Raw genomic sequence first — 57,671 nt, 5'->3', positions numbered from 1 at the left:
CGGCAGCTATATCCCCCAATACAAATAAATGTTGTCTGATTTGAGCAATTGTTTGTGAAGAGTCTCCTGGTTTGAAAGCAAGGATGGTAGAATCTTTTGTTATGGGATTCCACAAATTGTTTTTTTGAATTTTTCGGTATTTCAGAAGTACTTCTTTGAGTCTGTAATATTCAAATAATACTTTTTTTTCGTTTTTATTAATCAAGGAAGGCTTGGCTATGATAGAATCTAAATAGTCTACATAGGACACTTTTTTCCGAGGCAAATACCAACCAATTTCGGTTGTTTTTTTTGAGTCTAATCCATCTAAAACTTTATGGGTGTAAAAAAAATAAAGAGAAGAAATCAATAATTCATCATTGATAGAGGCTGTATATTTTTCAGCGTGATTTTGAAAAAGGCTATCTAGTTTTTCTTTGTATGGAATAGTTGCTTGTATTCCATCGTCTTCCATTTCATTTAGTTTATTATACAGCAAATGGCTCACTTCCAGCATGCCTTTGGAATCAAACCAAACATATTGATAGTTTCGTTTTCGATACAATTCGGTTGTTTCTTCCTGATACTTTTTAAGGTTTGGATATTTTACAAAAAAGGAACTGACCAATGTACTGTCGAAAGGAACTAGACTCTTTACTTTTAAGGAATCTTTAATTGCTATTACGGGTTTTGGGTTTTTGTCAGAATCTTTTTTGCAGGAAAGTATAGAAAGTGATAAGCCAAAAATAAATAGGATAAGGAACAAAAGAGACTTTCTCATAAGGGAATGTTTATTTGAGACAATCATAAATGTACAAAAAAAATTGCCTTAAAGAATGAACTTTAAGGCAATTTTTAATGTAAGAAAAGGTTGGTAGTTTCTTTTAGAATTGGAAAGCAGCTCCTATTTGAAAATTTTGATTTTTAGCATCAATATGTTCAAAAGTATCATCCAAACCTGTGATGTATCTAGCATTTATAGACAATCCAAGAGGTAGGTTAAGAGACGTTCCAAAAGCCCATGAAGGTACAAAATTGTTTAGATCATCAACATTGTCTGAAACTACAAATCCAAATTGTGGTCCTGTTTCAAAACTTAATAATTTAAGAGCATATACTTTTGCTAAAACAGGCACAGTAAGGTAATCTATCTTTGCATCTCCAAAACCATCAGTCTCAAATCCTTCTTGAGAGTATTGTAATTCAGGTTGTATAAAAAGCAAGCTCTTTACCATTGGAATTTCTCTGTAAACACCAACATAAAGTCCTGTTTTTGCATTTGTGTCCAAACCATTTCCACTAACATCTGAAATATTGGCCCCTGCTCTTACTCCCCAAGATTGTGCTGAAACTGCATTAGATACTAATACTATGAAAGCACTTAACAGTAAAATTTTTAATGATCGCATATTTTTTATTTTTAAGTTAGTTACTCATTTATATGAGTTTATTCGCCACAAAAGTAGTGCAATTTTTCAGTTTTTTCAACAATATACTATAAAAACACTATTAGATAAGTATTCGAGTTTAGATGAAAAACTATGTTTAAACAATTGAATATAATTGCATTACAATGTTAAAGTTTTTAAGTTATAACGTTCCTTTTTGTAATATATTATCTTAACTTTGATTCAGGCCGAGTTGTTTTGCAGATTATTCAATTCAAAATATTTAAAACGAATAAGACTTCTTTTAGATATATAACATTTTAAATAATTGGTATGAAGGAATTTATAGAAAAAGGAAAGGAATTGTCTAGAACAGCTAAATTTAGAAAGATTTTAAAAAGAATAGGGTTTGTTGTTGTCGGGTTTTTAGGACTAATTCTTATTTTCTTTATTGGATTAAGGATTTATTTCACCCAAAACAAAGAGACTATAATGACCGAAATCAATCAAAAAATCAATGATAATATTGCGGGTCATGTCAGTATTGGGGATGTTGGTTATAAATTTTTGATCGGTTTTCCTAATTTCACGGTGGTTTTGAACAAAGTAGAACTTCGGGACAGTTTGTATGCCATTCACAAAAGAAGTGCGCTTAAAGCTGAGGAAATCGAAGTGCGTTTGAATGTGCTGAGTCTATTGCATAAAAAGATAGATATTGAAAAAGTGGTATTGATCGATACTAAAATTGATTTGTTTAAAGACAAGAACGGCCTTTCCAATACTAATGTTCGTAAGTCAAAACCCAAAACAGATAAATCCAATAGCGACACAGATACCCAAATCGATGAGGTTGATTTTAAGAATGTCGTTTTTATTTCCCAAAATTTACAAAGAAATAAATTGTTCCATTTTGAAGTAAATTCTTTAAAATGTAAAATAAATTACAAAGATGATGGATGGGAAACTGATTTGTTTCTGAATGTCTTTGCCAAGAGTATGGCTTTCAATACCAAGAAAGGTAGTTTTATAAAGGACAAAAAAGTAAAAGGAAAACTAGTAGTTCAATTCTCTAAAACAAAAAATAAAATTGATGTGCTTACCGAAAAGCTTGGAATTGGTGATGATGATTTTAACATCAAAGCGAGTTTTGGTCTGGATAAGGATCATCCCATGATGGATATTAATATAAAAACTCATATTTTATGGTTGAATGCGGCTCGTTTATTGGATCCGCATATTTTCAAGATTCTGAATCACTTTGATATAACCAAACCTTTGGACGCACAATGCAGTATAAAAGGAGATATGAATGCCGAGGGTGATCCCGAAATTATTGTGGATGCACAGATCAAGGATAATGTTTTGGTGTCTTCAGAAGGGGAAACGAAAGACTGTAGTTTTGAAGCGAGATATACCAATAATTTCAAAAATGGATTAGGGTATAATGACATCAACTCAGCCATTATCATAAAAAAATTCACAGGAAACTATAGGGGAATACCAGTGGAGATTCCAAACGCTGCAATTAATAATTTGGAAAAACCGGTCGCAACAGGAGACTTTCATTCTAAGTTTGATGTGGTGAAATTGGGAAATATTTTTGGTGAAGATTTGCTAAAATTTAATGGAGGAAAAGCCAATGTTGATTTAAAATTCAATGTCAATATTGTGGACTTGAGAATCTCGAAACCTCGTTTTACAGGGAAAGTGAATATTGAAAAGGCTAACATGCTTTTAAGATCTAAAAACATTACTTTTCAAACAAATGTTCTTCTTGATTTTACTCAAGAGGCATTATTCATAAGAAACATTAAGTACCAAAGAGACAAAAACATTGTTTTCTTGGATGGAAAAATTGATAATTTTCTTAATCTCTATTATGATGATCCTGAAAACATGGTAGCTGTTTTAAATATCAACAGTCCTTTTATGGATGTGAAAAAATTCATGAGTGTTTTGGCTCATAGTCAAAAAACGAACGAAGTAAAAAAAGTAGCCAGCACAGCTGATACTAAAAAAAGGATAGCACTTGTTGAAAAATGCCAAGTGGTTTTAAATTTGAATCTTGAAAAGATGGTGTATTCTAATTTGACTGCCAAAAATGCAAAAATTATTGTTATGGCGAAGAATCGACGTTTTTTTATCAAGCAAGGAGCAATTGAATCCTGTGGAGGCAAAATCACATTCGCTTCTCAATTAATTCCAAACGGTAATTTATTTGATGTAAAAACAAATGTAGATATTGCAACGGTTAATATCCCTCAATTTTTAACATCTTTCAAAAATTTCGGAATTACATCGTTTCAGCCTAAAGATATAAAAGGAAATCTTTCAGCTACGGTTGACATGTCGGTAAAAATGACTCAAAATGGTGATTTGGTTGATGATTCGGCAAAAGGAAATTTGTATTATGATATCAAAAACGGGGAACTAAACGATTTTAAGCCAATAATAAAAATTGGCAAGTTTGCTTTTCCAAACAGAGATGTTAAGCATATTGTTTTTAATGATTTGTCTGGACGATTGAACATGAGTGGTAGTTTAGTGAATGTTGACTATTTTAAAGTGAGTTCGAATGTGTTGAATTTTGATGTTGAGGGTATTTATTCTTTTAAGAAAGGGACTAAGTTAGGCTTGACGGTTCCCCTTAGAAATCCTGAAGATGATTATAAAATAAAGGACCTGAAAGAAAGAGAAGCCAAACGATACAAAGGAATAGTGTTGCATTTGTTGGTTGTTGATGGTAAAAATGGTGAAATGAAAATTAAAATGGGAAAGCTTCAAAAAGAAAATAAAAAGGAAAAAAGTAAAACATGAAAGCATTATTTTTAAGTTTAGCAGTATTGACATTATTTAGTTTTGATTCTTTGCAGTATAAAGAATCCGATGAAAAAGAACAGATCAATAGAACACTTGATGCCTGGCACAAAGCGGCAGCAGAAGCGAATTTTCAAGTTTATTTTGGAATGATGACAGAAGACGCCATTTATATCGGAACAGATCCAACCGAGAATTGGAACAAGAAGGCATTTGAGGCATATTCAAAACCTCATTTTGACAGGGGAAAAGCTTGGAATTTTAAAGCTATCGAGCGTCATGTTTACTTTGATAAATCTGGTAAATTAGCTTGGTTTGATGAGCTGTTGAATACTCAAATGAAAATCTGTAGAGGTTCGGGTGTTTTGGTAAAAATAGGGAATGAATGGAAAATTAAACACTATGTTTTGTCAATGACCGTTCCAAATGACAATACGAACGAGGTTGTAAAAATCATTGCTCCAATTGAAGATGTTTTGATACAAAAGATGCAATCCAAATGATAATTTTTGATTTTTTCTGTACTTAAGCTTTCATTCTTATATAATTCCTTAATTTTGCCGAAATAGCAATTATATCGTGGGAAGTAAAAATAAATTAAAGAGGTTCAAGGAAAACGAAACGTTCAATAATGTTTTTCAACCAACAAGAGAAGAAGTAGTAGGGGATTTATTTCCGCTAAGAGGGAAGTGGAATTCAGAGTTTTTTAAAAACGAGAATCCATTAGTGCTTGAATTGGGTTGTGGCAAAGGTGAATATTCTGTTGGATTGGCTGAAAGATATCCTAATAAAAACTTCGTAGGAATTGATATCAAAGGAGCTCGTTTTTGGCGTGGTGCAAAAACTGCTGCTGAAACAGGATTGCATAATGTGGCTTTTATTCGAACTCAAATCGAATTAATCAACCATATTTTTGCCGAAAATGAAGTAGATGAAATTTGGATTACTTTTCCAGATCCACAAATAAAATACAAAAGAACTAAGCATAGAATGACTAATTCAGAATTTTTGCAATTGTACAAGAAAATTTTGAAGAAAGATGGAGTTGTCAATCTTAAAACCGACAGTGAGTTCATGCATGGTTATACATTAGGATTGCTTCATGGTGAAGGGCACGAGGTTTTATACGCGAATCACAACGTGTACGTAAACGAAGGAAGTCCAGAGGAAGTTACGGCTTTTCAGACATTTTATGAAAAGCAATATTTGGAAATTAACAAAGCTATTACGTATATTCGTTTTAAAATCAAATAGTTTTCAGGTAGTGGTTTTCAGTTTTTAAGCTGAGGCTGCAAACTGAGACTACAAACTAAGTATGACTCTACTATTGCCATTTTTTCTCGGATTTATTGTAGCTGCAATTGGAATCACGCCGCCAGGTTTGATAAATATGACTGCAGCAAAAGTAAGCTTGAAAGATGGCAGGAATGAGGCTATTTCTTTTGCTATTGGTGCAACAGTAATTGTTTTTTTTCAGACATTTTTAGCTTTATTATTTGCTAATTTTATCAATAGTCGTCCTGATATTATCAGTAGCCTTCAAGAAATAGGGTTGTTTATTTTTATTGCACTTACCATTTATTTTTTCTGGAAAGCCAAAAAGCCAAAATTACCTAAGTCGGAAACCAAGGTTCGCAGTAAAACGAATCGATTTTTTTTGGGAGTGTTATTGTCAGCATTGAATTTATTTCCTATTCCGTATTATGTTTTTATATCCATTACACTCGCTACTTATGGGTATTTTTATTTTTTAGAATATTTTATTTACGCTTTTGTGGGAGGAGTAGTTACAGGTTCATTCTTGGTTTTTTATCTCTATATTGTGTATTTCAAAAAGAGAGAAGCAAAATCCTCTTTTTTAATGAATAATGGAAATTATATTATTGGGAGTATTACTGGACTAGTTTCTATAATTACATTGTTCAAACTTATTAAAGGATATTTTGGATAAAACAAAATGAAAGCAACAAACGACAATTTTTTTGAAAGAGTTTATGCTGTTGTTAGACAAATTCCATATGGAAAAGTTACTTCTTATGGCGCAATTGCCAAAGTTTTAGGAGCTGCACGTTCTGCCAGAATGGTGGGATGGGCAATGAATGCTGCACACAACCTCGAAGATGTTCCCGCACATCGAGTAGTCAACAGAAAAGGATTGCTAACAGGAAAGCATCATTTTGACGGAACCAATCTTATGCAACAATTGCTGGAAAGTGAAGGTATTGTAATTGAGGATAATCAAATTATGAATTTTGAGTCCGTTTTTTGGGAGCCCGAAATGAAGGTTTAATTTATTTTATAGACTTATTTGCAGTCCCTTATTTTTAAAGGACTTTGTGGCTGTAAAATGAGTGACTATAATTATTGATACTAATATGTATCACTATCAATAAATCCAATCCAAATCCTTTAGAATAAGAACTTAATCCGTTATCTTTGCAGTCTAAAATTAGTTTAAATAAAGACAGCTTTTTTTAAGCCTTTTATAATAAAATCGCCTGATTCAAAAACAAATAAATGGGATAGGACAATAGTTTTTCCAAATAAAAAATAAAAATTACGCATGAAATTAGATAGAAAAGATATTCTTAAAGCATTAGAAACAATATCTATTGCTGGTGAAGGTAAAAATATGGTTGAAAGTGGCGCCATTGCAAACGTGGTTACTTTTGGAGATGAAGTTGTTGTGGATTTAGTATTACATACGCCAGCAATGCACATCAAAAAAAGAGCTGAAGATGATATTAGAAAAACGATAAATGAACAAGTTTCGCCTGATGCCAAAATTAAAGTAAACATAAAAGTAGAAGTTCCAGAAAAGAATGAAATCAAAGGGAAAGCTATTCCTGGAATAAAAAACATTATTGCAATTGCTTCCGGAAAAGGTGGTGTTGGAAAATCTACCGTTACAGCAAATTTGGCAGTAACATTATCAAAAATGGGATTTAATGTTGGAGTTTTAGATGCGGATATCTACGGTCCATCGATGCCAATCATGTTTGATGTAGAAAATGAAAAACCAATTTCTGTTGAAGTTGATGGGAAATCGAAGATGAAACCTGTAGAAAGTTATGGTGTAAAAATGCTTTCTATCGGATTTTTTACATCACCAAGTCAAGCTGTAATATGGAGAGGTCCAATGGCTTCTAAAGCGTTAAATCAAATGATTTTTGATGCTAATTGGGGAGAATTAGACTTTATGTTGATTGATTTACCTCCAGGAACAGGAGATATTCATCTTTCAATTATGCAATCATTGCCAGTTACTGGTGCTGTTGTGGTAAGTACGCCACAAGCTGTTGCATTAGCTGATGCCAAGAAAGGAGTTTCAATGTTTTTATCAGAAGCTATAAATGTACCTGTTTTGGGAATTATAGAAAACATGGCCTATTTTACACCAGAAGAATTGCCTAACAATAAGTATTATATCTTTGGAAAAGAAGGAGCCAAAGATCTAGCTGAAGATCTAGGAGTCGCTTTTCTAGGAGAAGTGCCAATTGTACAGTCTATTCGCGAAGCGGGTGATTATGGTCGTCCAGCAGCATTGCAAACAGGCTCAGTTATTGAAAATGTTTTTGACGAGATAACACGAAATGTAGTTAGTGAAGTTGTCAGCAGAAATGAGAATTTGGAACCTACTGAGGCAATCAAAATTACTACAATGGCCGGGTGTTCGGCAGTTAAGAAATAAGATTTTTAGAACGCTCTTTTTTTGATCTTTCGAATGATCGAGCAATCCAATAATCGAATAATCATAAATTCGAATAATCTAAATATGAAAACAGAAGAATTAACAAATAATGTTCTAAGAGCATTGGACGAAATCAGACCTTTTCTGAATTCAGATGGCGGAGATATTACGCTCATTTCAATTGATGAAGGAAAACACGTAAAAGTACGCCTTGAAGGTGCCTGTACAAGTTGTAGTGTAAATCAAATGACTTTAAGAGCTGGGGTGGAAACAACAATTAAAAAGTATGCTCCTCAGATAGAAACCGTTATTAATGTTATGTAAGACATTGAAAAACAGATTGTTTATTTGCTTTTTTTTAACGTTCTGAATGATTTTTTAGTAAAAAAAGCAAGTATAAATTGACAAAAATCACATTTGCACTTGTTAAATAGATGGTTTAGACTTGTTAAAAATCAATAAAAAGGTTTTTTTTAAAGATTATTAGTAAGGAATTATCAATAAAGACGCAGTTTGTTTTGTTATACATAAAAAATAATGTGAATAATTCAATATTTTTTTCTTTGAAAATTCAAATAAAAATTTACTTTTGTAGCACTAACCTATAAAAATTTGGATTATGAAAAAGCATTACTTATTAATTATTCTATTTTTGTGTTTTTATAAGAATTATGGACAAGAGCCAATTCAAGAGGCATATGTGTCTAAAACGTATGTGAATGTTGAGGATGAATGGAATGAGGTCAATTACAGTGCAATGGTAAATATTGCATCAAATAGAAAAGGGCAACTAAAGATAACCAACGCTGAATTTTTAAGAGAACTTAGTGATGGTAAGGCTAATATGGTGGAAAAAAGCGCATATGATTCAGCTGAATTTACCTCTCAGACACTAATCAAAGAAAAGACAGAAAAAAATGGCTTGTTAAATTTAACATATGAAGGTAATTTGGTGTTTAAGACTTTTGACAAAGCTTATACAGCAGCTACAAGAATTATTTTTATAGTGAATCAGGCAGATATTATTGGTCTAAAAATTTTAAATAAGGAAAATCGTAAAGAATACGCATTAGACCTTACAATAAAAGAATAAAATCGAAGTTTTAAACAACTCCGATTTTTAATAAAAGTTAAATTATATAATGGACGTTTTAATAAAAATTAAAGATAGAGAAGGAGTTGTTCATGAATTACAGGCGCCAACCGATATGGCGATGAACATAATGGAATTGTGCAAAGCTTATGAGCTTCCTGTTGAAGGAACTTGTGGCGGTATGGCGATGTGTGCTTCTTGTCAATGTTATGTTCTTAATGATGTTCCTTTGCCAGAAATGGGTGATGATGAAGAGGCAATGTTGTCTGAAGCTTTTTATGTTAAATCAAATAGCCGTTTAGGTTGTCAAATTCCTATCACCGAAAGTCTTGAAGGATTGGAATTGGAATTGGCTCCAGAAAATTAAGGTAGTTTTCAACTAGCGATATAAGTTAAAAAGTTCTCTTCGAAAAATATTTTTCGAAGAGAACTTTTTATTTTTAGACTATATAATTAATTGTGAATTAGTGGCTGCGAATTATTAAACCATTTCAGCCTTTAGAATAATTTGTTCTTCGATTGCATCCCAAAGGCCTATTCTTTTTTCTAAAGCTAAAATTGAAGTCATTTCTACTTCTGACCATTTTTTTGAATCTTCGCCACAAAGTTCTGTAATCATCTTCATCGCCATAGGCCCATGTTCATCAGCATCCAATTCGATGTGTCTTTCGAAGTAATAAATTAGTTTTCTTAAATCATTATCAGGAAATTTGGATTGAAAATTTTTCAAAATTTCTGTAAACATTTTCGGAATCAAATCTTCTCTACCAAAGGTAAATGCTGCTGCTATTTTGTGTGGTTTCCCTTCTTCAATAACTCTAAATGTAAAATCAAGGAACTCTTTTATATTTGGATGTAAATTACTTTTTTTAATGGCGACAAATATATTGTGAAGGGAATTAACATCTTCTAAAAAAAGCTCAATACCACTTGTTTTGGCTCCACAATCCTCCATTGCATCTATGTACATTTCAAAATGGCTTAGACGTCGTCCGTCGATACTTAAGTCGCTTTCCTCTGCCAATACAATTTCATTAATTAAATATCTAGTTTCAGGATGTGGTGTCGCAAACCAAGGCGTTGAAGTACATGTTAACTTATTTTGCAACGCTTTTAATAAAGACATAAAATCCCAAACTGCATATACATGGTTTTCTAAGAATTGGTGTAAATCTTCAAGAGTATTTATTTTTTTATATAAAGAGTGGTTTAATAATTGTTGTTTTTGGGTTTGAATCCCAGAGTTGATTGTTGCAATATTCATTAGGTTTTCTTTTTTGCGTAAAATTAGAAAAGCTTCTCGTTACCAAGAAGCTTTGACTATCAATTTTATAAATACTTTAATATTTTGTCTAGTTCTATTTGAAAGCAGAAATTCCAGTAACGTCCATTCCAGTAATCAATAAATGAATGTCGTGAGTTCCTTCGTATGTAATTACCGACTCTAAGTTCATCATATGACGCATGATAGAATATTCTCCAGTAATTCCCATACCTCCTAATATTTGTCTTGCTTCACGTGCAATTTGGATTGCCATATTCACATTATTTCTTTTTGCCATTGAGATTTGGGCAGTTGTAGCTCTTCCTTCATTTCTTAAAACTCCAAGTCTCCAAGTTAGTAATTGTGCTTTGGTGATTTCAGTAATCATTTCTGCCAATTTCTTTTGTTGCAATTGAGTTCCTGCAATTGGCTTGTCAAACTGTATTCTTTCTTTAGCATAGCGTAACGCAGTGTCGTAACAGTCCATAGCTGCGCCAATTGCACCCCAAGCTATTCCATAACGAGCTGAATCCAAGCATCCTAATGGTGCTCCTAATCCGGATTTATTTGGCAATAAATTTTCTTTGGGTACTTTTACATTGTCAAATATCAATTCTCCAGTAGATGATGCTCTGAGGGACCATTTGTTATGTGTTTCTGGAGTTGTAAAACCTTCCATGCCTCGTTCTACGATTAATCCATGTATTCTTCCTTCTTCATTTTTCGCCCAAACAACGGCAATATCAGCAAAAGGAGCATTCGAAATCCACATTTTGGCACCATTCAAAAGATAGTGGTCTCCCATGTCTTTGAAATTGGTAATCATACTTCCTGGATCCGAACCATGATTTGGCTCTGTTAAGCCAAAGCAACCGATGAATTCTCCAGTGGCAAGTTTTGGCAAATATTTCATTCTTTGTTCTTCATTTCCATATTTCCAAATTGGATACATTACTAATGAAGATTGCACTGATGAAGTAGAACGAACACCTGAATCACCACGTTCAATTTCTTGCATAATTAAGCCGTAAGAGATTTGGTCTAATCCTGCTCCGCCATATTCTACAGGGATATAAGGACCAAAACCACCTATTTCACCAAGTCCTTTTATGATTTGTTTAGGGAATTCAGCTTTTTGAGCGTATTCTTCTATAATTGGAGAAACTTCGCGTTTTACCCAAGCGCGGGTGGAGTCACGAACAAGTTTGTGTTCTTCACTTAATAAGTCATCTAGATTGTAATAATCTGGGGCTTGGAATAAATCGGGTCTCATGATATAACTGTTTTATTGATACAAATCTACATAAAGAAATATAACAAAACTAATACGTATTGTTATAAAAAACAATATTAATAAAAATAATAATAAGTCCCAGTGAATATACACAATCTATTTCTAAAGGACTCTTTGTAGAACAACAATTGGTAATAAAAAAAGTAGGTTTGATGGAGGAAATATTAGTTTAAAATTATATAAAGAATTTAAACACCATTTTGGTATTAAAACTTTTTTTCAAAAAGTAATCCAATACATAATGTTTTAATGGATGTTGTAGTATAACAGATAGTTAGATAAATGAAAGAAAGTGAAGTGGAAGTATTGGATAGAGCAATACAATTTTGTAATATTGAAAGATAAATTAACCTACATAAAAACGACGTTTTTTTTCGTCAAAATTCAAAAACAAATATGAAAAAAATAATACTTATTTTACTACTAGTAGTTGGGGCAATGGGGTATTCACAAACCCTTGATTGCAGTAAACTTAAAAACATAAAAGCCTATAATCCTGACTATCCTAAAAGGACTTTTGTGATAAAAGGAGCGACTCAAGAAAGTTATGATAATGGAGTGCTTCAATTGGTTTGGAGTGTAAAGTGGACAGCCGACTGTGAGTATGAAGTTACCTGTGTAAAAAAACTTGCTGAGTCTCAAATGGAAGTAGGTGATAAAATCGTTATGACAATTGTGAGTATTGACGATGATTGTTTTACAGTTAAAAGAACTTTTCATTGTAAAAATATACCAGACGGAGATGTTGATCCGGAAAGCACCTTTTGTTTAGCTAAATAATATTGTCAAGGGATAATGATTATCTCAAAAAATATAATCGAGACAAGTCTTTTCAGCTATGATAAGTTTGTTTGATATAAGTAATACACCCTAGTAATGTTGTGATTTTGAATCTCAATATACTAGGGTTTATTTTTTTTACCATATCCACCATTCGACTTTGCCACCTATATATTGCCCCCAATTTTTTATGCCGCTTTGAGCGAGATAGGGAGAGTAGAGATTGTTGGAGGCAAATTTGTTGTAGTGAGCTACACTATAAACGAATCTAAAATGAGGTCTTGCCCAAACACTTCGATCTGAGGTTGGGACTAATGTTGGAGCAATAGTGAACTTTGTCATTTGTGCATAATCCTGCGTACCGTCCTTTCGCCAAGCGAGATCAACTTCATGAAGCAAATGCAACCAGTTTTTGATATACCAAGTGCCTCTTGCTCCAAAAGCAATATCCTGTTTTCTGTTGAATAAAATTTGTTTGCCTAAATAATCCGTTGTGGTGTTTAGGCTGTCGCTGGCCCCCCTACTTTTGGTATATATCGCATATCCATTTAGCGAGTAATTTTTGGTTAGATTCAATAAAAAAGTTTCAGTGAGGGCTATTGAATAGGCTTTTTTAAAACTATTCGTTTCTAGATTAGGGCCTCCATAAGTGACGTAGGTTTTACTACTACCTCCATCGCCTCCGTTAGCAATTCCTGCACCATAGCGAGCACTTATCGCATTAAAGGAGCCTGGTAGTTTTGATGTAATGTTTTTAAAATATTTTGCTCCCACTACATAGCCAATATCTGCTGGATAATTGTACTTTGTTGTTTCATCTTGGGAGGTTCCTGAAGGAAGTCTTTGAAATTCACCAAGTAATTTTACATAACCTTTTTTAGTCATCAGGGAGTGCTCCAGAACAGTGATATATCTGTTTCGTAAACCTAAAGAAGGGGTTCCGTTTACAATGTTAAGATAGAAATTGGGGGGTAATGTCGATGTTGTATCAATTGATCCTGTAAAAATCACAGAAACTTGAGTGTTTTTGTATTTTAAGCCAACACCTTGTCCTGAATGATCGTCAAAATAATAATGGTCAATAATATGAATGTCATCCCCTCGAAATAATCGTGCTCCTAGCCAAATACTCCAATTACTGCCCATTATATTATTGGCTTCGGCAAATAATTCGGGTAAAGCGGTCGTGATTCCTCCAATGGATTTGTTAGATACGTTACCTATTAATTGACCTTGAGTTGTGTAAAATGCAAAACGCGCCTGAACATTGATTTGAGTAGTGTCTTTACTGGCAATAGTGGGCTTAAAGTGCATTGCGGTAGCCAACTCAAAATAATCATTTTCTTCAAATCTTCCTCCAATAGATCCCATTCCATTTAAATTGAGAGAATGTGGAAATTCACTGTTTGATGCTCCAAGACTATAGGCTATTCCAGCTCGTCCATAGCTTCCAATCGAAAATTTTTTGTTGGAAATGGTTGGTGCTGGAGTTTGACCAAAGAATTTTAATGACAATAAAAAAAAGGTTAAGAGAAAAAAATGTTTTTTCATTCTGTTCTATTTTTAAGATGTGTTTGAGTTGCTTTTAAAAATTGATATTGGTGTCTTGCTTCAATGGTTGCTAAACCTTTCTTGAAATTGTTTTTATGGTAATATAATGATAGTATAAAATCCTTAATTTGTTTCATTCCAACCAAATTTATGAATTTATTTGTAAAAATTTTAAGATTTAAATATTTAAGGAATGATGTGGAAAGTTAATCTGTTTTTTCATTAAAGAAACAGGAATAATTTACTGATTCAATATTAATGATTGAGTGTAAATGGTCTACGGGAAAGTATGTTCAAGAACTATTTTTTGAATGAAAATCACTTGGGATGATGTTGATGGAGGTTAGAGCGAGGGTAATGTTTAGGAAAGTAAAAGGCAATATTTTAAAAACAAAAGAATGTGTTACATTTTTAAATAAAAGTCTTTTGTCAATTCGATGTATTCAGGAGTGTAGATATGTCTACCTGTTTCGATGATTAATTCATTTGTTAAAATTGTATCGCTTTCATTTCGGGTGAAAGCCAGTAAACTACGTTTAATTTCAGATATTGGATTGCCTTTTACTCTTGTGATTTTAATGGGGTATAATTCGTATTCTTTGGCAATAGCCATAAAATTTTCTTCTTCTTTAAAAGGAATAATAACACTAAATACTCCATTCTCAGAAAGCAATAATGCTGCGACTTCAATTAAATCTTCAAAAGGCAATGCGTCGGCAAAACGAGCCAAATCACGTTGTGGGTTTTCTGTTTTGTAATCTTCGGTATAAAAGGGAGGATTGGAAACGATTAGGTCATATTCATCTTCGGGTTCTTCAATAAATTCATCTACTCCAGCATGAAAGCAGAATAAACGATCGCCCCAAGGTGAATTTTCAAAATTATCTACGGCTTGTTCATAAGCTTCTTCGTCAATTTCCAGAGCGTCAATTTGCTCGGCATGGCTTCTTTGCGCCAGCATCAAAGCTATAATACCGGTTCCGGTTCCAATATCAAGAATACTAAATGGATTGTTTTCAATCGGAGTCCATGCGCCTAATAATACACCATCGGTGCCAATTTTCATCGCACAGCGATCTTGTTCCAGTGAAAATTGTTTGAATTGGAATTTAGACATAAAGAGTTTAGATTTTTTAGATTAACCGAATAAACAAATTACCGATTAAACTTTCTAAAGATACATTTCAATCAAGCCTTCCGGTAAATCCATAATGACTTTTTTGTTTTCTCTGTCAATTTTTACAAGGAAATGGTCAATCATTGGAATTAAAATCTCGGTATCTCCTTTGAGTACTTCGAAAAGAGGTTGAGCAGTGGTGTCGTTGATAGATTGGATTTCTCCAACATATCCTAAACGTTTGTCTTCTACTTCGAAGCCAATAACTTCATGAAAGTAGAATTTGTTACCTGTGAGTTTAGGTAACATTTTTAAAGGAAGGTATAGGTCGTTACCTAATAAGGCATCGGCTTCTTCTTCAGTATTAACATCTTCAAAACGAATTCTAAGGAAATCATTTTTGTGTAGCGAGCTATTTTCAATAAAAAAAGGAACCAAGTGTTTGTCACATTCAACAAACACTGATTCCAAGTTTTCGTATAACTCAGGTTCGTCCGTGTCTAAATAAGCAAGGACTTCCCCTTTGAAACTAAATTTTTTGGCGATTTTACCCAAATAGAAACAATCTTCTTTACGCATTTTCGCCTTCTAAATTATGCTTCAGTTGTTTCGTTATTTTCTTCTGCAGCAGGAGCTTCTTCAGCTTCAGCAACAACTTCTTCTTCAACAGCAGGAGTTGCAGCAGCAATAGCATCAGCTTCAGCTTGTGCAGCAGCAGCTAAACGTTTTGCATTTACTTCTTGTTCTGCTTTAAAAGCTTTAGCTTTAGCATCAGCTTGCGCTTTAGATAAACCATCTTTTTTAGCATCAACTTTTCCAGCTTTAGCTTCTAACCAAGCAGCTAATTTTGCATCAGCTTGTTCTTGAGTTAAAGCACCTTTACGAATACCTCCATCTAGGTGGTGTTTCAATAAAGCACCTTTGTAAGAAAGAATAGCTTTTGCTGTATCAGTTGGTTGAGCACCATTGTGCAACCATTTTACTGCGCTATCCAAGTTCAATTCGATAGTTGCAGGGTTTGTGTTTGGATTGTAAGTACCAATTTTTTCTAGGTATTTACCATCTCTTTTTGAGCGAGCATCTGCTGCTACAACCCAGTAAAAAGGTTTTTGTTTTTTACCGTGTCTTTGTAATCTAATTTTTACTGACATAATCGTATGATTAAATTTTGAGGTACTCGACCTCGATTAATTAAGGGTGCAAAGATACATCTTTTATCGAAACTTTTGAAAAAGATTATTATTTTAATGATTAATAGTTTATTAGCTGTTTTTTAGGTTTGATTTAAACAGGAATTCTCGTCAATGAGCTAGAAAACAGAATCGCAGTTTATGTTTCGGAGAATGGAACAGGTATGGATGCAAATTATCAAGATAAAATTTTAAAGCTTCTGAAGATTTTAGGTAGTGAAGATCGATTTAGTATGATAAAAAATAGAATTATACTTTCTGTCACAAAGAAATAATTGAGCGTCCTAGCTAAACTATTTCTGCTGATTCTTAAATTAGTAAAGGAATAAAAGTTAATTTTTCATTGTTGAATTAGTGATTTGTTCAAAACAAAAAGAGGAACTTTTCATAAATTATTTCATAAATTATCTAATTTATAGTAGTTTAGAATAAAATAAGACTACATTTGTCACTTATTAAAAATACGTACATATGAATATTTTTGTTGGAAGCCTTCCATTCAGTATTGAGGAAGCAGATTTAAGAGAGTCTTTCGAGGCTTACGGAGCAGTTGATTCAGTTAAAATTATCACAGATAAATTTACAGGAAGAAGTAAAGGATTCGGATTTGTTGAAATGACAAATGACGATGAAGCTCAAAAAGCAATTGACGAATTGAACGGAGCTACTGTTCAAGGACGTGCAATCGTTGTAAACAAATCTGAACCAAAACCAGAAGGCGAAAGAAGAAGTTTTAACAACAACCGTGGAGGTGATTCTCGCGGAGGTTATGGTGGAAACAGCCGTGGTGGAGATAACCGTGGTGGTGGAGACAGAGGAGGAAGATATTAATATTTTTTTCAATCATATATTAAAAAGGTGTCAATGTAAATTGACACCTTTTTTGTTGCATTCTATTTTGTTTGTTTTTGCAGAGATGTACAGTAGCATCATCTCTACAAAAACAATAATTATTTATTTTACAAATTATCAACCAACCAGTCACCTACTTCACTAGTTGAATACGCTTTTGTTCCTTTAGCAACTAAATCTTCAGTTACAATTCCTTGTTCCAAAGATTTGTTAACTACAGCTCTGATAGCATCAGCTTCTGCTTTTAATCCAAATGCGTCTTCAAACATCATAGCTGCTGATAAAACAGTCGCCAATGGATTGGCAATATTCAAACCAGTTGCTTGTGGGTAAGATCCGTGGATTGGTTCGTATAATGAAGTATGTTCTCCAACTGATGCTGATGGCATTAATCCCATTGATCCTGAAATAACAGAAGCTTCATCAGTCAAAATGTCTCCAAATAAATTCTCTGTAATCAATACATCATAAGAGTTTGGCCATTGAACTAAACGCATTGCAACTGCATCAACAAACTCGTAGCTTACTTCAACCTCTGGATAATCTTTTTCCATAGCTTGAACAGTTTCTCTCCACAAACGTGAAGTTTCTAATACATTGGCTTTGTCCACACAACATAATTTTTTGGAACGTGTCATTGCTAGCTCAAAACCTTTTTTGGCTAAACGTTGAACTTCAACTCTAGTGTAAACACAATTGTCAAAGGCAGTTTCTCCGTCGTCTCTTCTTCCTTTTTCTCCAAAATAAATTCCTCCGGTTAATTCTCTTAAGAAAACCAAATCAGTTCCTTCAATACGTTCTCTTTTTAATGGAGAATTGTCAATCAATGATGGAAAAGTAAAGGTTGGACGAACATTGGCAAACAAACCTAATTTTTTGCGCATTAACAATAAACCTTGTTCTGGACGAACTGGTGCGCTCGGATTGTTATCATATTTTGGATGTCCAATAGCTCCAAAAAGAACAGCATCGGCAGCCATACAAATTTCGTGAGTTTCGTCTGGGTAAGGAACACCAACGGCATCAATAGCGCAAGCACCTGTAAGTGCAGGAGTCCAAGTGATTTCGTGATTGAATTTTTTGGCAATGGCATCCGAAACTTTAACGGCTTCGTTAATTACTTCTGGTCCGATTCCGTCTCCGGCTAAAAGGGCAATGTTGAATTTCATTGTTGTTAATTTTTAATTATATTTTTAATAGATTTTTTTCAATTGTAATTTCTTTTAAATCACCACCACATTCAACATTTTTTGAGTGGCAATAATAGCTGCAACGGTTTGGTCGGAATCAAGTCCTCTCGTTTTAAATTCTTTTCCGTTGTTGGTCCAAGTGATGATGGTTTCGCATAATGCATCCGAGCTACTGCCAGGAGGAATACGAACCGCATAATCGACTAATTTAGGCAAAATCATTTTTTTGGTTTTATAAATTTTGGAAAGGGCATTCATAAAAGCATCAAATTGACCATCACCTTGTGCATTTTCTTCAAAAATTTCACCGTCGATTTTTAAACATAAAGTAGTTGAAGGGCGTAATCCTTTGGCGTGAACCAATACATAAGATTCCACTACAATTTTTTCCTCATAAGACTGACTGTCTAATACATCTGAAATGATGTATGGTAAATCTTCTTTGGTAACTGTTTCTTTTTTGTCTCCCAATTCGATGATTCGTTGGGTTACTAATTTTAAATCCTCAGGGTTTAGTTTCAATCCCAATTCTTGAAGATTTTTTTCGATGTTGGCTTTTCCAGACGTTTTTCCTAAGGCATATTTTCTTTTTCTTCCAAAACGTTCTGGAAGTAAATCATTAAAATACAGATTGTTTTTGTTGTCTCCATCTGCATGAATTCCTGCTGTTTGTGTAAAAACATTATCACCTACAATAGGTTTGTTGGCAGGAATTCTATATCCTGTAAAGGTTTCAACAAGTTTGCTTACTGAGTACAAAGACGATTCTTTGATATTGATTTTTACCTCAGGCATAAAATCATTAATCACAGCAACGGTACTTTCAAGGGGAGCATTTCCAGCGCGCTCTCCCATTCCATTTACGGTAACGTGTAAACCGCTGATGCCAGCTTTTACAGCTTCCATCACATTAGCAACGCTCAAATCGTAATCGTTGTGTGCGTGGAAATCAAAATGAATGTTAGGATATCTAGCAGTGATTTTAGATATAAATTCAAAAGTATCTGATGGAATAAGAACTCCCAAAGTATCGGGTAATAATATTCTTTTAACAGGTTGTGTTACCAAAAAATCCAAATATTGAAAAACATATTCAGGAGAATTACGCATACCGTTACTCCAGTCTTCCAGGTAGACATTGGTAGAAATTCCGTTTTCATTCGCCAAAGCTATAGATTGGGCAATTTCGGTAAAATGCTGTTCCGGTGTTTTTTTTAATTGATGAGTCAAGTGATTTAAAGAACCTTTGGTCAATAAGTTTTGTACTTTGGCTCCAGCTTTTTTCATCCATTCGATAGAAATTCCGCCATCTACAAAAGCCAATACTTCGATTCTGTCGGTATATCCTTTTTCCTCAGCCCAGGACATAATTCCGCTCACACCTTGAAATTCACCCTCGCTTACACGAGCTGAAGCAATTTCGATACGGTCAATATTTAGTTCTTCTAGCAATAATTGCGCAATGGTTAACTTTTCTGCAGCAGAAAAGGATACTCCCGAGGTTTGTTCACCATCGCGAAGTGTAGTATCCATTATTTCAATTTTTCTTTTTTCCATATTGCTTGTTGTATTCCTTTTAAAAAGGGTATTATATGTTTTTACTATTCTACTTTAATTTCAAATAGACTCAATGTTATTCCTGTATAATGTTTAGGTAGCCCTTCATAATCTGGGGTGATAATTCCAAGGAAATTAAACCCACATTTTTGATAATATTCAATTAAGGATTCGTTATCTCCCCAAGTATCCATTCTCAAAAAATCCAAATTATTTTCTTTTGCAAATTGTAATCCCCAATCTCTTATTTTTTCTACAAAATGGAGACCTCTGAATTTTGGATGCGTCACAATTCGATGAAAATAAACGGCTTTGTCACTATTTTTCTCTTTCCAAATGCTTTTGTCATCGAATGTTATCGCAAACACACAAGTAATTTCATCATCAATTATAATTTTCCATTGTCGATTTTCAGTAATTTCTTTTTCAACCAATGCTCTGTCAAAACCCTGCCAATGTTTATTGAATTTAGTTTTTTGATAAGCAACCGCCATATCATAAAATTCAAAAATGCTGTCTATATCTTCAATTGTGCTGGGCTTGAAATTCATCTTAATAATTTTATATTTTTCCTCGCACTTCATTTAATTTCATTGTCATAGAAATTGCTTCAGTTTCTATCCAATGATTGTATTCTTCAATAGCTTTTAATCTCAAATCATTGTCCAAATAACCTTCTTCAACCATTTGAAGAGAACCCGCTACTTTTGACCAAATTCCTATTTTCGTTTTATAATCTAATCTTTCGTCATTATAAAGCTCATCAGAATTAATTTTTTCGACAGAATGAAAACCTGCTTCTTCTAATAAATTTGGCAAATCTTCTGCAATTCTATTGTTCATTCCAGCGTCTTGTCTCCATTTTAAGAACGTATTATAAAAAGCCTGCATACTTTCTGGTGGTGACGGATTCCAATCTAGATTAGTATGATCATAGTCCAAAATGGAGATTTGACCGTTTGGTTTCAGCAGTGATTTCATTTTTACCAAAGCTTCTTTTGGATTGCTTAGCCATTGAAGCGTTCTTGCCGAAACGATTAAATCAAATTTTTCTTCTGGATGGAAATCAAATAAATCGACGTGAATTAATTCTAAATTCGGAATGTTTTGATATGATTCCTTCCCGCTTAAAATGAAACTTTCGGTATTGTCAATTCCGGTAACTTTTCCGTTTTCTCCAACTATATTTGCAATGTCTTTGGAAATGGAGCCAGTCCCACAACCTACATCAAGAACTTTTATACCAGGTTTTAAAATTGATATTAAATTTCTGTAATCATATGTCAGGCTTCTGTCATTAAATATTTTATTGGCTTCTCCGTCTCTTTGTATGTGTTTGTTTGCTTTCATATAATTTATTTTATTCCGCCAAACACGGAGAAATTACTGTTTTTATGTAAAACATCCACATACGAAAAGCCAACTTTTCTCAATACTTCCAATTGGTACATTACTGAGCGTGGCGTATCTTCTTTGGCAATATAATCGAACACATTTTCTTGATATTCTTTTCCTCCCACGCCTTCTAAATAATCAGCATAACGGTTCCACATCAATTTGTCAATTGCGGGATGGTCGTGCTTTATTAAATCTGAAATCCAAAAACAACCTCCCTTTTTTAGACTTTTATATATTTTAGAAAAAACAGTTTCCCACTCCCCATCAGATCTCAAATGATGCATTGCTGCTCCTGTCACTACAATATCAAAAGTTTCGTCTGGCAATTCCATATTCAAAAAATCAGTTTGAACGGTAGTGATTTTTCCTTCAGAAGCTTTGAAAATTCTTTCTTTTGCTTTGTCCAACATTGGTTGACTCAAATCAATCAAAGTGGAATCAAAATCAGGGATTAACCCTAATAGCTTTAAAGTATAATTACCTGCACCACAGCCCAAATCCAAAACTTGTTTGGCATCGGGACGACATGCACTTGCTGCTTGTGTCAATAATTCTAAACTCAAAGTGGCATCAACTGTACTGATTTGACCTGTTTCTAAATTAGAAAAACGGGCTACTTCATTGTCAAAACGCTGCTGTATTTCAGATAATGTTGATTTCATTTTTTATAATTTAAAATTATTTTTTAGACTCCAAAACCATTTCATAATGCTCCACAACTGGAAACGGATTGTAATAATGGTGCAATAATCTTTTCCATTCTAAATACGCTTCAGATTCTCTAAAGCCAACAGTATGATCTTCTAATTTCTCCCAATTGACCAATAACAGATATTTATTTTCCTCCTCTATGCATTTTCTCAAACTATGATTTACATAACCTGGAATCGATTCTATAAATTGGCTGGCAACGGCAAAGTCACTTTCAAATTGAAGGCTTAAACCTTCTTTTACCTGCAGAATAGCTATTTCTAAAACCATATCTATTTTTATATACAAACCCGACAGATTTAAAAAATGTGTCGGGTTTCTTAACTAATTCTTCTTATTTTTTAGTAAGGCAGTTTATCTGCAAACCCTGTGATTTCTTCTTTAATGTTTTGCAAGTAATCAATATCATCAAATCCGTTAATCATATTGTTCTTTTTATATCCATTAATGTCAAAAGATTCTTTTTGACCAGTTACTTTAAGCGTAATGGTTTGTTCAGGCAAATTAATTTCCAATTCTGTATTTGGATCTGCTTCGATAGCTTTGAAAATAGTTTCAGCAAACTCTGGGCTTACTTGAACTGGTAAAACTCCAATATTCAAACAGTTTCCTTTGAAGATATCTGCAAAGAAACTAGAAACAACTGCACGGAATCCGTAATCGTAAACCGCCCAAGCTGCGTGCTCTCTTGAAGAACCCGAACCAAAGTTTTTTCCGCCCACTAATATTTTTCCGCTGTATGTTTTATCGTTTAAAACGAAATCTGCTTTTGGAGTATCATCTCCATTGTATCTCCAGTCTCTGAAAAGGTTGTCTCCAAAACCTTCACGTTTAGTAGCTTTCAAGAAACGAGCTGGGATGATTTGATCCGTATCAACGTTTTCTATTGGTAGTGGCACTGCACTACTCGTAAGGATGTTAAATTTATCGTATGCCATTTTAATATTAGATTTTTAGATTTTAGATTTTAGATTCACTGTGTGTAAAATGGTATCTTAAAATTCTAAACTTTTATTTTTAATTCTTTTTTGAAATTGTCATTGAAATTCAACTAAAATAAATCTCTAGGATCCGTCAGTTTTCCAGTAACTGCCGCAGCTGCTGCCATAATTGGAGAAGCTAACAAAGTTCTTGAACCAGGACCTTGACGACCTTCGAAGTTTCTGTTTGATGTACTTACTGCATATTTTCCGGCAGGAACTTTATCGTCATTCATTGCCAAACAAGCTGAACAACCTGGCTGACGCAATACAAAACCAGCTTCAGTAAGGATATCCAAAAGACCTTCTTCTTTGATTTGTGCTTCTACAACGTGAGAACCAGGAACTAACCAAGCAGTAACATTATCTGCTTTTTTTCTTCCTTTTACAATTTCAGTAAAAGCTCTAAAATCTTCAATACGTCCATTAGTACAACTTCCTAGGAAAACAAAATCAATTGGTTTTCCAATCATTACGTCATCTTCGTTGAAGCCCATATAGGCCAAAGATTTTTTATAAGTTTCCTCTCCGCCTTCCACTTGGTTAGCGTTTGGAATATGTTTTGTGATACCAATTCCCATTCCAGGATTTGTACCATAAGTAATCATTGGTTCGATGTCAGCTGCGTCGATGTTCAATTCAGCATCAAAAACAGCATCGGCATCAGTTTTCAAAGTTTTCCAATACTCAACTGCTTTTGTCCAAGCTTCTCCTTTTGGAGCATATAAACGTCCTTCCAAGAAATCGAAAGTTTTTTGGTCAGGAGCAATCATACCACCACGAGCACCCATTTCGATACTCAAGTTACAAACCGTCATACGACCTTCCATTGACATTTCTTCAAAAACGTTTCCGGCGTATTCAGCAAAATATCCTGTACCTCCAGAAGTAGTTAATTTTGAAATAATATATAATGCTACGTCTTTTGGCCCCACACCTTTGCTCAAAGTTCCATTAACGTTGATACGCATTTTCTTTGGCTTGGGCTGCATAATACATTGAGTAGCCATAACCATTTCAACCTCTGAAGTTCCGATACCAAAAGCAATAGCTCCAAAAGCACCGTGAGTAGATGTATGTGAATCTCCACAAACAATAGTTGCACCAGGCAAAGTAATTCCGTTTTCAGGTCCTACAACGTGAACGATACCATTTTTTTGGTGACCTAATCCCCAGTGTGAAATACCATATTCAGCTGCATTGTCTTCCAACGCTTTCAATTGGTTTGCAGATAAAGCATCAGCAACCGGTAAGTGTTGGTTTATAGTTGGTGTGTTGTGATCGGCAGTTGCAAAAGTACGCTCAGGGTACAATACCTTGATACCTCTTTCTTTTAAACCTAAAAAAGCTACAGGACTAGTCACTTCGTGAATAAAATGACGGTCAATAAAAAACACATCTGGTCCATCTTCTATTTTACGCACCACGTGCGAATCCCATACTTTGTCGAATAATGTAGTACTCATTTTAACTATTTTTTAGTGTATTTCTCTTTTATAATCAGGACAATTTCCTAACAATTATATCATTGGCAACAAATTTAAAAAAGAAAAGAGAGTCGTCAATTTCGAAAAGTATTTATATACGATACCCAAAAGGGCTTTACAACACTATTGCACTTTAGTTCGTTGTTTTCGATAAAAAAATACACTTTCCAAATTTGACTTTGATTTCCCTTTCAAAGTAGATTTGATGCTTTTTGTTGTGTTTTTAATAATTTGCAAATTTATTACAAATAAAACGCATAAATATCTAATTTGATTAAAAAATCACAACAAAAATTTAAAAAATAGTGATTATTGTTATATTTTGTATTCTTGATATTTGATAAAAATGAATTAAAAAACCAATTTATGAAGGGGTAAATAATGCCGTTTTCGAGTTTTTTGACCTCCTTTTTTTTGCTAAAATACTACGACATCCAAAAAAGAGAAGAGATGAATATTTGATAAGAAAGTAAGTTTTTAGATGAATCTAAAACTATAAATAAGTTGGGCGTGCCACCGTTGAGAAAAGGGGCTTACTTTTAGCATCGCTTATACAGCCCCTTTCCTCAACGCTGTCGGGCTATCCATGCTACTTCGGTAGCTTATTCCTATCCCTCACGCGACCGCAAGAACATTTGGGTAATCAAGAAAAGTTTATTTTACGAATGTAATTTGAAATTTCGGAAAACAATAGGTTGCTAATTGACGATTGTTTTTCGTTGCACCTAAATATGCACTGATTATAATCCATGGTTAGTAACGGGCTATATTATAGTAATGTATTAGAATCCGCTGAAAACAGGTAGGAAGCACCAATACTATTAGTACGTCAAACCAATAGTATTGGTAGCTCGAACCAATAAAACAGGTAGGTCGAGCCAATAGTATTGGTTGGTCGAACCAATAAAGCAGGTAGGTCGAGCCAATAAAACAGGTACGTCCTAGTAATAGTATTAGTAGGTTGTACCAATAAAACAGGTAGGTCGTACTAATACTATTACTAGGACGTACCAATAAAACGAGTATGCAGCACTAATACTGTGGAATCAATGTCTCGTTTATGTCATTTCTAAATATCTTCATTTGTTGATTAATATTCGAGAAATGTTCATTTTTATAAATGAAATTTGGGTTCTACAGTTAAATCCTAGTTTTGTAAAAAGTCATTTTTGTTAATAACTTAAGACTCTCAATCCCCATAAAAAACCTAAATTTGAACTTCCACCATTTTGTATTTGAATGCTTTTTACTGTCCATAAAACCAATAATTTATAGGATTCAAAACTTGAAATTTGGGCTTTTAATTTTTGTTATTTAAACGTATGTACTTAATATTCGATACCGAAACCACAGGATTACCCAAGAAATGGGGCGCACCCATTTCTGATACCGACAATTGGCCAAGATGTATTCAAATCGCGTGGCAGTTGCACGACGATATGGGTAAACTCATCGAGCATCAGGATTATTTGGTAAAACCCGAAGGATTCAATATTCCGTATGATGCCGAGCGTATTCACGGAATCTCTACCGAATTGGCAGAAGCGGAAGGGATTTCTTTGGCCGAAGTTTTGGAGAAATTCAATGTAGCTTTGGGCAAAGCCAAATTTATCGTGGGTCAGAATCTAGGTTTTGATATCAACATTATGGGTTGTGAATTCTACCGAATGGGTGTTGCTTCGCCTATGGGAGAAATGCCAATTCTGGATACTTGTACAGAGGTTACCGCTTCATTATTAAAATTGCCTGGTGGACGTGGAGGAAAATTCAAACTACCTACGTTAACCGAATTACATAGTTATCTTTTCAACGTTCCTTTTGCGGAAGCGCACAACGCAACTGCCGACGTTGAGGCAACCACGCGTTGTTTCTTGGAATTAATCCGAAGAGATATTTTTACCAAAGAAGAGCTTGATGTTGAGGTAGGCTATTTCAAGGATTTCAAAAGTAAAAATCCACACGAAATTGAGTTGATCGGTTTAAAACACATTAACCTAAAAGAAGCTTCAGAAAGAATCCGACTTCAATTTGGAGAAAAACAAGCTGTTTCGATTTCCAAAGAAGAACTTACAGAGAATAAAAAAGTATTGGTAGATGCGACTTTTGCGCATTTACACAATCATACACAGTTTTCGGTTTTGCAATCGACAATTGGAATTGCTGCATTGGTTACGGCTACAGCCAAAAATAAATTTCCTGCCGTGGCAATGACCGACACAGGAAATATGATGGGAGCTTTCCATTTTGTGAGTGCGGTTATGAATCACAACAAAGCGGCTTCATCCAAAAATGCAGCTTTGGTTGAAAGTGGGGAAGAACCAAGGGAATCCGAAATGAAACCTATTGTAGGTTGCGAATTTAATATCTGTGACAACCGTTTGGATAAGACCAAAAAAGACAATGGGTATCAAGTCGTTTTGTTAGCCAAAAACAAAAAAGGGTATCATAATTTGGCCAAAATGGCTTCTATTGCTTACACAGAAGGCTTCTATTATGTGCCTAGAATTGACAGAACGATAGTAGAAAAATACAAAGAAGACATCATGGTTTTGTCTGGAAATTTATACGGAGAGATTCCAAGTAAAATTCTGAATATTGGTGAAAATCAAGCTGAAGAAGCCTTGATTTGGTGGAAAGAACAGTTTGGTGCCGATTTTTATCTTGAAATTATGCGTCATAATCAAGAGGATGAAAATAGGATAAACCAAACCTTAATTTCCTTTTCGCAAAAGCACAATGTAAAGTTAATTGCTACCAATAACACCTATTATGTAAATAAGGAAGATGCCAATGCACACGATATTTTGTTGTGTGTAAAAGATGGAGAAAAACAGGCCACACCTATTGGTCGCGGTCGCGGTTATCGTTACGGTTTGCCTAATCAGGAATATTATTATAAGTCGGAAGAGGAAATGAAAAAACTCTTCGCCGATTTGCCTGACGCCATTATGAATATTCAGGAAATCATTGACAAGGTCGAAACTTATTCACTGTATCGTGATGTATTGCTTCCTAAATATGATATCCCACAAGAGTTTGTGGTACAAGAAGATGAGGCAGATGGTGGTGTTCGAGGTGAGAATAAATATTTACGTCACCTTACGATGGTAGGTGCTGAAAAAAGATATGGTGATATTACGCCTGACATTCAAGAACGATTGGATTTTGAGTTATTGACAATTTCCAATTCGGGTTATCCAGGTTACTTTTTGATTGTACAGGATTTCATCGCCAAAGCCAGGGAAATGGATGTTTCGGTTGGTCCGGGCCGTGGATCTGCTGCGGGTTCTGCAGTGGCTTATTGTCTTGGGATTACCAATATTGATCCGATTAAGTATGATTTGCTTTTTGAACGTTTTTTGAATCCAGATCGTGTGTCCATGCCCGATATTGATATCGATTTTGATGATGAGGGTCGTGGTCGTGTAATGGATTATGTAATCAATAAATATGGTGCGAATCAGGTAGCGCAAATTATTACTTACGGTAAAATGGCAACCAAATCTGCCATTCGAGATACAGCTCGTGTACTGGATTTACCATTATTTGAAGCCGATAAAATTGCAAAGCTGATTCCGGGTATGATGCCTTCTAAGTGGAATCTGGCCCGTTTTATTTCAGAAAAAGAAGAGGATGTCAAAAAAGCCTTGAGATCGGATGAGTTTGAAAATGTAAAAGAACTGATCGCTATTGCCAATGAAGATAGTTTGGCTGGAGAAACGATTCAGCAGGCCAAAATACTGGAAGGCTCGATGCGAAATACCGGTATTCACGCCTGTGGGGTAATCATTACTCCATCGGATATTACCAATTTCGTTCCAGTAACTACCGCCAAAGATTCGGATTTATATGTTACCCAATTTGATAACTCGGTTGCAGAAAGTGCAGGACTGTTAAAGATGGACTTCTTGGGTCTGAAGACCCTAACCTTGATTAAAGATACCGTAAAATTGGTAAAGTATCGAACCGGGATTCAATTGGATCCAGATACTTTCCCGATTGATGACGTCAAGACCTATGAGCTGTTCCAAAGAGGAGAAACGGTTGGTATATTCCAATACGAGTCACCCGGAATGCAAAAATACATGAAGGATCTGAAGCCGACGGTTTTCGGGGATTTGATCGCCATGAATGCTTTGTATCGCCCTGGACCTTTGGAATATATTCCTTCTTTCGTTCGAAGAAAAAATGGAGAAGAACCTATCGTATATGATTTAGATGCGTGTGAAGAATATCTTGGGGAAACCTATGGAATTACCGTTTATCAAGAGCAGGTGATGCTTCTGTCTCAATCTTTGGCAGGATTTACCAAAGGTGAGGCGGACGTTTTGCGTAAAGCAATGGGTAAGAAACAAAAGGACGTACTAGACAAAATGAAACCTAAGTTCGTTGCCCAGGCAGCTGAGAAAGGACATGATGCCAAAATTTTGGAGAAAATTTGGAAAGACTGGGAAGCTTTTGCGAGTTATGCTTTTAATAAATCACACTCGACTTGCTATGCTTGGATTGCTTATCAAACGGCTTTTTTAAAAGCCCACTATCCAGCAGAGTATATGGCTGCGGTTTTGTCCAATAATATGAGTGATATCAAGCAGGTTTCTTTCTTTATGGAGGAATGTAAGCGAATGGGATTACAGGTTCTTGGTCCCGATGTCAATGAATCGTTTTACAAGTTTACGGTAAATGATGATTATGCTGTTCGTTTTGGAATGGGTGCCATAAAAGGAGTGGGACAAGGTGCTGTTGCAACTATAGTAGAAAACCGAAAAGATGGAAAATACAAGTCTATTTTTGACTTGACTAAACGAATTGATTTGCGCGCGGCGAATAAAAAAGCATTAGAAAACTTAATTCTTGCTGGAGGTTTCGATTCATTCGAAGGAACAACTAGAGCGCAATATTTTCACGATGATGGTGATGGGATAACGTTCTATGAAAAGTCCATTAAATACGGATCCAAGTTTCAAGAGAATGAGAATTCATCGCAGGTAAGTTTGTTTGGAGAAAGCAGTGACGTACAAATTGCCGAACCGATTGTTCCTCCTTGTGAGGACTGGAGCACTATGGAAAAATTGGCCAAAGAGAAAGAGGTAGTTGGAATTTATATTTCGGGACATCCGCTGGATGATTACAAATTTGAGATGAAATATTTTTGTAATGCTAAGCTCGAAGCTTTGAAAAATTTGGAAATGTATGTGGGTAAGAATTTAACTTTTGGTGGAATTATTACCAATGTGCAACACCGTGTGGCCAAGAACGGAAAAGGGTGGGGAACCTTTGTTTTGGAAGGATATGACGAGAGTTATGAGTTTAAAATTTTTGGTGAAGAGTATTTAAAGTTTAGACATTTCTTTATTCAAAACAATTTTACTTTTATGAAATTGATGATAAAAGAAGGTTGGGTGAATCAGGATACGGGGAAAAAAACCGAACCAAGAATGCAATTTGTGTTAGTGCAATACTTGCAGGATGTACTTAGTTCTTTTGCTAAAAAATTAATTCTTTTGCTGAATATAAAAGACATTGAAACTGAATTTATTCATAAACTAAATCGCCTATTTCAAGAACATAGAGGTGATAATACGGTTTCTTTTGAAATTATGGAACTGGAAAAAATAAAGCGAATCGTTGAAACAACAGTTGATTTTGAAGAAAATGAGGAGGAATCTTTTGTGGATGAAAATGATGAGCCAACCGAAGTAGTTGAAGTAAAGCCGGTAACCGAAGTCGAAGAAATAAAGGTGGTGACCAAATTATCAATGCCAAGTAGAAAGCTGAAAGTCCAAATTTCTAATGAATTATTGTTCGAATTAGAGAAAATGCAGATTAATTTTAAGTTGAATTAATTTTTATAAGCAGGTGTTTTGGAGATTTAAAGAAATTTTTCTTCTGCCCAAAACTGTTTCTTTGCTTTAGAAAAAAAGAGCCAAGCCAAACATTTTTTAGTAATAATGGTAAAAAAAAATAAAAGAGGCTGTTTCACGAGTTGTGAGACAGTCTCTTCTTTTTAATTCCCTGCGAAAGGTGTTCCAAAAATCCCAACTGCCAATTCAATCCAAGTAAGTATTAGTATGGCTAAAATGATTGTACAAATAGTGATTCTATAGTTGGTTTTCTTTACATTTCTAATCACTAACTCACATCCTAAACCTGTACTCATTAACAGAACACCAGCAATTGCAAAATCGGATAAAGTCCAGTTCACTTCATTTGTGAATTGCATTGATGCAAACGGTATCAGTAAGATAAATGTAACTGCAAACAAAATTGCAATTAACCTTTTGTTATTTATAGCCATAATTATTTAGATTTAAAATTACAGTCCAAAAATAATAAAAGTACTTTGTATTTCAAAGTAAAAATGTTGAAAATTTTTATGTAACTGGAAAAAATAATACGAATCGTTGAAACAAAAGTTGATTTTACGGAAAATGAAGAAGAGTCTTTTGTGGAAGATAATGAAGAGACAACAGAAGTAGTTGAAATAAAGCCTGTCACAGAAGTAGAAGAAATAAAGGTGGTGACCAAATTATCAATGACAAGTAGAAAGCTGAAAGTCCAAATTTCTAATGAATTATTGTTTGAATTGGAGAAAATGCAGATTAATTTTAAACTAAATTGATTTTTATTAGTTAAATTTTTTAGCGTTTACTTAGTGTTTTGGTTAAAATTATGCGTGCATAGTAAAAAAACATCAGAAGTGTTAGAAATAGTGTTAATTAAGCGTTGCGGCACTTAAAGTGATTTTAAAGAATTGTTAAAATTATTTTAAGTTTGCGCAAATTAATTAACAAAAAATCATGAAAAAGAGTTTATTATTATTTGGATTATTGGTTTCTACAATGACCATGGTAGGACAAACTGCAAGCACTGCAGACAGTAAGCCAGAAACTTGGTATTTTAAAGTAGGAGGATCTTATTTTATGCAAACTGCAGCTACAGAATTTCCAACTGTTGGAGGTAACTTGCCTTTGAACAAAACTTATGTTGGAGGAAAACTTGTTTCTGAAAAAAGTGTCACTGGGTCTTTCGGGGAAGGTTTTAGAACGGGAATAACAGCAGGATATAGATTCAATACTCGTTTAGGAGTTGAGTTAGGGTTTAATTATTATTCTAGTAATGATAAAACAATGGCTCAAACTACATCAGATTTGCCTATCACGCCAAGTGGGGTATATAGTTTTAAATCGGTAGGACAAATTACGTGTTTTGATATGGCACCGGCTTTGGTTTTGTTTTTAGGTGAGCATAAAGGATTTGAACCTTATACAAAAGTTGGAATTTTGGTTCCTATTCATGGAGATTTAGAAATCACTTCTGATGCATATGCACCAATTGCATTTAATCCTTCGACAGGAGCTCCAGTTGCTTTTGGAAATGTTCACAGTGTTGATGAAGTTAAGCCAAATCCAACGGTTGGTTTTATGGCTGCTTTAGGGACATCATATAAAATAGCAAAAAACATTTCTCTTTTTGCAGAACTAGAGTATCGTAATTTTACTGTACATGGAGATACAAAAGAGACAACTGAGTTTACTGTGAATGGAAAAAATGCTTTAGCGACTCGAACTACAGCGCAAATCCATACAAATTATGTAGATAAATTAGATGTAAACTCTAACAATCCTTTATTTAATCCTAATACTGCTACTCCAGATTCTAAAGATACAACCAGACCTAATGATGCGATGGATGAATTAAGTTCTTATGTTGGAATTTCTGGATTAGGTTTGACTTTTGGAGCAAAGTTTAGTCTATAAATCATAACGATTAAATATTATAGAAGACCTTCTGAAAAGAGGGTCTTTTTTGTTAACTAAAAAGCTCTTGAAACCCGGAATGCCCTAGCCCAGATGGAAGCGGCATCCTGTTGTCCCGGGGTTCGGGACAACAGATATAGTGTACAGCTGGAAGTGGCTTCTAATGAATGGAATAGCAATTAGCAATACATTTATAATGAAAACTAATTTGGGAATGGCATTTGGTTGGTTTTTAATTTCTAAATTTGTACCCTAGTTAAAAGAAATTAGCATTTTAAACATAAAATAAAAATAGTATGGCATTAGCAATAACAGATGCTACTTTTGAAGAAGTAGTTTTGAAATCGACACAACCTGTAATGGTAGATTTTTGGGCAGCATGGTGTGGACCTTGTAGAATGGTTGGACCAATCATTGACGAACTTAGCAACGAGTACGAAGGTAAAGTAGTTGTAGGTAAAGTTGATGTAGATGCAAACCAAGAATTTGCTGCAAAATACGGTGTTAGAAACATTCCAACAGTATTAGTTTTCCACAACGGAGAAGTAGTTGGGAAACAAGTAGGAGTAGCTCCAAAACAAACGTATGCAGATAGTTTAGACGCATTATTGTAATCGGTAACGATTATAGTTTATATAAAAAGGTTTGGCGAAAGTCAAGCCTTTTTTGTTTATTAAACTGTCTAAAGTTTTTTATACATTTGGAATATGAAGATCGAATCGCAAATAGAAAAAATATCCAGTTTTCAGCATTTGGAATTGTTAGCCAATCAAGTGGTGGAAGGTTTTATTTCGGGAATGCATAAAAGTCCATTTCATGGATTTTCGGCTGAATTTGCCGAGCATAAAGTGTATAATGTAGGTGAAAGTACAAAGCATATCGATTGGAAGTTATTTGCCAAAACCGATCGGTTGTACACCAAGTGTTTTGAGGAAGAGACTAATTTGAGGTGTCATATTATTATAGATAATTCTTCGTCGATGCATTATCCTAAATTGAAGGACAATCAGCAGTTTTATGAGAGTAAAATAGGGTTTTCGGTATTGGCTTCTGCTGTATTGATGAATTTGCTTAAGAAGCAGCGAGATGCAGTGGGGTTAAGCGTGTTTTCGGATAGTTATGAATATTATGCGCCCGAGAAAGGAAGTGATCGTCATCATAGAATGATTTTGAACAAGCTCGAGGGGCTTTTGGATAACTCAAAAGAGAAGAAGCAGACAGATACTATTACCTATTTACATCAGATAGCCGAGAAAATCCATCGTCGTTCGATGATAATTTTGTTTACCGATATGTTTCAGTCGGATAACGAAGAAGCGCTTTTTAATGCTTTACAACATTTAAAACATGATAAGCATAAAGTGGTTTTATTTCATGTTGTAGACAACGAAACGGAGCTTAAATTTGATTTTGATAATGCTCCAAGGAAGTTTATTGATGTGGAAACCGGAGATGAGGTAGTGATTTTTGCAGATAATGTGAAGGAAGAATACGAAAAACAGGTTGGCAATTACTTCAAAAAGCTGGCTTTGACCTGTGCTCAAAACAAAATAAAGTACATTCCGGTGGGGGTTGGTGAAAGTTTTGAAAAAATTTTAACGACGTACTTAATTGAAAAACAAAAGTTTGGGTAAATCACCTGAATTTTTTTTAAAATTCTCTCATAAAAGGCTTGTGTAAATGAAAATCTATTGTATCTTTGCCACCGCAATAAAGCAGAGGTTTGGTAGTTCAGTTGGTTAGAATACATGCCTGTCACGCATGGGGTCGCGGGTTCGAGTCCCGTCCAGACCGCAATATTGGGGAAAGCCTTTCGTAACAGAAAGGCTTTTTTGCCCAAATACGGTATCTAAAGCTAGTTGTGTTGTTTTCTCGTCTATGGCGAGAACCGGTTTGTAGTTAGACCAATGAAAAGCTTTCCACTTTGTGGATAGCTTTTTTGATTTTAAGGGAGTTACAGTTTTTTTAATTCTTGTGTTATAAAATAGTTGCGTAAACGAAAATCTATTGTATATTTGCACTCGCAATAAAACAGGGTTTGGTAGTTCAGTTGGTTAGAATACATGCCTGTCACGCATGGGGTCGCGGGTTCGAGTCCCGTCCAGACCGCAAATATTGTTTAAAGCCTTTCTTAACGGAAAGGCTTTTTTTATGGATAAAAATTCATGTTTTAAAACAAAGCAGCACTATTCTGCCATACAATCCAAAGAAACAATCCCAGATACATCATACACACTACAAATTTCATAAAAGAGGAAGCTAAGAATCCCAGTAATGAGCCTGTAGCCGCTTTCAAAGCGCGTTGATGGTCTTGTTTGTCATAAATCAGTTCACCAACAAAAGCACCAACAAAAGGGCCAATAATAAAACCCAAAGGAATTGGAGCAAAAATCCCAACAACCAAACCGATGTTGGTTCCCCAAATGCCATATTTACTCCCGCCAAATTTTTTGGTCCCTTTGGCAGGGATGACATAATCCAAAACCGTTAGCACAATAGTAATCAATAAAGATATTCCTAGAATCCAATAATTGGCAGGAACAGCAGCAGTAAAGTATAGTAATACTATTCCAACCCAACTAATGCTTGGCCCAGGCAAAACAGGTAGGAAACTCCCAAAAACACCCGCGACAACACAAACAAAACCCAATAACAAAAGCAGGATATCCATAAAAATATTTTTAGTAATTTTGATGCCGAAAGTGCAACACTCATTTCATTCACGAATATGAGAAAAATAATTGTATTTTTATAACATATTAGTCCCATTCAAATAACAAACATTGAAGCAGTTTTCCCTTTTTTTAGTCTTTATACTTTTTAATTCCTGTCAATATTTTGACAAGCAGATTCCTTCCGAAAAGGAATTGTTGCAAAAGGAATTGAAGTCCATCAATTGGAAAGAGGTAGACGAATACCCATCGGTTGTGGACTGCGACAAAATCGAAGACAAAAAACAGCGTCAGCAATGCTTTTTTGAGGTTCTAACCCAGTTAATACAAGAGAAACTATGCAACGATACACTGGCAATGCTTTATCCGGAGCTGGATACCATCGAGGTAAAAGTGACCGTTTTTCCTAATGCAACAATGAAATTTGAACCACAGTTCCCAAAAGATTCAGTGGCTTATGATACCGTAAAAATTGACAGTATTCTCAAAGCTCGTTTAGTGGACTTCCCAAAAATCAATCCGGCAATCAAGCGAGGATTACCAGTGAAAACCCAGTTTATACTTCCCGTAATTTTAAAAGTGGAGTAGTTTTAAGAATACAGAAGGCAGATTGCAGAATTTAGATTTTGCAGTAAATATTCAAGAGGAGCTATTTCCAGCTGTACACTATATCTGTTATCCCGAACCCCGGGACAACAGGATGCCGTTTCCATCTGGGCTAGGGTATTCATTTTCATAAGAAGATTTCAGAATAAGGTAAAATCTGTAATCTGCCTTCTGTGATCTTAAATCTGAATTCTAAAACCTCCTCCCTTTCCATTCGTATTTTCCAAACAAGCAATACAAAGCCACTGCTGTACTGAAAAAAGGATACCACAAACTGCTTAAAAACAAATGGCGCATTTTGTGCTCCGTCAAGAATTTATTGGTTTGCTGTATCAGCACAGTATCAATTCCAAATTTGATCAGGAAATATATAACTGGAGAAAAATAGGGAAGAATTCCAAAAACGGTCAGCACTAAACAATAAAAGAATCCAAAATTCATCACAAAGACAAGCAGTCCCAATCTTTTTCCAAACGTACTTTGATAGGAAGTGGTTTTGGAAGCCCAGCGAACGCGTTGGTAAAACAACGATTTCCAATCATTCACTGGTTTTGTGGTAACAATGGTATTCTTCGATTTTAAATAAGCTACTTTTTCGGGATATTGAGACAAAGCTTTCTGCAATAGAAAAACATCATCTCCACTAGCAATTGTAGAGTTGCCTTCGAAGCCTTTTAGTTTTTGAAAAAATGATTTGGTGTAGGCAAAATTAGCGCCGTTACACATAAAACCTTTTTTGATTCCAAAACTGCCAATGGTTGCGCCCTGTAAACTAGCCAAATCCAATTGTTGAAAATGATGCAAAAAGGAATTATTGCAATCGTAGATAACAGCTCCCGCAATCATCGAAACGTGATGAAGCTGAATGAAATTGTCCAAAGCCAACAGCCAATTTTTAGGAACCGTGCAATCAGCATCGGTGGTGATGACCCAATCGGTTTTTACGATTTCCATCGCTGTTGTGATCGCATCTTTCTTAGGAGAATTTGAAACTCGAATGTTTTTCAAAAACTGTATTCTGTAATCTGTATTCTGCCATCTGAATTCTTCCTCCGATTCATCATCAACTAAAATCACTTCAAATAAATCCATTGGGTAATTCAACTTTGAAAAGCTCTCCAATAAAACTGGTAAATTTTCGGCTTCATTCCGGAAAGGAACAATAATGCTAAAACTGGTTTTTGGCGATGAGCCAATGTATTCAAAATGATTTATTTTGGTAAAACCATAAATGAGCCAACTTATGGTAAGCACATAAACAATCGCGATACCTAATAAAAACAAAATCATAATACCGTTTTGGGTTTGAAATTCAACACATAATAACTTCCAATGAGGACAGGTAAAACCACATTCAGGAACCACATAAGCGTACTGATAAAGATAACTATCCATTCATTTACACCCAATATTCCAAAGAAATATACTGCTACACTTCCTTTAACAGCAAAATCCAAAAATTGAAAAGTTGGTAAAGATGAGGCTAGAAAGTAAACGCTCGAAATGGCCGAAATTAAAATCAAATACGGTAAATCGACATCAAATGCCAAAAACAAAAAATAATATTGATGCGAGAAAACCAAATATCGCAAAATGCCCAAAAGCGTATTTTTTTGATGAATCGATTTTGGTATTTCGTTAATTTTATGAATCAACTTCTCTATAGAATAACCTTTGATAGTGATTTTTTTGACGGAAAATAAAACAATAAATAGAATTACTAGAATCCCAAATAGTACAGCTACAGTTTTAGTGGTAATTACGTTGTGTTGCGCATTGTAATATAGTAATCCAAAAATGCCAAAAACCACTGTCAGTATCATCTGTATTCCGTTGCAAATCAGATTTAAGAACACGACTTTCTTGGCCTCTTTTTTATCAAAGTACAATGCTTTTCCTGCATATTCTCCCACTCCGTTTGGAGTAAATAGTCCTGCGGTTAATGCAGCCAAAACCTGTTTTGTCGCCTCACCCAAAGAAATAGGATGGAGATAGGAAACCAAATTTTGCCATTTAATAATTTCAAACAAACGATTCAATACGCTTAAAAGCAGAATAAAACCGATTCCTAAAACTGACTGATTCTTTTGAAATAGCACCAAGAATTTTTGCCAGTCAAGTTTGTCGTTGTTAGCCAATTGATTGTAAATAAAATAAAAGGAACCGCCTACAATCAAAAGTTTGACTAGAAGTACGAGGAATTGCTTAGTTTTGTGTGGTATTGAAATCATACCGCAAAGTAAAGGAAAATCGTTGTGAAAATGGTATTTCGCAAAGATTCGCAAAGAAATAGCTAAGTGGTACAAAGATTTTTATTTTGTTAGAGAAGCTGAACTTCGTGAATAGCCGTCTAATGACTTGAATGATTTAAATAAAACTAACTCCATATAGATATGAAGAATAACAAAACTTGGCACGAAAAACACATAGCAGCATCAGGCTTTGGCAGTCGTTTGGCTGATTCTGTGGCTAACGGAATGGGATCTTGGAGATTCATTATTATTCAAACGCTTATTGTTTTAATATGGATGGGTTTAAATCTTATTGGTTTTGTATATCATTGGGATGCTTATCCTTTTATACTGCTGAATCTTCTTTTTTCCACTCAGGCTGCTTATGCCGCACCTATTATTATGATGTCGCAAAACAGGCAAAGTGAAAGGGATAGAATTCAGGCGCAATCTGATTATCAGACTAATGTCGATGCAAAACTTGAAATTGAAGCTTTGGCAATTCGATTAGATAAAATTGAAGTAGAAAAATTAGATAAGATAATTGAGATGTTGGAAGAGATGAAAATCAATTCGATTAAATAAAACCGCATCGTTCACCAAAATTTAAAAATAAACCTTGACAAAAGAACGCATCATATTAGGAATTGATCCCGGAACCACGATTATGGGTTTTGGGTTGATAAAAATTGTCAATAAAAAAATGGAATTTTTGCAACTCAATGAATTGCAATTGTCCAAATACGACAATCATTACCAGAAATTGAAAATCATCTTCGAACGTACGATAGAATTAATAGAAACTCATCATCCAGATGAAATAGCGATTGAAGCTCCTTTCTTCGGAAAGAACGTTCAATCGATGCTGAAGCTTGGTCGCGCACAAGGGGTGGCAATGGCTGCAGGTCTTTCCAGAGACATACCCATTACTGAATACGAGCCAAAAAAAATAAAAATGGCCATCACCGGAAACGGAAATGCTAGCAAAGAACAAGTGGCTAAAATGCTTCAACAATTATTAGGATTGAAAGAATTGCCGAAAAACTTGGATAGTACCGATGGATTGGCAGCTGCGGTTTGTCATTTTTTTAATTCGGGAAAAATTGTCGCTGGTAAAAGTTATTCAGGTTGGGATGCTTTTGTGAAGCAAAATGAAGAGAGAGTTAAAAAGTAGTGGTCAGTCTTAATGACTGAAAACCGAAAAATTATGTCAGGAATCTATATACACATACCATTCTGCAAGCAGGCTTGTCATTACTGTGATTTTCATTTTTCGACTTCAATGAAGAAGAAAGAAGAGATGGTTTTGGCTATCGCCAAAGAATTGCGAATGCGAAAAATTGAGTTCGAAAATGAGGTTATAGAAACCATTTATTTTGGTGGGGGAACGCCTTCGGTATTGACGACATCAGAAACTGAATTTTTAATTTCTGAAGTATATAAAAATTATGTAGTTGCTGAAAATCCCGAAATCACTCTCGAAGCCAATCCAGATGATTTATCCAGTGAACGAATAATTGAATTGGCGAAAAGTCCAATTAACCGACTGAGTGTAGGAATTCAATCTTTCTTTGAAGACGATTTGGTAATGATGAATCGTGCCCATAATTCGACAGAAGCCAAAAAATGTCTTGAGGAAGCAACACAATACTTCGATAACATTTCTCTCGATTTGATTTACGGAATTCCGGGAATGAGCAATGAGAAATGGAAACAAAATATTGAAACGGCTTTGTCTTTTGGAATCTCACATATTTCGAGTTATGCATTGACAGTCGAGCCAAAAACGGCTTTGAACAAACTCATCCAAACCGGAAAAATAGCCAAGCCTAATGACGAATCGGCTCAGGAACATTTTGCAATTTTGGTGGAAACGCTAGATGCAAATGATTTTGTTCATTATGAATTGTCCAATTTTGGAAAAGCCAATTATTTTTCAAAGAACAATTCAGCTTATTGGTTAGGTAAAAAATATATAGGAATTGGTCCTTCTGCCCATAGTTATGATGGTGTTTCCCGAAGCTGGAATGTTTCGAATAATTCTATTTATTTAAAATCCATTCAGGAAGACAAATTGCCTAATGAAATTGAAATATTGTCTGTTGTCGATCGTTATAATGAATATATTATGACAGGTTTGAGGACGATTTGGGGCGTTTCTTTGAATCGAATTGAAACTGAATTCGGAAGCGAATATCTAGATTATTTGCATAAACAAGCTCAGAAATTTATAAGCGATGATTTGCTTTTTATTGATAATGGTATTTTGAAACCAACACCAAAAGGAAAATTTTTGACGGATGGAATTGCATCAGATTTATTTTATTTAAATTAGGAGGTTTAATCGCAAAGAGCGCATAGTCTTAATTGTCAAATAAAAGAATGAAAATGGGAGAATATCAACTTGCAGAAATAAATATTGCTAGAATGAAGGGAGTTAATATTGACGATCCTATTATGAAAGAGTTTGTCGATAATCTAGACAAAGTCAATGAAATAGCCGAAAACAGTGATGGGTTTGTATGGCGATTAAAAGATGAAGACAATAATGCTACAAATTTTAATCCTTACAATGATGAACAAATCATCGTGAATTTTTCAATCTGGGAAAGTATTGAAACCTTGGAACATTATATGTATAAAACTTTTCATTCGGAGTTTTTAAAGCGCAGAAAAGAATGGTTTCATACTTTTGGACAAGTTGCTACAGCGATGTGGTGGGTTAAAAAAGGTGAAATTCCAGATGTTACCGAAGCAATGGAAAAATTAGATTATTTGCAAAAAAATGGTGCTTCGGAAATTGTTTTTAATTTTAAACAAAAATATCCTAAACCGCTTTACTAGTTTTATGAAGACTACTATCGAACATAATGACCAAATTATTGAAGTTGACTTGTCAAAACCCATTGATATTTCGATTCCATTAACCAATACGGACGAGAATCCGATTGCCTGGTATATAGAAAAACCAGTAATTGAACCCGTTGTTTTCGGTGATTGGATAGGCAAAGTTTCGGAAGGGAAGTCATCGACCAATTTCAATAATATTTTCTTCAATCCACACGGACACGGGACACATACAGAATGTCTAGGACATATTACAAGAGAGTTTTACAGTATTAACCAATCGTTGAAACAGTTTTTCTTTTTGGCCGAATTGGTTTCCGTTGTGCCGGAAATACAAGGTGATGATTTGGTAATAACCAGAAATCAGATTAAAATAGCGTTGGGCAATAAAACTCCTGAAGCCATAATTATCAGAACATTGCCCAATTTCAAAATAAAAAAATCACTTAAATACTCGAATACTAATCCGCCTTATGTAGCAGAAGACGCGGCGCATTTCATACGTGAAAGCGGTATCAAACATTTGCTGATTGATTTACCGAGCGTGGACAAAGAACATGACGAAGGAAAATTGCTGGCGCACAAAGCGTTTTGGAATGTAAAAGATGTTAATGATTTAAACGATAGTGCGAGATTGGACTGCACGATTACCGAAATGATTTTTGTTGCTGATGAAGTGGAAGACGGAAGCTATCTGTTGAATCTGCAAATCGCTTCTTTCGAAAATGATGCAAGCCCAAGCAAGCCAATTTTATATAAGCCTATAATTGTTGAAGAGTAAACCGAATTCTAAAATAAACAAGCATGATTGCCGTTTCTACTGATAAACAAAAACTAAATGTTCCTTTTATCCAACAATTTTTGAGGGATATTTATTGGACTGCGGGAAGAACCATTGAAGACGTCCAAAGAACCATTGACAGTTCGGTTTGTTTTGGGATTTATTTGGATGATGTCCAAATTGGTTTTGGAAGAGTCATTACCGACTATGTGGTTTTTGCTTATATGATGGATGTTTTTGTGGGCGAAGAGCACAGAGGAAAAGGATATTCATCTATTCTGATTTCGGCGATGATGGAAGAACCTTCGTTGGAAGAAGTGAAAATATGGAGACTGGCGACAAGAGATGCCCATTTTCTGTATGAGAAATTTGGTTTCAAAGAGTTGGCATTTCCCGAACGTATGATGGAAAAAATAGTATCATGAATCTAGAAACCTATTACGAATATTGCCTTTCCAAAAAAGGAGTTACCGAACATTTTCCGTTTGACGAAGATACTTTGGTTTTTAAAGTTGGTGGAAAAATGTTTGCTTTGTCATCACTATTGCAATGGGAAAAAGGAGCTCCCTCCGTTAATCTTAAATGTGACCCCGAACGCGCACAAGAGTTGCGAGCCGAATACGATGCTATTCAGCCTGGATTTCACATGAGCAAAATACATTGGAACACGATTGCCGTAAATCAAGATGTTCCCGATGCTTTGTTGAAAGAATTGATAGATCATTCGTATGACTTGGTTTTTAAAAGTTTGACTAAGAAAATTCAAATGGGAATTATCGACCCGAGGTAAATTATTTAACGAACAGGCGAAGCAATTAGAAAAATAGACATTACTTTTGTGTCATTATTAAAAAACGTAGCAACTCAGTTACATAGTAACTCAGCAACTTTATAAAAAAATGAAAGATCAAATTAAAAAGTTTTTAAACGAAGAACAAGATCCAAAAGCGATTGAGAAAGTCACTTCAAAATTGCAGGATATCTTAATGAAAAACGAAGAAATTGGATATATTGCTGTGCAAAAAAAACCAGCATTGACTGTGCTTCCGGACAGTATAGTAGTGACAACTAAAAGAATCATCATTTGCCAGCCAAAAAATTTAGGGCTGTCTATGAATTTTATTGATTACACTTGGGATGATATTGAAGGGACTTTTGTAAAGGAAAATATTCTTGGTTCTGAGTTTTCTTTTTCTACCAAAACAGAGATGCAGGTTTCAATTGATTATATTCCTAAAATTCAAGCTCGTAAAATATTTACGTATGCCAAAGAACAATTGGATATCTTAAAAAATGGTGCAGCACAATCTGTTATAACTGAAGAAATTGCTCCGACATTAATTCAAGAGTCAGAATTAATCGAGGAAATGGAAACCGAAGAAGTTACTGATTTTGCCGAAATAATGCCTGTGGTTTCTAATTATGCAGAACCTGTTACAGAGAATACAAATGCTTCAACTGAGAAAAAGACAAGTGAATTGACACAAGATGAACTTTTTGCAAAGCTTCAAAACTATAAAAAACTCCTTGATAACGGTTTGATTTTACAAGGTGAATATGATGCTTTCAAAAAAGAAATTTTGAGTTATATGTAATAAGTCATAAGTATCAAAAAAAACAAAACCCGACAGCTTAACTGATGTCGGGTTTTGTTTTTTATAATGTTTTCATTTGCTTTTCTAAAAAATTATTGGATTGCTGTTCCAGTAATTCGGTTGCATTTTTTCTTTGCAAATCATATAGTTTTTTGTCCTCAGCAATATCAGCGTAGACTTTATCGTGCATTGCAGCACTAGTTTTTATTAATAATTCCCGTTGGTATTTGTCCTGCTCGATAGTAGCTTTGAGTGCTGTTTCCAAATCTTCCAATTTGAAATCATATTCACCTCTAGGCGATAATAATTTGGCAATAATTGGAGAAGTTTCAATCGCTAAAAATAAAAGCATTATAAAAAACGAGGGAATCCAAGGCAGTTTATTCAAAGCGTTAATTCGTGCCATCAAGCCATCAAATCCATCAATTATAGGTTGGGTTTCGGAAACTTTCTTATCTAAATCTGTTTGTAATGTTTTAGTACCTTTTTCCAAAACAGCTATTTTAGCTAAATTGTTTTTGCGAATGGTGTCCAATTCTTTTTTAGATAAATCGTGCTTGGCAATTTTTTCTTTAAAAACAGGACCTTTACCTAATTTTTTAGTCCCGGCTGTTCCTTCAGCCTCTTTGATATAAGTGTCATAAAGCGTGTTTACTTCTTTTTCTTTATTGACGATTTCAGCTTTAAGACTCTTGATTTCGTTTTTGTTTTTGTCCAAATCCGATTTGAAATAATTTCCGACTTCCTTTTTGTTATTCAAAGCCATCGCATTTTTCTCTTTCAATAAAACGGTATTGATTTCTTTTTCGAAAATTTTAATTTCCAATGGTTTTGAAATCACGATAGCAATGATAATTGCTAAAATAATTCGGGGAGTTGCCTGCAGGAATTCACTAGAGAAACTGTTTCTTTTTCGAATTGTTGAAACAATAAAGCGATCTAGATTAAAAATAAGAAGACTCCATACAAATCCAAAAAGTAATGCGGGAATGATATTGTCGAACACCGTAAAAAGAGCATAAGCACTGGCTATAAAAGCCATAACTGCGGTAAAAAATACAGTAGCGCCAATACCTACATATTTGGTTTGTTCGCCTTCGGAGCAACCGTCTAGCAGCGGTTTGTCTGCGCCTGAACACAGGATGAAAAATTGTTTTAACATGATTGATTGATTTTTGATTGATTGAAAGCACAAATTTAGCTCCAAAAAATTAATTATGGATGTAAATTGTTGATTTGTTTTTGATTGAAAGAAGCCTGTCAGATTTTTAAATGTTATTTTAACATTAATAAGATTTGTTCATATCGTTGAAATCATAACAGTATGTTAATTTTTTATCGCGGCTTTAGTAATGTTTAGGTTTTAGTTTCGCATTCAAATTCAAACAAGCAAAAATGAAAAATCTTTATTTAACAGTATTCCTCTTTTTATTAGCATTATCAGGGCATGCACAAAAAGCCATAATATCCGGAAAGGTATTGGATGCCGATGACAAACTTCCTTTGGCTGGGGCTATGATTCAAATAGTTGGCGAAAACAAATACACCATTTCAGATTATAATGGGCGTTTTGAATTGCTTAATATTAATCCAGGAACGTATCAAGTTCAGTTAAAATACATTGGTTATACTGGCATGACTCATGAAGTTGTTGTAACAGAAGGAAAAAATAATGTTGTTGATTTTATAGTTAAATCAGCAACTACTGAGTTGAACGAAGTTGTTGTGGGGGATAACTTAAAAGGACAGGCGAAAGCTTTAAATCAGCAAAAACACAATAAAAATATTGGTAACGTAATTTCATCTGACCAAGTTGGACGTTTTCCAGATGCCAATGTTGGTGATGCTTTGAAACGTGTTCCAGGAATTACTATGCAGAATGATCAAGGAGAAGCCAGAAATATTATTATTAGAGGATTGGCTCCATCTTTAAACTCAGTTACTTTGAACGGTGACAGAATTCCATCTGCCGAAGGCGACAACAGAAATGTTCAGATGGATTTGATTCCGTCTGATATGATTTCAACTATTGAAGTAAGTAAAACATTAACTTCAGATATGGACGCTGATGCTATTGGAGGTTCGGTAAATTTGATCACCAGACCAACTCCAAATGGCGAAAGAATATCTGCTACTATTGCTGGAGGTTATGCTCCAATCCGTGATAAGGCAATATATACTGCAGGATTAGTTTATGGGAATAGATTTTTTAATAATAAATTTGGTGCTGTAGTAAGCGGTTCTTATAATAATGTTGATTATGGTTCGGATAATATCGAAAACGAATGGGTAAAAGATGATTTTGGTAATGAATTTGTTCAGGCTTCCGATGTTAGAAAGTATGATGTACAGCGTATCCGCAGAAGTGCTTCCTTAGCATTAGATTATAAATTTGACGAAAACAATACCATTTTTGCCAATGCCATTTACAATTGGAGAGACGATAGAGAGAACCGTTTCAGAACAACTTATGATGATATTGAAGCTGTTTATGATGATGTTGATGAATCAAAGATTCTTGGTTTTGAAGGACGTGTAAAACGTGAAACGAAAGGCGGAGTTGACAACGACAGAAACAAAAGCAGAAGACTGGAAGAACAACGCGTACAAAACTATTCGCTTCGCGGAGAGCATTTGATTAGCTCAAAATTAGATTTGGATTGGTCAGCAAATTATTCTAGCGCAAGAGAATATACTCCTGCAGAGCGTTATATCGAGTATCGTCAGAAAGGATTGGATATGACACAGGATCTTTCGGATGCAAGATTTCCTTTGGTAACAACAACTGGAGAAGCAGTAGATGAATTTGAATTTGAGTCAGTTTCTGAAAACACAGATGATACTAAAGAAAGCGAATTTGGAGCGAAAATAAATGTTCGATTCCCTTTTACAATTATTCCAGCAGAAAAAGGCCGAATCAGAACGGGTCTTCGTCTTCGAATGAAAGAAAAATCAAGAGATAATATTTTTTATTCTTACGAACCAATCAATGATGACATGGCGTTGCTATCTGATATTTCGACAAGCTATTTTGACGGAAAAGATTTTAATCCGGGAAGCAAATATGTGCCAGGAACTTTTGCGTCGGCAAATTTCTTAGGAAATCTTGATTTGAATAACGCTTCTTTATTTGACAAAGAAGCTGATCCATCTGAATATTTGGCTGTAAATTATAATGCCAAAGAAAATATTTATGCCGCTTATGTAAGGTGGGATCAGGATTTTAATGATAAATTATCGATGGTTTTGGGTTTCCGCGTAGAGAACACTCATATTGATTATAGTGGAAACCGCGTTTTGGATGAAGAAGAATTGGAAAGCGAAATCAATACTACCAATACATACACGAATGTGTTGCCAAGTCTTACTTTTCAATACAATGCAACAAAAGTTTTAGTTTTAAGAGCGGCAGCTACTACAGCTTTGGCTAGGCCAAATTATTATGCATTGGCTCCTTATGTGAACAATATTGCATCTGAAATGGAAATTTCGGCTGGAAATCCAGACCTTGATGTAACTTATTCATACAATTATGATTTTATGGCCGAGAATTATTTTAACTCGGTTGGTTTAATTTCTGGAGGTGTTTTCTATAAAAAGCTTCATGATTTTATTTATAATTACAGCGACAGCCAATATACTACTGAGAAATTTACTGCTGATTTTCCAGGTCAGGACAATCCGATTCCAGCGGGTGAAAATTGGACATTTGTTCAGCCAAAAAATGGTGATACTGTAGATGTTTACGGTTTTGAATTTGCTTTTCAGCGTCAGTTGGATTTCTTCGAAAGCAAATTTTTGAAAGGGTTCGGAATTTATTTGAACTATACTTATACCAAATCTGAAGCCAAAGGAATTGCTGATGAAGATGGAAACGAAAGAGAAGATATTAGTCTTCCGGGAACGGCACCGCACATGTTTAATGGTTCCTTATCTTGGGAAAACAAGCGTTTTTCTGCTAGAGTTTCTACTAATTTTACTTCAGATTATTTAGATGAATTAGGTTCAGAAGCTTATAATGACAGCTATTATGACAAACAGTTTTTTGTGGATGCAAATGCGGCTTACAAAATCACATCTCACATTCGAATTTTTGCAGAAGCAACCAACTTGACTAATCAGCCATTGCGTTATTATCAAGGTGTTGAGTCACACACGAAGCAAGCTGAATACTATCAGGCAAGATATAATTTGGGATTAAAATTTGATTTTTAAAAGGACCTTTTAAATAATAAAAAAAGGAAACAGGATGTAATGTCCTGTTCCCTTTTTTATAGTTAATACAAAATGAAGCATATAATTTACTTTTTTATATCGGTATTGGTTTTTCAATTTTCGTCTGCACAAAAAGTAGAAAAAAGAGAATTGTCTGGCTATACGGAAGGTTATATCCCGGAATTGCAGAAAATTGACAACAGCCTGAATTTTTTATTAATGGGTGATTTTGGACGTTACGGTCAATTTTATCAAAAAGAAGTGGCTGCGCAAATGGGAAAAGCGGCTGCTACAATTGGCTCTGAATTTGTGATTAGTGTGGGAGATAACTTTTATCCAAATGGCGTGCAGAGCACCACAGATCATTCGTGGATCGCTTCTTTTGAAAATGTTTATACCGATTTTAGTTTACAAAACGATTGGTTTGTAGCTTTGGGGAATCATGATTATAGAGGAAATATTCAGGCGCAGATTGATTATTCGGCAAAAAGTCGCCGTTGGCACATGCCTTCAACATATTTTAAAAAGGAGTTTGATTTAGAAGACGGTAATAAAGTTTTAGTTTTGTTTATGGATACTTCGCCGTTTATAGATAAATATTACGATGTAGATTCCGGTATGAGTGAGGCTATCAAAGCACAGGATACCACGGCTCAAAAAAAGTGGCTGTTAAAAGAATTAGCCACAACAGACAAAAAAGTGACTTGGAAAATTGTGGTAGGACATCACCCTTTGTATAGCGGAGGAAAGCGAAAAACCAGTTCAGAAACTATAAGTTTCGAAAAAAAGTTTGCTGCTATTTTTGATAATCAAAAGGTAGATGCTTATTTCTGCGGTCACGAACACGATTTACAGATTATAAAACAAAAAGGGCATTATACAACTCAGTTTTTGTCAGGTGCAGCTTGTACTGTTCGTCCCAGTGGGGAAAGGGAAGGAACAATGTTTTTTGCCGAAAAATCAGGTTTTATGACCTTTACCATTACAAATTCAAAATTGCTTGCGCAGGTGGTTGATGGAGATGGAAAAGTTTTATTTACAACTCAAATAGAAAAAAACAAAAATGAAAAGCATAAATAAAATAGCAGCAACACTTGGATTAATTTCCTTAATTTCCTGTAGCGATAAATTGGCACCAATTCGCAAAGATGCAGTGAAGCCAACAATTGTTACCCAAAAATTACCGCAAGATACTGATGATCCTGCTATTTGGATAAACCCTAATGGTGTGTCCAAAAGCTTAATTATTGGAACTGATAAAGATACTGACGGCGGTTTGTATGCTTTTGATTTGAATGGAAAAATCATTGCAAAATCAGAAGTTTTAAAGCGTCCAAATAATGTGGATATTGCTTATGGTTTTGTTATTGACGGCAAAAAAATTGACATTGCCGTTACTACAGAACGTGAAAGCAATACGATTAGAATTTTCAGTCTGCCAGATTTGAAGCCTATTGACAACGGTGGAATTGCTGTTTTTGATGGAGAATTGGAGCGCGATCCTATGGGGATTGCCTTATACACTCGTACTAGTGATAATGTTATTTTTGCAATCGTTGGCAGAAAAAGCGGTCCTTCCGGAACGTATTTGTGGCAATATCGATTGACCGATGGAGGCAATGGAATAGCAAAGGCGAATGTTGTTCGTAAATTTGGGCAATACAGTGGTAAAAAAGAAATTGAAGCCATAGCTGTCGATAATGAATTAGGTGTTCTTTATTACTGTGATGAGCAATTCGGAATCAGAAAGTACAAAGCCGATCCAGCTTTAAATGATAACACTGAATTAGCTCTTTTTGGGAAAGGTGAGTTCAAAGCAGATAACGAGGGAATTGCAATTTATAAAACAACTTCGACAACTGGCTATATTTTGGTATCCAATCAGCAGGCAAATACGTTTATGGTTTACCTGAGAGAAGGGGCAAATGGAGATGCCAATAGTTATCCTTTATTAGCAGAAATTCCAACTTCTACAATAGAATGTGACGGAGCAGATGTAACGAGTATTAATTTAGGAGGCCAATATAAAAACGGACTTTTTGTTGCAATGAGCAATGGCATGACTTTTCATTATTATGCTTGGGATTTGATGCAGCAACGTATTGATCAAGCCAAAAATAAATAATTCCTTAATCATATTGAGCAGAGTTAAATTATCTTATTACTCTAGCTATTCTTTTTCCGGAACCTCGGAATTCCTCAAGATGATGTCAAAAAAAGAGCTGTTCGATTAAGAACAGCTCTTTAACATATTGAATTAAAATTAACTAAGCGATTGGAGCTCCTGCCATTATTTCGACATTGGCAAATTCTTTGAATTTAGCAAAATTCTCTTCGAATTTATGAGCTAATTCAGTAGCTTTTTTATCGTATAATTCTTTGTCTTCCCAAGTGTTTCTTGGATTTAGAATTTCACTAGGTACTTCTGGGCAAGATTGTGGAATTGCAATTCCAAATACATCATGATTGATAAATTCAACAGCGTCTAATTGTCCTTTTAATGCAGCAGTAATCATGGCGCGAGTGAATTTTAATTTCATTCGGCTTCCAGTCCCATAAGGTCCACCAGTCCATCCTGTGTTGATTAACCAAACTTTTACATTGGCATCTTTCATTTTTTCACTTAACATCTCTGCGTATTTTGTTGGGTGTAATGGCATGAAAGGCGCTCCAAAACAAGCCGAAAAGTTAGGTTGCGGTTCTGTAACACCTGCTTCTGTTCCAGCTACTTTTGCAGTATATCCAGATATAAAGTGATAAGCAGCTTGCCCAGCAGTTAGTTTGGATATAGGAGGCAAAATCCCATAAGCATCTGCAGTTAAGAAAAATATATTTTTTGGGTTTTTACCAATAGAACCCGGCTGAATGTTATCGATATGGTCAATTGGGTAGCTTACCCTTGTGTTTTGGGTGATTGAAACATCTTCAAAATCAACTTCATTCGTTCCGGTTTTGAAAACTACATTTTCAAGAATAGCTCCTTTTTTAATAGCTCTGAAAATGTCTGGTTCGTTTTCCTCAGTAAGATTGATTACTTTGGCATAACATCCTCCTTCAAAATTGAATACGGTATTTTCGTTTGTCCATCCGTGTTCATCATCACCAATTAATTTTCTATCAGGATCTGCTGACAAAGTTGTTTTTCCCGTTCCAGATAATCCAAAGAATATGGCAGTATCGCCATCTTCTCCAACATTAGCACTACAGTGCATTGGTAATGTGTTTTTGAAAACAGGTAGAATAAAGTTCAATGCCGAGAAAATTCCTTTTTTCATTTCTCCGGTATATCCTGTACCTCCTATTAACGCAACCTTTTTTGTAAAATCTAAGATTGCAAAATTCCCTTGACGTGTTCCATCTACGGCTGGGTCAGCTATAAATCCAGGAGCGCAAATTACTGTCCACTCAGGTGTGAAATTTTCTAATTCTTCATTTGTGAGTCTTAGAAACATGTTGTGACAGAATAAATTTGCCCAAGCTGTTTCGGTTACTACACGAACATTTAATCTGTAATTGGTATCGGCACAAACATAAGAATCTCTAACGAAAACTTCTTTGTTAGATAAATAAGCAGTTACTTTTTTGTAAAGAGCATCAAAAGCGGTTGGTTCAAAAGGAATATTAACTTTCCCCCACCATACTTTGTCCTCTGTAATACTATCTTTTACAATAAAACGATCCTGTGGAGAACGTCCTGTAAATTCACCGGTATTTATTGCTAATGCTCCAGTCGAATTTTCAACTCCCTGTCCAGATTGAATTGTAATATCGTGTAACTCATTAGGGGTTAGTTGATATTGAATTTTAGCATTTTCAATTCCCAGTTCTTTTAACGAAATCGATTTCGTAAACAAAGCGTAGTTGTCCATAAAAAATAAATTTTTTTGAGTGTTGTTTATTTCAGCGCAAAAGTATAAATTTTTTTAGAACCACATTAAATTTTATTTTTCTTTTTTTATTGGCCTTATTAAGTCAAAAAATAGAAGGAACCATGCGGAAATAAGAAATATCCCCCCAATTGGTGTAATGAAACCAAGTATCTTGAAATCAATTGGCATTAAAGAATTGGTTGCCAATAAGTAAATGGAACCGGAAAAGAATATAACTCCAAAAACAGTCAGAATATAGATCCTTTTTTTGAGTTTTAGATTAATTATAGTTGTTGTGCCAATAAATAATAAAAACAAAGCATGGTACATTTGATAGCGCACACCAGTTTCAAAAGTGGTAAGTTGTTCAACAGGTAGTAATTTTTTTAGGGCATGTGCACCAAAAGCACCAAAAATTATAGCTATCATCCCTAAAATAGCAGCCATCGTAATTATTTTTTTTTTAATCATTTTTTGTTTTATGAAAGTCATAAATATATCTATTATTTTAAATCAAAAGTAATTTATTAAGCAGGGATAAAAGTAGTTTTTTTAGTTGTTTAAAACATAGATATTTGATGTTTTTTACCAATTTTAACATTAAGAATCAAATAAAAAAGGTAAATGTTTTTTTAAAATCATTTGTTATAAATACAACAATATTGTATGTTTGTGTTATATTTTTAAAATAGTCTAAATGTAATCTGATTTAAATAGGGATAAAAACATCCTGTTTAACAAGAATAATGTATTGAAATTTATAATGTTACGTTTTTAAAATAAAAGAACTCATGAGAACAATTCTTATTATTGGAGCAGGAAGATCTGCTTCCTCGTTGATCCAATATCTTTTGGAAAAATCGGTATCCGAAGAATTGCATCTTATTATAGGTGATTTGTCTTTGACTTTAGCCGAAAAAAAGACAAATAATCATCCAAATGCAACTCCTATAGCTCTAGATATATTTGATGTAAATCAAAGAAAGAATGCAATTCAAAAAGCAGACATAGTTATATCGATGTTGCCAGCTCACCTTCATATCGAAGTGGCAAGGGATTGTATTGTTTATAAAAAACATCTTGTGACAGCTTCCTATATAAGTGATGCAATGCAAGAATTGAACGAGGCAGCCAAAGCAAACAATCTAATTTTCATGAATGAGATTGGACTTGATCCTGGGATTGACCACATGAGCGCAATGAAAGTGATTGATGAGATTAGGGAACAAGGTGGCAAAATGCTTTTGTTTGAATCCTTTTGTGGAGGTCTCGTAGCACCAGAATCTGATGATAATTTATGGAATTATAAATTTACTTGGGCACCAAGAAATGTAGTTCTTGCAGGACAAGGAGGTGCTGCCAAGTTTATACAGGAAGGTACCTATAAATACATCCCGTATGTAAATTTGTTTCGTAGAACCGAATTTTTGGAAGTAGAAGGTTATGGTAAATTCGAAGCCTATTCGAATAGAGATTCTCTTAAATATAGGAGTGTTTATGGTCTTGATGATGTGCTTACCTTATATAGAGGTACGATTCGTAGAGTTGGTTTTTCAAAAGCTTGGAATATGTTTGTGCAATTGGGTATGACGGACGATAGTTATATTATGGAAAACTCTGAAAATATGAGTTACCGTCAATTTGTGAATTCTTTCCTTCCATATCACCCAACCGATTCGGTTGAAATTAAAATGCGTTTGATTCTAAAAATTGACCAAGATGATATTATGTGGGATAAATTGGTGGAATTGGATTTGTTCAATCGAAATAAAAAAGTAGGGTTGAAAGATGCTACACCTGCACAAATTCTTGAAAAAATTCTTACTGATAGCTGGACCTTGCAGCATGATGATAAAGATATGATTGTGATGTATCACAAATTTGGATATGTTCTTAATGGCGAGGAAAAGCAAATAGATTCCAAAATGGTTTGTATAGGTGAAGATCAAATTTATACAGCAATGGCCAAAACTGTTGGATTGCCAGTTGCAATGGCAACTTTGTTAATCTTGAATGGTAAGATCACAACTCCAGGAGTACAACTTCCGATTCACAAAGAGGTATACCTTCCTATTTTAAAAGAGTTAGAAGAATACGGAGTTATTTTTAATGAACAAGCGATGCCTTATGTAGGTTATAATCCTGATAAAGTTTTTAGTTAAGGTTTTTTTTAATTTTAGATTTTTTAATTTTTTTTAGACAAATCCGCTTCGAAAGAAGCGGATTTTATTGTTTTAAGTACTATTTTAAGAAGTGAGTTTGGTTTTATTTTGGTTAAATTATTTGTTATAAAAAAGCAATGTCTTATAAAAACCAAAAGCCCTAGCCCTGATAGTAGCGAAAATCCTTACGAGCCGGTGTTCGGCTTATAAGATTGTAACTGATAGCAGGACACGAGCGAAGCGAATTGACGAAGTAAATAGCTCCTAATTAAAACCAAAATCATTTTGAAGAAGGCATAAAAAAATCCGCTCACTGGGAACGGATTTAGATATTGTTAGAGGAATTTTATTTACTTAATTCCACAAAATATTTGTAAAACAACGGAATGGTTTCAATCCCTTTCAGATAATTGAAAATTCCAAAATGTTCATTTGGCGAGTGAATAGCATCACTGTCAAGACCAAAGCCCATAAGTATTGTTTTGCTTTTTAGCTCTTTTTCGAACAAAGCAACAATAGGAATACTTCCTCCTGAGCGCACCGGAATTGCCGGAACACCAAAGGTTTCAGTATAAGCCATATTGGCCGCTTTGTAGCCTATGCTGTCTATAGGGGTCACATAACCTTGACCACCATGATGAGGAGTAACTTTTACGGTAACGCCTGCCGGAGCAATGTTGGTGAAATGTTTGGTAAACAAGTCTGTGATGACTTCCCAATCTTGGTTGGGTACTAAACGCATCGAGATTTTGGCAAATGCCTTGCTTGCAATAACCGTTTTTGCGCCTTCTCCAGTATAGCCTCCCCAAATTCCGTTGACATCCAGCGTAGGGCGAATGGAGTTACGCTCATTGGTTACATATCCTTTTTCACCATATATATCATTCAAGTTTAGTGCTTTCTTGTAATTGTCAAGATTAAAAGGAGCTTTGGCCATTTCGACTCTTTCCTCTAGAGATAATTCTTGAACATTGTCGTAGAAGCCTGGAATCGTAATGTGATTGTTTTCGTCATGCAATGAAGCAATCATTTTTGCTAAAACATTAATAGGATTGGCAACAGCACCTCCATAAAGACCAGAATGTAAATCACGATTTGGTCCTGTAACTTCAACTTCCACATAACTCAAACCACGAAGCCCAGTAGTGATAGAAGGTTGTTGATTGGAAATCATTCCGGTATCCGAAATCAAAATCACATCGTTTTTTAGTTTTTCGGTATTATTCTCTACAAAGGTTTTTAGGTTTACACTACCTACTTCTTCTTCACCTTCAATCATGAATTTGACATTACAAGGTAAAGTGTTGCTTTGAATCATATATTCAAAAGCTTTTACGTGCATATACATTTGGCCTTTGTCATCACAAGATCCTCTGGCGAAAATAGCGCCTTCAGGATGAATTTCAGTTTTCTTGATAATAGGTTCAAATGGGGGAGAAGTCCATAATTCTAATGGGTCAGCAGGTTGAACATCATAATGACCGTAGACTAAAACGGTAGGCAATTTTGGGTCGATTGTTTTTTCTCCGTAAACGATTGGATAGCCTGCTGTTTCGCAAATTTCTACAAAATCGCATCCAGCTTTCTCTAAACTTGCTTTAACAGCTTCGGCAGTGTCAAGAACATCTTGTGAAAAAGCGGTGTCTGCACTTACTGATGGGATTTTTAATAATTCAATTAACTCGTTGATAAAGCGATCTTTGTGTTTTGTAACATATAATTTTATATCTTCCATTGAATCAAAATTTTTTTAAGGATCAAAAATACAAAAAATAGAATGAATATTTTTTTAAAAAATCCTTTGAAAATTCGAAGTTATGATTATCTTTGCACCCACAATTGCGCGGATATGGTGAAATTGGTAGACATGCCAGACTTAGGATCTGGTGCCGCAAGGCGTGTAGGTTCGAGTCCTATTATCCGCACCAAAAGCTTCTCATCTCGAGAAGCTTTTTTGTTTTAATCACTTTCTTAGTGAATTCCTTCTTATCTTAGTATAAAGATTCAGAGCACTAAAACAATATGCTCCTGTAGCTTTCCGCCTTCAGTTTTTTTATTCAAAAATGAAATAGTAAAGAACGAAATGAAAGATATTGCAAAACGTTTCCCCGAAAATCCATTATTGTCTCCTCCAGATATTATGCCGAGTCATAAAGATTTGCAAATAGCCTGTCTTCTCAATCCAGGTGTGTTCCAATTCGATGGTAAAATATGGATGATAATTCGCGTTGCCGAAAGACCTGAACAAAAAGAAAATACGATATCATTTCCGATACTAGCTGAGTCAGGTATTAAAATTATGGAAATTTCTAATGATGCAGTAGGGTTAGAAACTAAGGATCCAAGAGTTATTAATTATAAAAACGTTAATTATTTGACGACACTATCGCACTTGCGATTAGTGTGTAGTGAAGACGGGTATAAATTCTATGAACCCGAAGGTTATCCTTTGCTAATTGGGCAAGGGAGACTGGAGTCATTTGGAATCGAAGATTGCCGAGTGTCATATATAGAAGGGGTTTATTATTTAACTTATACTGCTGTTTCGGAAAATGGTGTTGGTGTTGGTATGCGAACGACTACCGATTGGAAAAATTTTTATTCACACGGAATGATTTTGCCGCCACATAATAAAGACTGTGCTATTTTTGAAGAAAAAATTAACGGCCTGTTTTATGCTTTGCATCGCCCGAGTGGTGTTGGAATCGGGGGGAATTACATTTGGTTGGCCTCTTCTCTGGATGGGGTTAATTGGGGAAACCATGAATGTATTCTAAAAACAAGAGAAGGTCTTTGGGATAGTGCAAGAATCGGAGCAGGGGCATCACCTATAAAAACTAGAAAAGGATGGCTTTCTATTTACCATGGCGCTAATCAAAATAGCCAATACTGTTTAGGAGCCTTTTTAATGGATTTAGAGGATCCTTCAAAAATATTAGCGAGAACAGAAGAAACTATTATGGTTCCGACAGAAAAATATGAACTTACAGGTTTCTTCGGGAATGTGGTTTTTACCAACGGTCATGTAGTAAATCTCAAGGAAGATACAGTGACTATATATTATGGTGCCTCAGATGAATTTGTATGCTGTGCTGAATTCTCAATTAAAGAAATCTTCTCACTGTTGCATTTTTACTAACTATATTTATTTCTCCTTGCCATTACTTCGGTTAAATTCATTTAGATATTCAGGAGCTTAATCCCGCTATCCGCTACAATCTTGTGGTCCGAACCCCGGACCACAAGGATTTCCGCTACTATCGGGGCTAGGGCCTGAGTTTTTCATCAGAAAGAAGGCAATAAGTCCACACCTTATATATAGGAGAGAAAGATTCTCAAGAAAATCAGCGAGAATCTCTCTCTTTACTCAGAAGAATTCGTTTTGTCGCTATTCAATTTGACGAGTAAAAAATTAATCAAAGCCACGAAACGTCAACAAAATCTCAAAAAGAGCCTAAAGGGGAGGGTTTGAAATGTCAAAACCTCAAAAAGGGTATCCCATAAAGAACAACATACCAGCAGATTAAAAAATACTTTGAAAAAAGGTTAAAAAAGGTATTGTTTACACGAATAAACGTGCTACTTTTGCACCCGCAACAACGCAGACGTTCATAGAAATCCTGACAAGCCCACGAAATCGAAACGAAAATTTATTTTCAAAAAAAGATTGAGAAAAGCTTGTGAGATTCGAAAACGTAAGCTATTTTTGCACCCCGCAAAACGCGTAACGTTCCTTGAAATACTGCTGAGAAAAAGAGAAGCAAACGAAAAATAAAATTTTCAAAAAAACTTCAAAATTTACTTGCCAGTTAAAAAAGAATAACTACTTTTGCACCCGCTAATCGAAAGACTAGCGTAGTAAGAATAAAAGAAGAATACGTTCCTAGACATATTGAATTGACAGCCGTTCTGATGAAAATCAGAACAAATAAAATAAGAGTAATAGAATCGGAAGATTTGAAATAACCACTAGACCTTCAGTCAAAAATTAATAGAGCTATTTATAGTTCAAACAATATACGATGAAGAGTTTGATCCTGGCTCAGGATGAACGCTAGCGGCAGGCTTAACACATGCAAGTCGAGGGGTATAGTTCTTCGGAATTAGAGACCGGCGCACGGGTGCGTAACGCGTATGCAATCTACCTTTCACAGAGGGATAGCCCAGAGAAATTTGGATTAATACCTCATAGTATGCAGAGTTGGCATCAACACTGTATTAAAGTCACAACGGTGAAAGATGAGCATGCGTCCCATTAGCTAGTTGGTAAGGTAACGGCTTACCAAGGCTACGATGGGTAGGGGTCCTGAGAGGGAGATCCCCCACACTGGTACTGAGACACGGACCAGACTCCTACGGGAGGCAGCAGTGAGGAATATTGGACAATGGGCGCAAGCCTGATCCAGCCATGCCGCGTGCAGGATGACGGTCCTATGGATTGTAAACTGCTTTTGTACAGGAAGAAACACTCCTTCGTGAAGGAGCTTGACGGTACTGTAAGAATAAGGATCGGCTAACTCCGTGCCAGCAGCCGCGGTAATACGGAGGATCCAAGCGTTATCCGGAATCATTGGGTTTAAAGGGTCCGTAGGCG

Annotated in this window: 53 protein-coding genes, 3 tRNA genes and 1 rRNA gene (1 of these 57 running past the window's edge); 33 read left to right on the top strand and 24 right to left on the bottom strand. The window is 34.9% G+C overall.

Features of this window, described 5'->3' with window-relative positions:
* A protein-coding gene (locus tag J2W95_RS07320; protein ID WP_310005496.1) for a L,D-transpeptidase family protein crosses the window boundary here: on the bottom strand, nucleotides 1–760 show its 5' end (the start). It extends 833 nt beyond the left edge of the window; the window shows 760 of its 1,593 coding nt (coding positions 1–760); the start codon lies at nucleotides 758–760; the stop codon falls past the left edge of the window.
* A 103-nt stretch (nucleotides 761–863) separates the two neighbouring features.
* A complete protein-coding gene (locus tag J2W95_RS07315; RefSeq protein WP_310005494.1) occupies nucleotides 864–1,388 on the bottom strand; it encodes a porin family protein in 525 nt (174 codons plus the stop codon).
* A gap of 312 nt (nucleotides 1,389–1,700) precedes the next feature.
* Between J2W95_RS07315 and J2W95_RS07310 the strand changes: the two genes are divergently transcribed.
* The 9 genes from J2W95_RS07310 (at nucleotide 1,701) to J2W95_RS07270 (ending at nucleotide 9,335) form a co-directional block, all read left to right on the top strand.
* Nucleotides 1,701–4,184, top strand: a complete 2,484-nt coding sequence (locus J2W95_RS07310) for an AsmA family protein (RefSeq protein WP_310005492.1) — start codon at nucleotides 1,701–1,703, stop codon at nucleotides 4,182–4,184.
* A complete protein-coding gene (locus J2W95_RS07305) occupies nucleotides 4,181–4,687 on the top strand; it encodes a nuclear transport factor 2 family protein (RefSeq protein WP_310005489.1) in 507 nt (168 codons plus the stop codon). Before J2W95_RS07310 ends, J2W95_RS07305 begins: the two co-directional genes overlap by 4 nt.
* 76 nt (nucleotides 4,688–4,763) lie before the next feature.
* On the top strand, nucleotides 4,764–5,438 hold the full coding sequence (trmB, locus tag J2W95_RS07300) for a tRNA (guanosine(46)-N7)-methyltransferase TrmB (RefSeq protein WP_310005487.1): 675 nt from the start codon (nucleotides 4,764–4,766) through the stop codon (nucleotides 5,436–5,438).
* Nucleotides 5,439–5,499: 61 nt separating this feature from the next.
* The gene (locus J2W95_RS07295) at nucleotides 5,500–6,135 is read left to right on the top strand and encodes a LysE family transporter (protein ID WP_310005485.1); all 636 of its coding nucleotides are present in this window, start codon (nucleotides 5,500–5,502) and stop codon (nucleotides 6,133–6,135) included.
* Nucleotides 6,136–6,141: 6 nt separating this feature from the next.
* Nucleotides 6,142–6,474 (top strand): MGMT family protein, encoded by a 333-nt coding sequence (locus J2W95_RS07290; protein WP_310005484.1) that lies wholly within the window; start codon nucleotides 6,142–6,144, stop codon nucleotides 6,472–6,474.
* 273 nt (nucleotides 6,475–6,747) lie between these two features.
* A complete protein-coding gene (locus J2W95_RS07285) occupies nucleotides 6,748–7,875 on the top strand; it encodes an Mrp/NBP35 family ATP-binding protein (protein WP_310005482.1) in 1,128 nt (375 codons plus the stop codon).
* 84 nt (nucleotides 7,876–7,959) lie between these two features.
* Nucleotides 7,960–8,199: a NifU family protein gene (locus J2W95_RS07280; protein WP_310005480.1), complete on the top strand. Its 240-nt coding sequence runs from the start codon at nucleotides 7,960–7,962 to the stop codon at nucleotides 8,197–8,199.
* Between the two features lie 295 nt (nucleotides 8,200–8,494).
* A complete protein-coding gene (locus J2W95_RS07275) occupies nucleotides 8,495–8,968 on the top strand; it encodes a hypothetical protein (RefSeq protein WP_310005478.1) in 474 nt (157 codons plus the stop codon).
* Between the two features lie 49 nt (nucleotides 8,969–9,017).
* Entirely contained in the window at nucleotides 9,018–9,335 is a 318-nt protein-coding gene (locus J2W95_RS07270; protein WP_073205174.1) for a 2Fe-2S iron-sulfur cluster-binding family protein, read from the top strand.
* A gap of 114 nt (nucleotides 9,336–9,449) precedes the next feature.
* Here J2W95_RS07270 and J2W95_RS07265 read toward each other — a convergent pair whose 3' ends face one another.
* Entirely contained in the window at nucleotides 9,450–10,232 is a 783-nt protein-coding gene (locus J2W95_RS07265) for a DUF3050 domain-containing protein (RefSeq protein WP_310005475.1), read from the bottom strand.
* Nucleotides 10,233–10,326: 94 nt separating this feature from the next.
* Nucleotides 10,327–11,505, bottom strand: a complete 1,179-nt coding sequence (locus J2W95_RS07260) for an acyl-CoA dehydrogenase family protein (RefSeq protein ID WP_310005472.1) — start codon at nucleotides 11,503–11,505, stop codon at nucleotides 10,327–10,329.
* Between the two features lie 417 nt (nucleotides 11,506–11,922).
* Here J2W95_RS07260 and J2W95_RS07255 point away from each other — a divergent pair, with 417 nt between their 5' ends.
* Complete coding sequence (locus J2W95_RS07255) at nucleotides 11,923–12,306, top strand: hypothetical protein (protein WP_310005469.1); 384 nt, start codon at nucleotides 11,923–11,925, stop codon at nucleotides 12,304–12,306.
* Between the two features lie 138 nt (nucleotides 12,307–12,444).
* Here the strand turns inward: J2W95_RS07255 and J2W95_RS07250 are convergent, their stop codons facing one another.
* The 4 genes from J2W95_RS07250 to J2W95_RS07235 all read right to left on the bottom strand — a co-directional run bounded on the left by J2W95_RS07250 (nucleotide 12,445) and on the right by J2W95_RS07235 (nucleotide 16,125).
* Nucleotides 12,445–13,857, bottom strand: coding sequence for a carbohydrate porin (locus tag J2W95_RS07250; RefSeq protein WP_310005467.1), 1,413 nt, complete (start codon nucleotides 13,855–13,857; stop codon nucleotides 12,445–12,447).
* Between the two features lie 403 nt (nucleotides 13,858–14,260).
* Nucleotides 14,261–14,974: a tRNA1(Val) (adenine(37)-N6)-methyltransferase gene (locus J2W95_RS07245; RefSeq protein WP_310005465.1), complete on the bottom strand. Its 714-nt coding sequence runs from the start codon at nucleotides 14,972–14,974 to the stop codon at nucleotides 14,261–14,263.
* A 54-nt stretch (nucleotides 14,975–15,028) separates the two neighbouring features.
* Nucleotides 15,029–15,553, bottom strand: a complete 525-nt coding sequence (gene rimM / locus J2W95_RS07240; protein WP_310005463.1) for a ribosome maturation factor RimM — start codon at nucleotides 15,551–15,553, stop codon at nucleotides 15,029–15,031.
* A gap of 14 nt (nucleotides 15,554–15,567) precedes the next feature.
* Entirely contained in the window at nucleotides 15,568–16,125 is a 558-nt protein-coding gene (locus tag J2W95_RS07235) for a 30S ribosomal protein S16 (protein WP_310005461.1), read from the bottom strand.
* Between the two features lie 510 nt (nucleotides 16,126–16,635).
* On the opposite strand from J2W95_RS07235, the gene J2W95_RS07230 reads away from it, so the two are divergent.
* On the top strand, nucleotides 16,636–16,995 hold the full coding sequence (locus J2W95_RS07230; protein ID WP_077374089.1) for an RNA recognition motif domain-containing protein: 360 nt from the start codon (nucleotides 16,636–16,638) through the stop codon (nucleotides 16,993–16,995).
* 128 nt (nucleotides 16,996–17,123) lie between these two features.
* On the opposite strand, the gene leuB is transcribed toward J2W95_RS07230, so the two are convergent.
* From leuB to leuC, 8 genes are all read right to left on the bottom strand, one after another.
* Nucleotides 17,124–18,185, bottom strand: a complete 1,062-nt coding sequence (gene leuB / locus J2W95_RS07225) for a 3-isopropylmalate dehydrogenase (RefSeq protein WP_310005457.1) — start codon at nucleotides 18,183–18,185, stop codon at nucleotides 17,124–17,126.
* A 54-nt stretch (nucleotides 18,186–18,239) separates the two neighbouring features.
* The gene (locus J2W95_RS07220; protein WP_310005455.1) at nucleotides 18,240–19,763 is read right to left on the bottom strand and encodes an alpha-isopropylmalate synthase regulatory domain-containing protein; all 1,524 of its coding nucleotides are present in this window, start codon (nucleotides 19,761–19,763) and stop codon (nucleotides 18,240–18,242) included.
* Nucleotides 19,764–19,807: 44 nt separating this feature from the next.
* Nucleotides 19,808–20,314 (bottom strand): GNAT family N-acetyltransferase, encoded by a 507-nt coding sequence (locus tag J2W95_RS07215; RefSeq protein WP_310005453.1) that lies wholly within the window; start codon nucleotides 20,312–20,314, stop codon nucleotides 19,808–19,810.
* Nucleotides 20,315–20,324: 10 nt separating this feature from the next.
* Nucleotides 20,325–21,113 (bottom strand): methyltransferase domain-containing protein, encoded by a 789-nt coding sequence (locus J2W95_RS07210; RefSeq protein ID WP_310005451.1) that lies wholly within the window; start codon nucleotides 21,111–21,113, stop codon nucleotides 20,325–20,327.
* A 5-nt stretch (nucleotides 21,114–21,118) separates the two neighbouring features.
* Complete coding sequence (locus J2W95_RS07205; RefSeq protein WP_310005450.1) at nucleotides 21,119–21,823, bottom strand: class I SAM-dependent methyltransferase; 705 nt, start codon at nucleotides 21,821–21,823, stop codon at nucleotides 21,119–21,121.
* Between the two features lie 16 nt (nucleotides 21,824–21,839).
* On the bottom strand, nucleotides 21,840–22,142 hold the full coding sequence (locus J2W95_RS07200; RefSeq protein WP_310005446.1) for an antibiotic biosynthesis monooxygenase family protein: 303 nt from the start codon (nucleotides 22,140–22,142) through the stop codon (nucleotides 21,840–21,842).
* Between the two features lie 71 nt (nucleotides 22,143–22,213).
* The gene (leuD, locus tag J2W95_RS07195; RefSeq protein WP_116796909.1) at nucleotides 22,214–22,810 is read right to left on the bottom strand and encodes a 3-isopropylmalate dehydratase small subunit; all 597 of its coding nucleotides are present in this window, start codon (nucleotides 22,808–22,810) and stop codon (nucleotides 22,214–22,216) included.
* A gap of 113 nt (nucleotides 22,811–22,923) precedes the next feature.
* Nucleotides 22,924–24,318: a 3-isopropylmalate dehydratase large subunit gene (gene leuC / locus J2W95_RS07190; protein ID WP_310005443.1), complete on the bottom strand. Its 1,395-nt coding sequence runs from the start codon at nucleotides 24,316–24,318 to the stop codon at nucleotides 22,924–22,926.
* A 1,343-nt stretch (nucleotides 24,319–25,661) separates the two neighbouring features.
* On the opposite strand from leuC, the gene dnaE reads away from it, so the two are divergent.
* Nucleotides 25,662–30,185 (top strand): DNA polymerase III subunit alpha, encoded by a 4,524-nt coding sequence (gene dnaE, locus J2W95_RS07185; RefSeq protein WP_310005441.1) that lies wholly within the window; start codon nucleotides 25,662–25,664, stop codon nucleotides 30,183–30,185.
* Between the two features lie 161 nt (nucleotides 30,186–30,346).
* Here the strand turns inward: dnaE and J2W95_RS07180 are convergent, their stop codons facing one another.
* A complete protein-coding gene (locus tag J2W95_RS07180) occupies nucleotides 30,347–30,637 on the bottom strand; it encodes a hypothetical protein (protein WP_310005440.1) in 291 nt (96 codons plus the stop codon).
* A 502-nt stretch (nucleotides 30,638–31,139) separates the two neighbouring features.
* Between J2W95_RS07180 and J2W95_RS07175 the strand changes: the two genes are divergently transcribed.
* The 5 genes from J2W95_RS07175 to J2W95_RS07155 all read left to right on the top strand — a co-directional run bounded on the left by J2W95_RS07175 (nucleotide 31,140) and on the right by J2W95_RS07155 (nucleotide 34,208).
* A complete protein-coding gene (locus tag J2W95_RS07175; RefSeq protein ID WP_310005438.1) occupies nucleotides 31,140–32,099 on the top strand; it encodes an outer membrane beta-barrel protein in 960 nt (319 codons plus the stop codon).
* Between the two features lie 296 nt (nucleotides 32,100–32,395).
* Nucleotides 32,396–32,713: a thioredoxin gene (gene trxA / locus J2W95_RS07170; RefSeq protein ID WP_077377586.1), complete on the top strand. Its 318-nt coding sequence runs from the start codon at nucleotides 32,396–32,398 to the stop codon at nucleotides 32,711–32,713.
* Nucleotides 32,714–32,806: 93 nt separating this feature from the next.
* Nucleotides 32,807–33,733 carry a DUF58 domain-containing protein gene (locus J2W95_RS07165; RefSeq protein ID WP_310005436.1) on the top strand — a complete coding sequence of 309 codons (927 nt, stop codon included), beginning with the start codon at nucleotides 32,807–32,809 and terminating at the stop codon, nucleotides 33,731–33,733.
* An 86-nt stretch (nucleotides 33,734–33,819) separates the two neighbouring features.
* Nucleotides 33,820–33,893: transfer RNA gene (locus J2W95_RS07160), tRNA-Asp, on the top strand.
* 241 nt (nucleotides 33,894–34,134) lie between these two features.
* Nucleotides 34,135–34,208, top strand: a tRNA-Asp gene (locus tag J2W95_RS07155).
* Nucleotides 34,209–34,269: 61 nt separating this feature from the next.
* On the opposite strand, the gene J2W95_RS07150 is transcribed toward J2W95_RS07155, so the two are convergent.
* Entirely contained in the window at nucleotides 34,270–34,770 is a 501-nt protein-coding gene (locus J2W95_RS07150) for a DUF456 domain-containing protein (RefSeq protein WP_310005433.1), read from the bottom strand.
* A 112-nt stretch (nucleotides 34,771–34,882) separates the two neighbouring features.
* On the opposite strand from J2W95_RS07150, the gene J2W95_RS07145 reads away from it, so the two are divergent.
* Nucleotides 34,883–35,359 carry a hypothetical protein gene (locus tag J2W95_RS07145; protein ID WP_077377597.1) on the top strand — a complete coding sequence of 159 codons (477 nt, stop codon included), beginning with the start codon at nucleotides 34,883–34,885 and terminating at the stop codon, nucleotides 35,357–35,359.
* A 210-nt stretch (nucleotides 35,360–35,569) separates the two neighbouring features.
* On the opposite strand, the gene J2W95_RS07140 is transcribed toward J2W95_RS07145, so the two are convergent.
* Entirely contained in the window at nucleotides 35,570–36,667 is a 1,098-nt protein-coding gene (locus J2W95_RS07140) for a glycosyltransferase family 2 protein (protein WP_409025122.1), read from the bottom strand.
* The gene (locus J2W95_RS07135; protein WP_310005428.1) at nucleotides 36,664–37,608 is read right to left on the bottom strand and encodes a hypothetical protein; all 945 of its coding nucleotides are present in this window, start codon (nucleotides 37,606–37,608) and stop codon (nucleotides 36,664–36,666) included. The genes J2W95_RS07140 and J2W95_RS07135 overlap by 4 nt, the downstream gene beginning before the upstream one ends.
* 162 nt (nucleotides 37,609–37,770) lie before the next feature.
* On the opposite strand from J2W95_RS07135, the gene J2W95_RS07130 reads away from it, so the two are divergent.
* The 8 genes from J2W95_RS07130 (at nucleotide 37,771) to J2W95_RS07095 (ending at nucleotide 42,831) form a co-directional block, all read left to right on the top strand.
* Nucleotides 37,771–38,193: a DUF1003 domain-containing protein gene (locus J2W95_RS07130; protein ID WP_310005426.1), complete on the top strand. Its 423-nt coding sequence runs from the start codon at nucleotides 37,771–37,773 to the stop codon at nucleotides 38,191–38,193.
* Between the two features lie 34 nt (nucleotides 38,194–38,227).
* On the top strand, nucleotides 38,228–38,782 hold the full coding sequence (gene ruvC / locus J2W95_RS07125) for a crossover junction endodeoxyribonuclease RuvC (RefSeq protein WP_310005425.1): 555 nt from the start codon (nucleotides 38,228–38,230) through the stop codon (nucleotides 38,780–38,782).
* A 33-nt stretch (nucleotides 38,783–38,815) separates the two neighbouring features.
* Nucleotides 38,816–39,943 (top strand): radical SAM family heme chaperone HemW, encoded by a 1,128-nt coding sequence (gene hemW / locus J2W95_RS07120; RefSeq protein WP_310005423.1) that lies wholly within the window; start codon nucleotides 38,816–38,818, stop codon nucleotides 39,941–39,943.
* A gap of 53 nt (nucleotides 39,944–39,996) precedes the next feature.
* On the top strand, nucleotides 39,997–40,452 hold the full coding sequence (locus J2W95_RS07115) for a DUF3291 domain-containing protein (protein WP_310005421.1): 456 nt from the start codon (nucleotides 39,997–39,999) through the stop codon (nucleotides 40,450–40,452).
* Between the two features lie 4 nt (nucleotides 40,453–40,456).
* Nucleotides 40,457–41,236, top strand: a complete 780-nt coding sequence (locus J2W95_RS07110; protein ID WP_310005419.1) for a cyclase family protein — start codon at nucleotides 40,457–40,459, stop codon at nucleotides 41,234–41,236.
* A gap of 23 nt (nucleotides 41,237–41,259) precedes the next feature.
* The gene (locus J2W95_RS07105; protein ID WP_310005417.1) at nucleotides 41,260–41,661 is read left to right on the top strand and encodes a GNAT family N-acetyltransferase; all 402 of its coding nucleotides are present in this window, start codon (nucleotides 41,260–41,262) and stop codon (nucleotides 41,659–41,661) included.
* Nucleotides 41,658–42,026 (top strand): MmcQ/YjbR family DNA-binding protein, encoded by a 369-nt coding sequence (locus J2W95_RS07100; protein ID WP_310005415.1) that lies wholly within the window; start codon nucleotides 41,658–41,660, stop codon nucleotides 42,024–42,026. The genes J2W95_RS07105 and J2W95_RS07100 overlap by 4 nt, the downstream gene beginning before the upstream one ends.
* A 109-nt stretch (nucleotides 42,027–42,135) precedes the next feature.
* Nucleotides 42,136–42,831: a PH domain-containing protein gene (locus J2W95_RS07095; protein WP_310005413.1), complete on the top strand. Its 696-nt coding sequence runs from the start codon at nucleotides 42,136–42,138 to the stop codon at nucleotides 42,829–42,831.
* Between the two features lie 61 nt (nucleotides 42,832–42,892).
* On the opposite strand, the gene J2W95_RS07090 is transcribed toward J2W95_RS07095, so the two are convergent.
* A complete protein-coding gene (locus J2W95_RS07090; protein ID WP_310005411.1) occupies nucleotides 42,893–43,993 on the bottom strand; it encodes a DUF4407 domain-containing protein in 1,101 nt (366 codons plus the stop codon).
* Between the two features lie 233 nt (nucleotides 43,994–44,226).
* Here J2W95_RS07090 and J2W95_RS07085 point away from each other — a divergent pair, with 233 nt between their 5' ends.
* From J2W95_RS07085 to J2W95_RS07075, 3 genes are all read left to right on the top strand, one after another.
* Nucleotides 44,227–47,046, top strand: a complete 2,820-nt coding sequence (locus tag J2W95_RS07085) for a TonB-dependent receptor (RefSeq protein ID WP_310005409.1) — start codon at nucleotides 44,227–44,229, stop codon at nucleotides 47,044–47,046.
* Nucleotides 47,047–47,118: 72 nt separating this feature from the next.
* Complete coding sequence (locus J2W95_RS07080; protein ID WP_310005406.1) at nucleotides 47,119–48,126, top strand: metallophosphoesterase; 1,008 nt, start codon at nucleotides 47,119–47,121, stop codon at nucleotides 48,124–48,126.
* Nucleotides 48,110–49,171 (top strand): phytase, encoded by a 1,062-nt coding sequence (locus tag J2W95_RS07075; protein ID WP_310005404.1) that lies wholly within the window; start codon nucleotides 48,110–48,112, stop codon nucleotides 49,169–49,171. Before J2W95_RS07080 ends, J2W95_RS07075 begins: the two co-directional genes overlap by 17 nt.
* 142 nt (nucleotides 49,172–49,313) lie before the next feature.
* On the opposite strand, the gene pckA is transcribed toward J2W95_RS07075, so the two are convergent.
* Together pckA and J2W95_RS07065 are read right to left on the bottom strand one after the other, a co-directional pair.
* Nucleotides 49,314–50,915, bottom strand: coding sequence for a phosphoenolpyruvate carboxykinase (ATP) (pckA, locus tag J2W95_RS07070; protein ID WP_310005401.1), 1,602 nt, complete (start codon nucleotides 50,913–50,915; stop codon nucleotides 49,314–49,316).
* Between the two features lie 72 nt (nucleotides 50,916–50,987).
* Nucleotides 50,988–51,386 carry a DUF423 domain-containing protein gene (locus tag J2W95_RS07065; RefSeq protein WP_409025120.1) on the bottom strand — a complete coding sequence of 133 codons (399 nt, stop codon included), beginning with the start codon at nucleotides 51,384–51,386 and terminating at the stop codon, nucleotides 50,988–50,990.
* 320 nt (nucleotides 51,387–51,706) lie between these two features.
* Between J2W95_RS07065 and J2W95_RS07060 the strand changes: the two genes are divergently transcribed.
* On the top strand, nucleotides 51,707–53,077 hold the full coding sequence (locus tag J2W95_RS07060) for a saccharopine dehydrogenase family protein (protein ID WP_310005399.1): 1,371 nt from the start codon (nucleotides 51,707–51,709) through the stop codon (nucleotides 53,075–53,077).
* Nucleotides 53,078–53,423: 346 nt separating this feature from the next.
* On the opposite strand, the gene J2W95_RS07055 is transcribed toward J2W95_RS07060, so the two are convergent.
* A complete protein-coding gene (locus J2W95_RS07055) occupies nucleotides 53,424–54,812 on the bottom strand; it encodes a dipeptidase (protein ID WP_310005397.1) in 1,389 nt (462 codons plus the stop codon).
* 108 nt (nucleotides 54,813–54,920) lie between these two features.
* On the opposite strand from J2W95_RS07055, the gene J2W95_RS07050 reads away from it, so the two are divergent.
* The 3 genes from J2W95_RS07050 to J2W95_RS07040 form a co-directional block, all read left to right on the top strand.
* A tRNA-Leu gene (locus tag J2W95_RS07050) sits at nucleotides 54,921–55,005 on the top strand.
* Between the two features lie 155 nt (nucleotides 55,006–55,160).
* Nucleotides 55,161–56,216: a glycoside hydrolase family 130 protein gene (locus tag J2W95_RS07045; RefSeq protein WP_310005395.1), complete on the top strand. Its 1,056-nt coding sequence runs from the start codon at nucleotides 55,161–55,163 to the stop codon at nucleotides 56,214–56,216.
* 880 nt (nucleotides 56,217–57,096) lie between these two features.
* Nucleotides 57,097–57,671: ribosomal RNA gene (locus tag J2W95_RS07040) — 16S ribosomal RNA — on the top strand; the annotation flags it as partial.

Origin of the sequence: Flavobacterium granuli (assembly GCF_031456055.1) — a bacterium.
Taxonomy (GTDB): Bacteria; Bacteroidota; Bacteroidia; order Flavobacteriales; family Flavobacteriaceae; genus Flavobacterium; species Flavobacterium granuli_A.
This window is presented reverse-complemented; position numbering and strand designations above follow the sequence as displayed.

Bases quoted from the DNA above. Each gene is read 5' to 3' on its own strand.
- J2W95_RS07315 (WP_310005494.1), bottom strand. From the start codon at position 1,388: ATGCGATCATTAAAAATTTTACTGTTAAGTGCTTTCATAGTATTAGTA.
- J2W95_RS07310 (WP_310005492.1), top strand. From the start codon at position 1,701: ATGAAGGAATTTATAGAAAAAGGAAAGGAATTGTCTAGAACAGCTAAA.
- J2W95_RS07305 (WP_310005489.1), top strand. From the start codon at position 4,181: ATGAAAGCATTATTTTTAAGTTTAGCAGTATTGACATTATTTAGTTTT.
- J2W95_RS07295 (WP_310005485.1), top strand. From the start codon at position 5,500: ATGACTCTACTATTGCCATTTTTTCTCGGATTTATTGTAGCTGCAATT.
- J2W95_RS07290 (WP_310005484.1), top strand. From the start codon at position 6,142: ATGAAAGCAACAAACGACAATTTTTTTGAAAGAGTTTATGCTGTTGTT.
- J2W95_RS07285 (WP_310005482.1), top strand. From the start codon at position 6,748: ATGAAATTAGATAGAAAAGATATTCTTAAAGCATTAGAAACAATATCT.
- J2W95_RS07280 (WP_310005480.1), top strand. From the start codon at position 7,960: ATGAAAACAGAAGAATTAACAAATAATGTTCTAAGAGCATTGGACGAA.
- J2W95_RS07275 (WP_310005478.1), top strand. From the start codon at position 8,495: ATGAAAAAGCATTACTTATTAATTATTCTATTTTTGTGTTTTTATAAG.
- J2W95_RS07270 (WP_073205174.1), top strand. From the start codon at position 9,018: ATGGACGTTTTAATAAAAATTAAAGATAGAGAAGGAGTTGTTCATGAA.
- J2W95_RS07265 (WP_310005475.1), bottom strand. From the start codon at position 10,232: ATGAATATTGCAACAATCAACTCTGGGATTCAAACCCAAAAACAACAA.
- J2W95_RS07260 (WP_310005472.1), bottom strand. From the start codon at position 11,505: ATGAGACCCGATTTATTCCAAGCCCCAGATTATTACAATCTAGATGAC.
- J2W95_RS07255 (WP_310005469.1), top strand. From the start codon at position 11,923: ATGAAAAAAATAATACTTATTTTACTACTAGTAGTTGGGGCAATGGGG.
- J2W95_RS07250 (WP_310005467.1), bottom strand. From the start codon at position 13,857: ATGAAAAAACATTTTTTTCTCTTAACCTTTTTTTTATTGTCATTAAAA.
- J2W95_RS07245 (WP_310005465.1), bottom strand. From the start codon at position 14,974: ATGTCTAAATTCCAATTCAAACAATTTTCACTGGAACAAGATCGCTGT.
- rimM (WP_310005463.1), bottom strand. From the start codon at position 15,553: ATGCGTAAAGAAGATTGTTTCTATTTGGGTAAAATCGCCAAAAAATTT.
- J2W95_RS07235 (WP_310005461.1), bottom strand. From the start codon at position 16,125: ATGTCAGTAAAAATTAGATTACAAAGACACGGTAAAAAACAAAAACCT.
- J2W95_RS07230 (WP_077374089.1), top strand. From the start codon at position 16,636: ATGAATATTTTTGTTGGAAGCCTTCCATTCAGTATTGAGGAAGCAGAT.
- leuB (WP_310005457.1), bottom strand. From the start codon at position 18,185: ATGAAATTCAACATTGCCCTTTTAGCCGGAGACGGAATCGGACCAGAA.
- J2W95_RS07220 (WP_310005455.1), bottom strand. From the start codon at position 19,763: ATGGAAAAAAGAAAAATTGAAATAATGGATACTACACTTCGCGATGGT.
- J2W95_RS07215 (WP_310005453.1), bottom strand. From the start codon at position 20,314: ATGAATTTCAAGCCCAGCACAATTGAAGATATAGACAGCATTTTTGAA.
- J2W95_RS07210 (WP_310005451.1), bottom strand. From the start codon at position 21,113: ATGAAAGCAAACAAACACATACAAAGAGACGGAGAAGCCAATAAAATA.
- J2W95_RS07205 (WP_310005450.1), bottom strand. From the start codon at position 21,823: ATGAAATCAACATTATCTGAAATACAGCAGCGTTTTGACAATGAAGTA.
- J2W95_RS07200 (WP_310005446.1), bottom strand. From the start codon at position 22,142: ATGGTTTTAGAAATAGCTATTCTGCAGGTAAAAGAAGGTTTAAGCCTT.
- leuD (WP_116796909.1), bottom strand. From the start codon at position 22,810: ATGGCATACGATAAATTTAACATCCTTACGAGTAGTGCAGTGCCACTA.
- leuC (WP_310005443.1), bottom strand. From the start codon at position 24,318: ATGAGTACTACATTATTCGACAAAGTATGGGATTCGCACGTGGTGCGT.
- dnaE (WP_310005441.1), top strand. From the start codon at position 25,662: ATGTACTTAATATTCGATACCGAAACCACAGGATTACCCAAGAAATGG.
- J2W95_RS07180 (WP_310005440.1), bottom strand. From the start codon at position 30,637: ATGGCTATAAATAACAAAAGGTTAATTGCAATTTTGTTTGCAGTTACA.
- J2W95_RS07175 (WP_310005438.1), top strand. From the start codon at position 31,140: ATGAAAAAGAGTTTATTATTATTTGGATTATTGGTTTCTACAATGACC.
- trxA (WP_077377586.1), top strand. From the start codon at position 32,396: ATGGCATTAGCAATAACAGATGCTACTTTTGAAGAAGTAGTTTTGAAA.
- J2W95_RS07165 (WP_310005436.1), top strand. From the start codon at position 32,807: ATGAAGATCGAATCGCAAATAGAAAAAATATCCAGTTTTCAGCATTTG.
- J2W95_RS07150 (WP_310005433.1), bottom strand. From the start codon at position 34,770: ATGGATATCCTGCTTTTGTTATTGGGTTTTGTTTGTGTTGTCGCGGGT.
- J2W95_RS07140 (WP_409025122.1), bottom strand. From the start codon at position 36,667: ATGATTTTGTTTTTATTAGGTATCGCGATTGTTTATGTGCTTACCATA.
- J2W95_RS07135 (WP_310005428.1), bottom strand. From the start codon at position 37,608: ATGATTTCAATACCACACAAAACTAAGCAATTCCTCGTACTTCTAGTC.
- J2W95_RS07130 (WP_310005426.1), top strand. From the start codon at position 37,771: ATGAAGAATAACAAAACTTGGCACGAAAAACACATAGCAGCATCAGGC.
- hemW (WP_310005423.1), top strand. From the start codon at position 38,816: ATGTCAGGAATCTATATACACATACCATTCTGCAAGCAGGCTTGTCAT.
- J2W95_RS07115 (WP_310005421.1), top strand. From the start codon at position 39,997: ATGGGAGAATATCAACTTGCAGAAATAAATATTGCTAGAATGAAGGGA.
- J2W95_RS07110 (WP_310005419.1), top strand. From the start codon at position 40,457: ATGAAGACTACTATCGAACATAATGACCAAATTATTGAAGTTGACTTG.
- J2W95_RS07105 (WP_310005417.1), top strand. From the start codon at position 41,260: ATGATTGCCGTTTCTACTGATAAACAAAAACTAAATGTTCCTTTTATC.
- J2W95_RS07100 (WP_310005415.1), top strand. From the start codon at position 41,658: ATGAATCTAGAAACCTATTACGAATATTGCCTTTCCAAAAAAGGAGTT.
- J2W95_RS07095 (WP_310005413.1), top strand. From the start codon at position 42,136: ATGAAAGATCAAATTAAAAAGTTTTTAAACGAAGAACAAGATCCAAAA.
- J2W95_RS07090 (WP_310005411.1), bottom strand. From the start codon at position 43,993: ATGTTAAAACAATTTTTCATCCTGTGTTCAGGCGCAGACAAACCGCTG.
- J2W95_RS07085 (WP_310005409.1), top strand. From the start codon at position 44,227: ATGAAAAATCTTTATTTAACAGTATTCCTCTTTTTATTAGCATTATCA.
- J2W95_RS07080 (WP_310005406.1), top strand. From the start codon at position 47,119: ATGAAGCATATAATTTACTTTTTTATATCGGTATTGGTTTTTCAATTT.
- J2W95_RS07075 (WP_310005404.1), top strand. From the start codon at position 48,110: ATGAAAAGCATAAATAAAATAGCAGCAACACTTGGATTAATTTCCTTA.
- pckA (WP_310005401.1), bottom strand. From the start codon at position 50,915: ATGGACAACTACGCTTTGTTTACGAAATCGATTTCGTTAAAAGAACTG.
- J2W95_RS07065 (WP_409025120.1), bottom strand. From the start codon at position 51,386: ATGATTAAAAAAAAAATAATTACGATGGCTGCTATTTTAGGGATGATA.
- J2W95_RS07060 (WP_310005399.1), top strand. From the start codon at position 51,707: ATGAGAACAATTCTTATTATTGGAGCAGGAAGATCTGCTTCCTCGTTG.
- J2W95_RS07055 (WP_310005397.1), bottom strand. From the start codon at position 54,812: ATGGAAGATATAAAATTATATGTTACAAAACACAAAGATCGCTTTATC.
- J2W95_RS07045 (WP_310005395.1), top strand. From the start codon at position 55,161: ATGAAAGATATTGCAAAACGTTTCCCCGAAAATCCATTATTGTCTCCT.